The sequence below is a fragment of the Terriglobia bacterium genome (assembly GCA_020073205.1).
Classification (GTDB): Bacteria; Acidobacteriota; Polarisedimenticolia; order Polarisedimenticolales; family JAIQFR01; genus JAIQFR01.
In genome coordinates, this window is sequence record JAIQFR010000006.1 from 1 (window position 1) to 57,671 (window position 57,671).

Annotated in this window: 45 protein-coding genes and 1 pseudogene (1 of these 46 running past the window's edge); 13 read left to right on the forward strand and 33 right to left on the reverse strand. The window is 69.6% G+C overall.

Going from position 1 to position 57,671, the window contains the following annotated elements; genetic code table 11:
* Positions 1–76: 76 nt before the first annotated feature.
* Complete coding sequence (locus LAO51_02050; GenBank protein MBZ5637519.1) at positions 77–907, reverse strand: hypothetical protein; 831 nt, start codon at positions 905–907, stop codon at positions 77–79.
* 1 nt (position 908) lies between these two features.
* Positions 909–1,985 carry an AAA family ATPase gene (locus tag LAO51_02055; protein ID MBZ5637520.1) on the reverse strand — a complete coding sequence of 359 codons (1,077 nt, stop codon included), beginning with the start codon at positions 1,983–1,985 and terminating at the stop codon, positions 909–911.
* Between the two features lie 203 nt (positions 1,986–2,188).
* On the opposite strand from LAO51_02055, the gene LAO51_02060 reads away from it, so the two are divergent.
* Complete coding sequence (locus tag LAO51_02060; GenBank protein MBZ5637521.1) at positions 2,189–3,733, forward strand: CHAD domain-containing protein; 1,545 nt, start codon at positions 2,189–2,191, stop codon at positions 3,731–3,733.
* Positions 3,734–3,763: 30 nt separating this feature from the next.
* On the opposite strand, the gene LAO51_02065 is transcribed toward LAO51_02060, so the two are convergent.
* The 5 genes from LAO51_02065 to LAO51_02085 all read right to left on the reverse strand — a co-directional run bounded on the left by LAO51_02065 (position 3,764) and on the right by LAO51_02085 (position 10,007).
* The gene (locus LAO51_02065) at positions 3,764–5,818 is read right to left on the reverse strand and encodes a hypothetical protein (GenBank protein ID MBZ5637522.1); all 2,055 of its coding nucleotides are present in this window, start codon (positions 5,816–5,818) and stop codon (positions 3,764–3,766) included.
* A 22-nt stretch (positions 5,819–5,840) separates the two neighbouring features.
* Positions 5,841–6,758 (reverse strand): competence damage-inducible protein A, encoded by a 918-nt coding sequence (locus LAO51_02070; GenBank protein ID MBZ5637523.1) that lies wholly within the window; start codon positions 6,756–6,758, stop codon positions 5,841–5,843.
* Positions 6,759–6,800: 42 nt separating this feature from the next.
* Positions 6,801–7,982, reverse strand: coding sequence for a 4-hydroxy-3-methylbut-2-enyl diphosphate reductase (locus LAO51_02075; protein MBZ5637524.1), 1,182 nt, complete (start codon positions 7,980–7,982; stop codon positions 6,801–6,803).
* A gap of 53 nt (positions 7,983–8,035) precedes the next feature.
* Positions 8,036–8,416 (reverse strand): hypothetical protein, encoded by a 381-nt coding sequence (locus LAO51_02080; protein MBZ5637525.1) that lies wholly within the window; start codon positions 8,414–8,416, stop codon positions 8,036–8,038.
* A 124-nt stretch (positions 8,417–8,540) separates the two neighbouring features.
* Positions 8,541–10,007, reverse strand: a complete 1,467-nt coding sequence (locus LAO51_02085; protein ID MBZ5637526.1) for a transglycosylase SLT domain-containing protein — start codon at positions 10,005–10,007, stop codon at positions 8,541–8,543.
* A gap of 153 nt (positions 10,008–10,160) precedes the next feature.
* Here LAO51_02085 and LAO51_02090 point away from each other — a divergent pair, with 153 nt between their 5' ends.
* On the forward strand, positions 10,161–11,339 hold the full coding sequence (locus tag LAO51_02090) for an FIST C-terminal domain-containing protein (GenBank protein ID MBZ5637527.1): 1,179 nt from the start codon (positions 10,161–10,163) through the stop codon (positions 11,337–11,339).
* Here the strand turns inward: LAO51_02090 and LAO51_02095 are convergent.
* The 15 genes and pseudogenes from LAO51_02095 to LAO51_02165 form a co-directional block, all read right to left on the reverse strand.
* Positions 11,336–12,259 carry an RluA family pseudouridine synthase gene (locus LAO51_02095; protein ID MBZ5637528.1) on the reverse strand — a complete coding sequence of 308 codons (924 nt, stop codon included), beginning with the start codon at positions 12,257–12,259 and terminating at the stop codon, positions 11,336–11,338. The two genes, LAO51_02090 and LAO51_02095, sit on opposite strands and share 4 nt — an antisense overlap.
* A gap of 66 nt (positions 12,260–12,325) precedes the next feature.
* A complete protein-coding gene (locus LAO51_02100; GenBank protein MBZ5637529.1) occupies positions 12,326–13,420 on the reverse strand; it encodes a flippase-like domain-containing protein in 1,095 nt (364 codons plus the stop codon).
* Positions 13,417–15,468, reverse strand: coding sequence for a chloride channel protein (locus tag LAO51_02105; protein MBZ5637530.1), 2,052 nt, complete (start codon positions 15,466–15,468; stop codon positions 13,417–13,419). The genes LAO51_02100 and LAO51_02105 overlap by 4 nt, the downstream gene beginning before the upstream one ends.
* A 57-nt stretch (positions 15,469–15,525) precedes the next feature.
* The gene (locus tag LAO51_02110; GenBank protein ID MBZ5637531.1) at positions 15,526–16,329 is read right to left on the reverse strand and encodes an LOG family protein; all 804 of its coding nucleotides are present in this window, start codon (positions 16,327–16,329) and stop codon (positions 15,526–15,528) included.
* A gap of 96 nt (positions 16,330–16,425) precedes the next feature.
* A complete protein-coding gene (locus LAO51_02115; protein MBZ5637532.1) occupies positions 16,426–18,657 on the reverse strand; it encodes a thrombospondin type 3 repeat-containing protein in 2,232 nt (743 codons plus the stop codon).
* A 72-nt stretch (positions 18,658–18,729) separates the two neighbouring features.
* The gene (locus LAO51_02120; protein ID MBZ5637533.1) at positions 18,730–19,638 is read right to left on the reverse strand and encodes a DMT family transporter; all 909 of its coding nucleotides are present in this window, start codon (positions 19,636–19,638) and stop codon (positions 18,730–18,732) included.
* 19 nt (positions 19,639–19,657) lie between these two features.
* Positions 19,658–20,908 carry a polymer-forming cytoskeletal protein gene (locus LAO51_02125; protein ID MBZ5637534.1) on the reverse strand — a complete coding sequence of 417 codons (1,251 nt, stop codon included), beginning with the start codon at positions 20,906–20,908 and terminating at the stop codon, positions 19,658–19,660.
* A gap of 129 nt (positions 20,909–21,037) precedes the next feature.
* Complete coding sequence (locus LAO51_02130) at positions 21,038–21,829, reverse strand: response regulator (GenBank protein ID MBZ5637535.1); 792 nt, start codon at positions 21,827–21,829, stop codon at positions 21,038–21,040.
* Positions 21,826–22,956: a histidine kinase gene (locus tag LAO51_02135; GenBank protein MBZ5637536.1), complete on the reverse strand. Its 1,131-nt coding sequence runs from the start codon at positions 22,954–22,956 to the stop codon at positions 21,826–21,828. The genes LAO51_02130 and LAO51_02135 overlap by 4 nt, the downstream gene beginning before the upstream one ends.
* A complete protein-coding gene (locus LAO51_02140; protein ID MBZ5637537.1) occupies positions 22,953–24,209 on the reverse strand; it encodes a PP2C family protein-serine/threonine phosphatase in 1,257 nt (418 codons plus the stop codon). Before LAO51_02140 ends, LAO51_02135 begins: the two co-directional genes overlap by 4 nt.
* A gap of 88 nt (positions 24,210–24,297) precedes the next feature.
* Positions 24,298–25,008: an LON peptidase substrate-binding domain-containing protein gene (locus tag LAO51_02145; GenBank protein MBZ5637538.1), complete on the reverse strand. Its 711-nt coding sequence runs from the start codon at positions 25,006–25,008 to the stop codon at positions 24,298–24,300.
* 15 nt (positions 25,009–25,023) lie between these two features.
* Positions 25,024–25,908 carry a methyltransferase domain-containing protein gene (locus LAO51_02150; protein ID MBZ5637539.1) on the reverse strand — a complete coding sequence of 295 codons (885 nt, stop codon included), beginning with the start codon at positions 25,906–25,908 and terminating at the stop codon, positions 25,024–25,026.
* Between the two features lie 22 nt (positions 25,909–25,930).
* Positions 25,931–26,662: pseudogene (gene nth / locus LAO51_02155) on the reverse strand (endonuclease III).
* Entirely contained in the window at positions 26,646–28,433 is a 1,788-nt protein-coding gene (gene polX / locus LAO51_02160) for a DNA polymerase/3'-5' exonuclease PolX (GenBank protein ID MBZ5637540.1), read from the reverse strand. The pseudogene nth and the gene polX overlap by 17 nt, the downstream one beginning before the upstream one ends.
* A gap of 3 nt (positions 28,434–28,436) precedes the next feature.
* Entirely contained in the window at positions 28,437–29,117 is a 681-nt protein-coding gene (locus tag LAO51_02165; GenBank protein ID MBZ5637541.1) for a dihydrofolate reductase family protein, read from the reverse strand.
* A gap of 128 nt (positions 29,118–29,245) precedes the next feature.
* Here LAO51_02165 and LAO51_02170 point away from each other — a divergent pair, with 128 nt between their 5' ends.
* Positions 29,246–32,008, forward strand: a complete 2,763-nt coding sequence (locus tag LAO51_02170; GenBank protein MBZ5637542.1) for an insulinase family protein — start codon at positions 29,246–29,248, stop codon at positions 32,006–32,008.
* A 51-nt stretch (positions 32,009–32,059) separates the two neighbouring features.
* Here the strand turns inward: LAO51_02170 and LAO51_02175 are convergent, their stop codons facing one another.
* Positions 32,060–32,689 (reverse strand): O-methyltransferase, encoded by a 630-nt coding sequence (locus LAO51_02175; protein MBZ5637543.1) that lies wholly within the window; start codon positions 32,687–32,689, stop codon positions 32,060–32,062.
* Between the two features lie 268 nt (positions 32,690–32,957).
* Here LAO51_02175 and LAO51_02180 point away from each other — a divergent pair, with 268 nt between their 5' ends.
* The 3 genes from LAO51_02180 to LAO51_02190 are packed head-to-tail and all read left to right on the forward strand — an operon-like array spanning position 32,958 to position 36,050.
* On the forward strand, positions 32,958–33,545 hold the full coding sequence (locus LAO51_02180) for an HDIG domain-containing protein (protein ID MBZ5637544.1): 588 nt from the start codon (positions 32,958–32,960) through the stop codon (positions 33,543–33,545).
* Positions 33,546–33,555: 10 nt separating this feature from the next.
* The gene (locus LAO51_02185; protein ID MBZ5637545.1) at positions 33,556–34,722 is read left to right on the forward strand and encodes an aminotransferase class V-fold PLP-dependent enzyme; all 1,167 of its coding nucleotides are present in this window, start codon (positions 33,556–33,558) and stop codon (positions 34,720–34,722) included.
* A 5-nt stretch (positions 34,723–34,727) separates the two neighbouring features.
* A complete protein-coding gene (locus tag LAO51_02190; GenBank protein ID MBZ5637546.1) occupies positions 34,728–36,050 on the forward strand; it encodes an NCS2 family permease in 1,323 nt (440 codons plus the stop codon).
* 11 nt (positions 36,051–36,061) lie between these two features.
* On the opposite strand, the gene LAO51_02195 is transcribed toward LAO51_02190, so the two are convergent.
* From LAO51_02195 to LAO51_02205, 3 genes are all read right to left on the reverse strand, one after another.
* Positions 36,062–36,268, reverse strand: coding sequence for a hypothetical protein (locus LAO51_02195; protein ID MBZ5637547.1), 207 nt, complete (start codon positions 36,266–36,268; stop codon positions 36,062–36,064).
* 343 nt (positions 36,269–36,611) lie between these two features.
* The gene (locus LAO51_02200) at positions 36,612–37,664 is read right to left on the reverse strand and encodes a DUF4344 domain-containing metallopeptidase (GenBank protein ID MBZ5637548.1); all 1,053 of its coding nucleotides are present in this window, start codon (positions 37,662–37,664) and stop codon (positions 36,612–36,614) included.
* A gap of 191 nt (positions 37,665–37,855) precedes the next feature.
* Positions 37,856–39,184, reverse strand: coding sequence for a type II secretion system protein GspG (locus tag LAO51_02205; protein MBZ5637549.1), 1,329 nt, complete (start codon positions 39,182–39,184; stop codon positions 37,856–37,858).
* A 621-nt stretch (positions 39,185–39,805) separates the two neighbouring features.
* Here LAO51_02205 and vsr point away from each other — a divergent pair.
* Genes vsr through LAO51_02220 form a run of 3 tightly spaced genes read left to right on the forward strand, consistent with a single transcriptional unit; the run spans position 39,806 to position 42,414 of the window.
* Positions 39,806–40,237, forward strand: a complete 432-nt coding sequence (gene vsr, locus LAO51_02210; protein MBZ5637550.1) for a DNA mismatch endonuclease Vsr — start codon at positions 39,806–39,808, stop codon at positions 40,235–40,237.
* Positions 40,234–41,463 carry a DNA (cytosine-5-)-methyltransferase gene (dcm, locus tag LAO51_02215; protein MBZ5637551.1) on the forward strand — a complete coding sequence of 410 codons (1,230 nt, stop codon included), beginning with the start codon at positions 40,234–40,236 and terminating at the stop codon, positions 41,461–41,463. The genes vsr and dcm overlap by 4 nt, the downstream gene beginning before the upstream one ends.
* Positions 41,464–41,484: 21 nt before the next feature.
* Positions 41,485–42,414, forward strand: a complete 930-nt coding sequence (locus LAO51_02220; protein MBZ5637552.1) for a hypothetical protein — start codon at positions 41,485–41,487, stop codon at positions 42,412–42,414.
* A gap of 152 nt (positions 42,415–42,566) precedes the next feature.
* On the opposite strand, the gene LAO51_02225 is transcribed toward LAO51_02220, so the two are convergent.
* The 4 genes from LAO51_02225 to LAO51_02240 all read right to left on the reverse strand — a co-directional run bounded on the left by LAO51_02225 (position 42,567) and on the right by LAO51_02240 (position 46,372).
* Positions 42,567–43,031 carry a transcriptional repressor gene (locus LAO51_02225; GenBank protein ID MBZ5637553.1) on the reverse strand — a complete coding sequence of 155 codons (465 nt, stop codon included), beginning with the start codon at positions 43,029–43,031 and terminating at the stop codon, positions 42,567–42,569.
* Positions 43,032–43,041: 10 nt separating this feature from the next.
* Positions 43,042–43,527 carry an adenosine-specific kinase gene (locus tag LAO51_02230; GenBank protein ID MBZ5637554.1) on the reverse strand — a complete coding sequence of 162 codons (486 nt, stop codon included), beginning with the start codon at positions 43,525–43,527 and terminating at the stop codon, positions 43,042–43,044.
* Between the two features lie 32 nt (positions 43,528–43,559).
* Positions 43,560–44,870, reverse strand: a complete 1,311-nt coding sequence (locus tag LAO51_02235) for a hemolysin family protein (GenBank protein ID MBZ5637555.1) — start codon at positions 44,868–44,870, stop codon at positions 43,560–43,562.
* Positions 44,871–44,944: 74 nt separating this feature from the next.
* A complete protein-coding gene (locus tag LAO51_02240) occupies positions 44,945–46,372 on the reverse strand; it encodes a nucleotide excision repair endonuclease (protein ID MBZ5637556.1) in 1,428 nt (475 codons plus the stop codon).
* A 194-nt stretch (positions 46,373–46,566) separates the two neighbouring features.
* Between LAO51_02240 and LAO51_02245 the strand changes: the two genes are divergently transcribed.
* The gene (locus tag LAO51_02245; protein MBZ5637557.1) at positions 46,567–48,036 is read left to right on the forward strand and encodes a cation-efflux pump; all 1,470 of its coding nucleotides are present in this window, start codon (positions 46,567–46,569) and stop codon (positions 48,034–48,036) included.
* 21 nt (positions 48,037–48,057) lie between these two features.
* On the opposite strand, the gene LAO51_02250 is transcribed toward LAO51_02245, so the two are convergent.
* Positions 48,058–49,125 (reverse strand): hypothetical protein, encoded by a 1,068-nt coding sequence (locus LAO51_02250; protein MBZ5637558.1) that lies wholly within the window; start codon positions 49,123–49,125, stop codon positions 48,058–48,060.
* A gap of 92 nt (positions 49,126–49,217) precedes the next feature.
* Here LAO51_02250 and mtgA point away from each other — a divergent pair, with 92 nt between their 5' ends.
* A complete protein-coding gene (gene mtgA, locus LAO51_02255) occupies positions 49,218–49,961 on the forward strand; it encodes a monofunctional biosynthetic peptidoglycan transglycosylase (GenBank protein ID MBZ5637559.1) in 744 nt (247 codons plus the stop codon).
* Positions 49,962–50,193: 232 nt separating this feature from the next.
* Positions 50,194–53,331 carry a CHAT domain-containing protein gene (locus tag LAO51_02260; GenBank protein MBZ5637560.1) on the forward strand — a complete coding sequence of 1,046 codons (3,138 nt, stop codon included), beginning with the start codon at positions 50,194–50,196 and terminating at the stop codon, positions 53,329–53,331.
* Positions 53,332–53,373: 42 nt separating this feature from the next.
* On the opposite strand, the gene LAO51_02265 is transcribed toward LAO51_02260, so the two are convergent.
* Together LAO51_02265 and LAO51_02270 are read right to left on the reverse strand one after the other, a co-directional pair.
* On the reverse strand, positions 53,374–54,207 hold the full coding sequence (locus tag LAO51_02265) for a zf-HC2 domain-containing protein (GenBank protein ID MBZ5637561.1): 834 nt from the start codon (positions 54,205–54,207) through the stop codon (positions 53,374–53,376).
* A complete protein-coding gene (locus LAO51_02270) occupies positions 54,204–54,788 on the reverse strand; it encodes a sigma-70 family RNA polymerase sigma factor (GenBank protein ID MBZ5637562.1) in 585 nt (194 codons plus the stop codon). Before LAO51_02270 ends, LAO51_02265 begins: the two co-directional genes overlap by 4 nt.
* 645 nt (positions 54,789–55,433) lie before the next feature.
* Between LAO51_02270 and LAO51_02275 the strand changes: the two genes are divergently transcribed.
* On the forward strand, positions 55,434–57,671 hold the 5' portion of the coding sequence (locus tag LAO51_02275; protein MBZ5637563.1) for a right-handed parallel beta-helix repeat-containing protein. It continues 7,119 nt past the right edge of the window; the window shows 2,238 of its 9,357 coding nt (coding positions 1–2,238); it begins with the start codon at positions 55,434–55,436; its stop codon lies off the right edge, out of view.

Consider the following 57,671-nt stretch of genomic DNA (forward strand, 5'->3'; position numbering starts at 1 on the left):
GCGTCGTCTCGACCGCACGACCTCGAAACCCCCGCGGCACCCGCCCGCGGGGGTTTCGTGTCTTCCGCCGCCGATCTCAGATGTTGAGCGTGCCGATGTCGAGGAGCCGGGGAGGCGAGGGCGTCCCGGCGGCCGCGGCCGAGAGCAGGGCCGGAAGGAAGCCTCCCTCCGGCGGCCCGGCGAGCGGGAGAAGGACGTCGCCGACAGGAGCGTCTTCCTCGTCCACCGGCGTCGAGCCCTCGCCGAGGAAATCCCGGACCATCGAGGTGTAGAGGTCGAGGGCCGCCGGATCCGACGCGTGAGGCACAAGGACCACGGCGGGCAGGCTCTCGGCGAACTCCCGCGAGAGGCAGAACGCCGCGTGGACGACGCCGTCCCCCCCGTCGAGGGGGACGATGAGCCCGCCGGCCAGGAACGCGGCTCTCGAGAGCGCCAGCCGGTCCTCCGCCGGTACGCGGACGATCACGAGGTCCGCTTCGCTCTCGTGGCGTCTTAGGCGCTCGGCCACGGCCGCCAGGGAGGACGGAGCCTCGCGACGCAGGCCGTCGAGGCCGCACGGGACCGACGCGAACGGCACGGTCTCTCGCGCCTCGGCGACGCCCGCAGGCGGGAGATCGGCAGGCCCGCCGGGAGAAGGGTGGCCGAAGTCCACGACGGCGACCTTCCGTCCTCCCTTGAGGGCCCAGCGAGCCACGGCCAGGAGCGCTTCCGACCCGACCGAGGGGCCGAGTCCGGCAACGACCAGCATCCGGCGGGGAGATCGTTCCGGCCCCGTCTCGGGTGCCAAGGAGTTCGCGCGGGTCCCGGAAGTGTTCGGAGGCGAGCCGAGCCCCCGCTCGCGGCTCATGAGCCGATTCAGCACCCCGGCGAGGGGGTGTCCGCCGGCCTCGTCGGCGAGTACCCGCACGTCAGACCTCCAGCACCGAGTTCTTCGATCCGACCGCGTTCGTGACCTGCCGCGGGTTCAGCGGGTCCGCGATCCAGCGGCCGCCGACCACGAGCTTGTACTCGTACCGGCCCGGCTTTAGCGGCAGGAACTTGGTCCAGCTGCCGTCGTCGTGCTTCTCGAGCAGCACCCCGCGGTCCGGTTCCCAGGCGTTGAAGTCGCCGGCCAGCAGCACGTCCTCCGGCGCCACGTCGTGCCTCGACAGGTAGAGCCCCTCCCGCGCCACCGTGAGCCCCTGAGCCTGATCGATGGTCGGCGCTTCGACCGCGACCCTCGAGCGCTCGAGCTCCGCGGCGAGCGCTCGATAGTCTTCGACGATGGACGCGTGGGGAGCGTGGCGGTCGACCGGGAGGCCCCGCGCGGCAGCCTCGCGGACCCGCACGCTCGATCGGATCACGGTCAGGAGGGTCTGCTCGGGGAAGGTCCTCCGGATCTCCTCGACGGTCTGCCGCGCGAAATTCGACCGGCCGTCGTAAGCGTTCACCAGGACCCTCACGCGGGCACGGTGGTGCTTGCGCTCCGCGAGCAGTTGCACCAGCTCGACCAGACGGACGAGGCCGTGCATCGAATAGAGGCTCGGCTCGACCGGGGCCACGACCTCGTGGGCCGCCATGAGGGAGTTCAGCGTCAACAGGCCGAGCGAGGGTGGCCCGTCGATGATCACGCGATCCGCGAAGCCCGTGAGCGCCGCGAGGTGCTCCGCGAGCCGCTCCTCGCCTCCCGGTGCCCTCGCGAGCTCGGGCTCCAGCTCGGCCAGCTCCGCGCCGGAAGGGGCCAGAGACAGGTTTTCGGCGACCTTGACGAGGATCTCGGTGATCGGGAGCGCGTCCTCTTCCAAGCCGGATCGCGACAGGACCCTTGCCAGCGAGGCCTCTCGGGCTGGGGCGGAGGCCCCCACCCCCAGCGTCGAGTGCCCCTGGGGGTCGAGGTCGACCAGCACGGTGCGGTGCCCCAGGGCGGCCAGAGCGGATGCGAGCTGGATCGCCGTGGTGGTCTTGCCGCAGCCGCCCTTCTGATTCACGAGAGCGAGGATGTGCACGGGTTCTCCCCCCTTGCCTGAATCCCGCGCGGCCGCCGCGCCCCTCGCACCGCGGGCCGCCGGGAGAAGCATTCGCGAATCCGCTTCGCCTCCCTTCCCCGGCGCGAGTCTAGGTCTCGCCGGCACCGGAGGTCAAGACGATCCTGAGGGCGTCTGGGTTAAGCTACGTCGGGCGCTGGCGCGTCGGGTCGTGCGAGGGTGCGGTGTGGCGGTTCGAGGCTGAGAAAGCCGCGGCGATCGACAAGTGGCTCTCCGGCCCCGCGGCGGGACTCGCGGTGGCCCTCGACGCCGCGGGCGCGGTCGAGGAGCACGATCTCTTCGCGGACACCGACGACCGGTCCTTCCATCGCGCCGGCTGCGCGCTTCGGGTCCGGCGGAGCGAAGGGCGCGTCGAGGCGGCCATGGTCTCGCTCCGGCCCGGGCCCGTCGCGACCGACCCCGTCCAAGTTCCCTCGCAAGATCCCGAGGGCCTGAGGCGCGCTCCGGATCCCCTGGGGACGCGCGTCCGCGCGGTGGCGGGGCCTCGGCCGCTCCGCTCGGTGCTGATCCTCAGGACCCGGCGGCGCCGGTTCTCGTTGCGGCTCCACGGCCGCCGTCGCGCGGAGCTCGAGATCGAGGAGATCGCCGCCCGACGTCCGGACGGACCCCCGACCGCAAGCTGGGCGTGCGCCCTGCTGACAGCGAACGAGCCTGAAGACCGGGCCGTCGCCGGGCTCGCGTCCGCAATGGAGACGGAGTTCGGGCTCGCCCCGGCCGGCGAGACGGCTTTCGAGACGGCCCTCGCCCGGCTCGGCATCGACCTCCCGATGCCTCCGGTCTCGGGAGCGGTCTCGACGATCGCCGAGGCGTCGGTCGGCGCGCTCGCCTACGCCGTCCTGCGCCGCCACCTCGGGGCGTTCCTGGCGAACGAGCCGGCGACGCGCCTCGGCGACGACCCCGAGGCGCTGCACGACATGCGGGTGGCCTCTCGCCGTCTTCGCGCCGCCCTCGCCCTGTTCGAGGAGGTGCTCCCGGCGCGCGCCCGCTCGTTCCGGCGGAGGCTCGGCCGGATCGGGGGGGCCCTCGGCGAGGTGAGGGACCTCGACGTGCAGCTCCAGCAGCTCGACGAGTTCCTCCGTGACGCGCCGGCGGCGGAGCGGCTCGTGATGCAGACCTACCTCGAGACCGTGGCGGCGCGCCGCGAGCGAGCGCGCCGGAGGATGCTCCTTGTGCTCGACTCCCCCGGGTACGCCCGCCTCGCGGCGTCGCTCCGCGCCTTCGTCGAGCGCGAGCCGGCCCGGCGACGCCTCGAGGCGTGCCGCCCGGCCCTCGCCGCCGCGCCGGACATGATCCTGCGCCGCTACCGAAAGGTCAGGAGGATCGGCGATCGCCTGGCCCCCGTCTCGCCCGCTGCCGACTGGCACGCGCTACGAATCGCCTCGAAGCGCCTCCGCTACGCGCTGGAGTTCCACGCCGAGCTCTACGGCAAAGAGGCGAGCCTCATGATCGACGCGCTGGTGGACCTCCAGGACCTTCTGGGCCTGCACCAGGACGCCCAGGTGGCCATGGCGCATCTCGAGGACATCTGCGGCCCGAGAGGACGGCGCCTGGCGCGCGGCGCGGCGTTCGCCATGGGGAGGGTCGCGCAGCGGTACGCCCAGCGCGCGGAGGACCTGAGAGGCTCGTTTCCCAGGATCTACCGCGGGATTCGCGGGAAGCGGTGGCGGCGTCTGCGGGAGGCGATGGAAGCGGCGCGGCCGCACGCGTGAGGCCGAAGGAGGGGCGAAGCGCCCCTGCCGCTACTCCCTGCCCGCGTCGATGGCCTTGCGCGCCTCTCGCAGCAGCGTCCCCGGCGAGATGGGCAGAGACACGGCTCCGCGCATCCAGGCGTCCGGCGTCAGGCGCCCCTGACGGGCCATGCGCTCGAACTCCGCGCCGAATGGGCCTGCCCAAAGCTTCTCCCCGATCTCGAACGCGACGATGTGCCCGATGGCGTAGTCCGGGAGGTAGAGCGGGTAGGAGATCATGTGGGAGTAGATCGCGAGGATCTCCCGGTCCTTCACCCCGAACACGGGGGCGTAGTAACGATTCCAGACGCCGCGGGCGATGGAGAGCGTCGCCTGCCGCAGCTCCGCCGGCTTGGCTTCCGGGTGAGCGTACATCCAGTTCCAGACGCCCATGTCCACGAGCGAGACGCCGCCGATCTCGTAGACCGCCCAGAGGGTCGCAAGGGCCGCGCGCCCCCGCGCGTCCTCGTCCCGCCGCGCCAGTCCCAGGACCTCGAGGTCCCGGTCCTGGAAGGTGAACGCGAGCGCCTCGGTGAACGCGTTGTTCGGCACGCCGCTCAGGAGCCAGTGGTCGATCGCGTCCAGGGAGAAGACCTGCTCGCAGTTGTGTCCGAACTCGTGGAGGGCGATGCTGTACCCCTTGTAGTTCATTCCGGACGTCTCGACCCGCGTGCGGAGGTGCGCCGAGTCACCGCGCCGGACCGCGCCCAGGGCGTGCCCCGCGCCGCGGGAGGGGTCCACCACGACGTGTTCGGCCAGCCAGCGGGCCCGTTCTCCCTCGAAGCCGAGCTTGACCAGGACGTTCGGAAGATCCGCCTTGAACGCCTCGGCGGTCGGGTACTTCTCCCGCACGATCCGGTCCAGCTCCTCCTCGCTGCGCGCGCCGCGAGGCTTGAACCCCGAGTACCAGACGTCGAACGGCTCGAGCGGCCGACCGAGGCGCTTCCGTATCAAACCCGCGAGATCGCGGACTTCGGCGGACTCCAGCACGGAGACCAGCACCGCCTCGACTTCCTTCTCGGGGATCTGGCGGTCGAGCTCGAATCGCCGCGCGATGTAGGTCGGCGCGGTGGGGCAGTACGGGTCGGCCTTTCGCTCCGCCCGGAGGAAATCGAGGAGCTTCGCGTAGCGGGTGTCCGGCTCGCGGGCCTCGAGCCCGGCGCCCCCCCCGGCCATAGATCCTCCGGTCGGACGCACCTCGTTGGTCTCTGGGCACCACAGCACGTCCGGGTTGTCGATGACGGCGGCCGGGATCTCCTGGCGAACGATCCGCTCCATCACCTTCTGGATCATCCGTTGCTTCGCGAGGCCGTCGCGCTCGGCGTAGTGCGCCGCGAGCTCGTCCCTCAGGCCCCAGTGGGTGATGAGGCGAAGGTCGTCGGGAAACGGGCGCTTTCCGTCCGGCGTCAGGAGGCGCCCCATGCGGACGTTGTACCCGGCGATGTACTGGTCGGCCGCGGTCGAAGCGCGCGTGATCTCCTGGGTCACAGCGGCGGGGATCCGCTCCGCGAACCGATCCATGAGACGCGATCGCGCCCACGCCTCGCGGCTCCAGCCGGCGCCGCGCGCGAGGCGGTCGGCGAGGGTGTGCACCGGAAAGTTGAGCAGGGCGAGGAACGCCACCTTGCTGTGGAACAGGTCCTCGTCGACGTGCGCCGCGAGGTCGACGTTCCCGAGCAGGCGATCCACCGGCTCCACGGGCCCGGTATCGAGGTCGAGAGGGGTCAGGAGCTCGCGCCGGACCTCGTGGAGGTGGCCGTCCACCTGCTCGAGCACGGTCTCGAGCCGCGCGAAGGTCCGGTCGAGGTCCGGCCCGGCCGCGACGAAGTTCTCCTCGCAGAATGCGCCGAAGGACGCGGCGTCGCCGTCCTCCGGCCACCAGCGCTGCGCCGCCTGGGCCACGCCGAGCCGGATCCTCTCCGCCTCCCCCTCGCCGAGTCGCGCCGCAAGACGCGCCACGATCGCTTTGACCGAGTCCGGTCCGATCGCCGGGGACGGACCCGAGGCGGCCGCCACCGGGAGGAGTAGCAAGAGCAGCGCGAGCACCGCCGGAGCACGAGCCGTCATCGGGGAATCTCCCGGGGAGCGATCAGCCGCCGCCGGCAAGCGAGAGCAGGCGCTGGAGAGCGCTCTCCACCGCCGCCTCGGCCTCGGCCTCGGTTTCCGCCGCGGCCTCGAGCGTGACACGGATCCGGTCGTCCGCCCGACGGAGTCCCGGGGCGTGGCTCTTGACCCAGACCTGCGGAAATTCCTCCGCGAGCCGGTCGAGGATCGTCCGGAGCGAGGACTCGTCCGCGGTGGGCGTCTCGACCTCGCGGCGGGCGACCGCGCGCCTGGGCGCGATCTCCCGAAGGCGCTCGATCGCGGCATGGAACACCGCGCGCGCCTCTCCCGGGACCCCGGGCAGGCACAGCACGGTCACGCCGCCCGGCCGGCGAACGATCACACCCGGCGCCGTGCCGGTCTCGTTGGGGATCGGCTCGCCGCCCACCGGGATCGAGCACATCTTCTCGCGGGCGGGGGTGAGGCCGGATCGGGGCACCACCCGCTCCTGCTCGAGGCGGCGGTACGAGGACTCGACCATCTGCTTCGCGTGGGGGTGCATGGCGAGGGGGAGGCGGAGCGCGTCGGCGACCGCGCCGAGGGTCCGGTCGTCGGAGGTCGGGCCGAGCCCTCCCGTGGTGATCACGAGGCGAGCGCCGCGCTCGATCGCCTCGGTGACGGCCTCGGTGATCGAGCGATCGTGGTCGTCCACCGTGGTGATTCGGTGGACGATCGCACCCCGCTGGCTCAGCCAGCCGGCGAGGTAGCTCGCGTTGGCGTCCACGGTTCGGCCGCGGAGCAACTCGCGCCCCACCACGATGATCTCGACGTGGAGCGGTCCCGCATGCTCGACCCGTACCTTCGGCGCCAATCCCGCCGGCGGGCGCCTCCGCGCGGAGCGCGTTTCCTCGGGGTGCCGCCGGTCCACGACGCGACGCTGCGGCGGACGTTTCCTGGGGTCCACGGGCCCTCCTCGAGGGCCCAGAACATAGCACATCGGCCGCGATCAGACGTCGATGCCGCGGAACGACGCGATCCGGCGGATCACGTTCTCGATCTCGATGTCGGGTGTCGATGCGCCGGCCGTGAGACCGATGGTCACGGGGCCCTCGGGCAGCCAGCCCGCGGAGACGCCCTCCCGGCCGCTCCCCAGGGGCTGGTGCCGGATCCGCTCCGCGCTTTCCAGACCTTCGGCGGACCTGATGTGGTACGTGGGAGCCTTCGCGATCGCGATCTCCACCAGGTGGGTGGTGTTGGAAGAGTTGTACCCACCGATCACGACCATCAGGTCCAGCCGCACCTCCCCCAGCAGGGCGACCAGCGCGTCCTGCCGCTCCTGGGTGGCGCTGCAGATGGTGTCGAAGGAGCGGAAGCGCTTCGCCGCCTCGTCGGCCCCCCACCTCGCGATCATCGCCGCGCGAACGCGGCCGGCGATGGCGAGCGACTCGCTGGAGAGCATCGTGGTCTGGTTGGCGCATCCGATCCGCTCGAGGTCGCGTTCCGGGTCGAATCCCGGGGAGATCGCGTCCGCGAAGAGGTGCAGGAAGCCGTCCCGATCGACTCGCCCCCCGATGTGGTCGCAGACCACCTCGGTCTGGACCCGGTCCCTCACCACGATGTACCGCCCCTCAGGGTGCTTCAGCGCCCGGGACGACGTGGCGCGGGTCTCCTCGTGCTCGTACTTGCCGTGGATCAGCGCGGTGAACCCGTCGTGGGCGTAATTCTCGACGTTCTTCCAGACGTTGAGCACCGAGCCGCACGTCGTGTCCACGAGGACGGCGCCGGTCGCGCGCAGCGCGTCCATCTCGCCGAGGGGAACGCCGAACGCGGGCAGGATGACCACGTCGCGGCGTAGGAGCTCGGCGAACCCGGCGCTCCCCTCGAGGAGCCGGATTCCCATGTCCTGGAGCCGCCGGTTCACTCCCGGGTTGTGGATGATCTCGCCGACGACGAAGATCCGCCGATCCGGGAACTTCTCGCGGGTCTCGTACGCGTACTCCACGGCGCGGTCCACGCCGTAGCAGAATCCGAATTCCTGGGCGAGGCGGAACGACAGGTCGCCGACGTCGAGCCTCAGCCCCTCGCCCCGCATCCGCTCCACCATCTCGCTGTGGTAGTCGCGGGAGAGCCGCCCGGTGATGGCCTGCTTCAGGCCGAAGCCCCGGTTGACGTAGGTGGGCTCGCCCATGCCATCCCCGTCCCCATCACGAGACCCGATCGCCGGCACGGGGAGCCGTCCCGTCAATGGTCGCGGTTGTCCGGATCCGCGAAAACGTCCTCGACGGTATTGACCTTTTTGTCGACCGCTCCCGGCTCCGAGCTCGTGGAGTTCGACGCGGCGCCCTTCGGCGTACCCTTCTTCGGCGAACCGCTCACCTTCGCGGCCGGCGGGGTCTTGACCGCCGCGTCGGCGACCGCGCTCTTTTTCTTCTTCTTGTTCTTGCTCGTCGCGTCGCGGGTAGCCGATGCGTCCTTCGTCCCGCCGTCGTCGGAGGCCGCGGCCGGGGTGCCCGAGGCGGCGTCGGCGGTCGAGGCGCGGGCCGCGGCGACCGGGGCGAGGATCAAGAGACCGGCGATCGCCAGGGCGAGCATTCGACGGATCTCTTCGATTCGGCAGCGCATTCGTTCCTCTTTGACCCTGGCCGTGGCGAGCCACGCCCCGCCTCGGACCGGATCGGCCCTTTCGAAGGTACGACAGGCTCGGCCCGGCAGCAAGTCGCAGTCCGGGGGTCCGATCCGGCGGCGCTCAGGGCGCGGTCGGAACCCGCAGGCGTTGGCCTGGGTGGAGGACGGAACCCGGAGTCAGCTGGTTGAGCCCCAGGAGGTCGGTCACGGACACGCCATAGGCCGCCGCGATCTTGAACAGCGTCTCGCCGCGGCGCACGACGTGGACGATCGCGCTGGCGACGGCGTCCGCCGCGCGCGCGCCAGGCACCCGTCCCGCCGGCGGCTTGGGCGCCTCGGCGGCGGACTGCGAGGCCACCGCGGGCGGTGCGGCCTTTGCAGCGTCCTTCGGCGCGGAGAGCCGGCCGATCGTTCCCTGGGGAAGCCAGACTTCCGTTCCTGCGGGGAGCGCCTGGCCGTCCCGGACGGCGCGCCGCGTCCAGGCCGGATTCAAGGCCGTAAGGTCGCCGAGCGGCACGCCGTAGGCTCGCGCGACCTGAACCGGCGTCGTCCGCTTATCGAGCACGACTCGATCCTGCGCGAGCGGCGGCTCGTATCGGATCCCCTCCGGGAAGAAACGGACGGGATCGCGCGCGATCTCGCGGACGGCGAGGAACTCCGCGTAGAAGTTCCGCGAGGCGAAGCCGAAGTGCTTCCCGTTGTATTCCCGGGCGATCCGGTCGAAGTCCGTCCCGAATCGCGCCCGGGCCCGCGCCATTCCCTCGACGCCGTGGTTGTACGAGGTGACGGCCAGAGACCAGTCCCCCAGCGTCTCGTAAGCGTCCCTCAGATACCGTGCGGCGCCGCGGGCCGCCGCCACCGGATCGAGCCGCTCGTCGAGCGCGGAACAGTAGAGCATGAACTTCCGGGCGGCCGGCCGGGTGAACTGCCAGATGCCCAAGGCGCCGGCGGACGAGCGTGCTGAGGCCTGGAACGAGGATTCCACGTGCGGCAGGAACGCGAGGTCCTCCGGCAGGTTCGCCTCGCGGAACACGCGGCGGAATTCCGCGTCGTAGCGGCCGCTGATCTCGAGCCCTCGGCGAAACCGCTCCCTAAGCCCGCGCTGGGAGCGCAAGCGCGTGTGGGCTCCCTCGATCGAAGCGATCCCCGCCGTCGTCGTGATCTTGAGGGCGAGCTCCTTCTCCTCGTCGGTGAGCTCCTCCCGCGCCGCGATCTTCCGCTCCATCCGGGCAAGAGCGGTCTCGATCTTCCTCTGCCGGGCGCGGACGATCTCCCGCTGGGCCCGTGAGTACCCCTCTCCGACCTCTCCCGGGAGCGTCACGGTCTCGTACACGAGCGCGGGGTGGTCGACATCGTGGATCGCGACCTGGCTGAGGCTCAAGGTCGCGAACACCTGCTTCCAGAATTCCACTTGCTCGAGGAGGCCCGAGGGCGCGGGGAACGGGTCGGCGGGCGCCGCCTTCGGCGCGGGGACGGCGGACGCTGCCGCCGGGTCCGTGCCGGGCTCCTCGGCCCGGGAGAACGTGATCGCCGCGCCCATGAGGAGCGCGGCGCAGAAACCCGCGACCGTGATTCGAACAATGGACATCGAACGCCTCCGCCTTTCGTGACGCGCGCACCCGGAATATAGGCCCTCCGGGGAGCCGCTTCAACGCAAGACTCCGGAAGACCGCGGCGTCGGCCCCGCGGCGGCGCGCGGGGGCCATTTGCTATAGTACCCGGCCGTTTGCCGGGGTGACGCATGATCCGCGCTGGCGTCGGCATCTCCGCGAGTTCCGGATCCGCCGAGGCCGCCCGCGAGGCGGCTCGACAGGCCGTCGCCGGTCTCCGCGGCGAGGGCGCCGACTGGTGCATCGTCTTCGCGACGTCGCACCACGCCTCCACGATCGCGGACGCCCTCGGGACCCTGGCCACGGAAACCGGCACCCCCTACCTCGCCGGCTGCACCGGTTGGGGTGTCCTGGCAGGTGAAAGGGAGATCGAAGGTGGACCGGCGCTCGGCGTCCTCGCCGTCGCCGCGGACCGCCTTCGCGGGACCCCGTTCCTGTTTCCCGACGAGGGGGACCTCGGGTTGACCGCGGGGAGGCGCCTGGGCGAAAGGCTGGTCACCTCCCGGGGGACCGGGGACCTCGTGCTGGTCTGGCCCGATCCGCTGCACGTCCGGCCGGACCGGCTCCTCCAGGGGCTCGATGCCACCCTGCACGGCATTCCGGTGGCCGGGGGCGCGGCGGCGAGCGGTGGACCCCATGAGGCCACGCTGCAGCTCTGCGGGAGCGAAGCCGCCAGCGGGAGCGTATCGGGCATCCGCCTCGGGGGGACCTTTCGCCACCACGTCGCGATCACGCAGGGATGCCGGCCGCTCACCGGCCCCCTCAAAGTCACGGAATCCCACGAGAATCTCATCCTGGAAATCGACGGACGGCCGGCGATGCAGGTGCTGCGCGAGGTGGCGCCTGAGGGCGTCCTCGATCGGAGCGAGTCCGCGTTCAACTACCTGTTCGTCGGACTCGTGCCCGATTCGCCGGAGCCGAACGTCCGCACCGGCGACTACCTGATTCGCAACATCCTGACCGCCGACGACGACACGGGCGTCCTCGGAATCTCGGAGGAGGTCGAGGAAGGGCGGCGGCTGGTGTTCGCGCTCAGAGGGGGTGCCGCCGCGCGCGAGGATCTGGAGCGCGTGCTGGATGGGCTGGTGCGCGAGGCAGACCCGAGCCGCTTCCGTTTCGGCCTCTACTTCAACTGTCTGGCGCGCGGCCGATCGCTCTACCGCGAGGAAGGGATCGATGCCGCCTTGATCTCCCACGCCCTGCCGGGCCTTCCGCTGCTGGGGTTCTTCGGGAACGCCGAGATCGCTCCCCTCCGCGGCGTCAACCACCTCTTCACGTACACCGGCGTCCTGGTGCTCGTCGGCGACTAGTGCTCCCCTCCGCGACGGAGCGCGGTCAGGAGCCGCCGAAAATCGGCGGGAGGGGGCGCGTCGAACGCGAGCCTGGGACCGCCCGTGGGGTGGTCGAACGCGAGCCGGTGCGCGTGGAGCGCGGTCCGGCCGATCAGGGTCGATCGCCGGCCGTAAGCCACGTCCCCCAAGAGCGGGTGCCCCTCGGCGGCGAGCTGGACGCGAATCTGGTTCCTGCGTCCGGTCTCGAGCCTCACCTCGAGCAGCGTCGCGCCAGAGAATCGCTCGAGGACGCGGAAACGCGAGACCGCCTTCCTCCCGGCGCGCTCGAGGGGAACCGGGTGGACCTTGAGGCTGACCGGGTGCTCGGCCAACCGGTGCTCGAGCCGCCCAAGGTCGCGCTCGAACCGCCCCTCGGCCACGGCAAGGTAGACCCGGTCGGGGCGGCCCGACGCGAACTGGGCCCGGAGGGCGGCGAACGCGGGTCCGGGGCGGGCCGCGACCACGAGGCCGGAAGTGAATCGATCGATCCGGTGGACCGCATGCACCGCCGGATGGCGGAAGCCCCGCTTCCGGTACAGGTCGGTCAGCATCTCGATGAGCGACTCGCCGCGGTGGGAAGGGGACGGGACGGTGATGAGGCCTGCCTCCTTGTCCACCACCACGAAGTCCCGCTCCTCGTGCACGATCCGGTAGCCGTGAGCGCGGTGGGCCCGCCGGGGCGCCGTGCGCGCGGTCGCCGCATCGGCGGTGGCCTCGATCCGGTCGCCGCGGGACACGCGAGCTCCCGGACTCGAGACGACCTCCCCGTTCCGGCGGACGCCGCCCGCGAGGATGAGCCCTCTCGCGCGGGAATGCGGGACCCGGAGCCGGTCGTGCAGGAGCTGCTGGACGCTCTTTCCGGCGTCGTCAGGCCCCGCGACCAGCATCTCGCGCCCCATGTCACGGATTATCCGCCGAGATCCTCCGCTCTCCCAGGCCCCTGGGCCCGGCGTCTCGACGGTTTCTCACTCGTTCGGGATATTCCCGTCGATTCGTCCCAGGATTTCGCTCGGTGGCTCTGCGCGCCTTCTCCGCGAGCCCACGACCAGCGCCAGGGATCCGGCCAGGACGCTCAGAGCGTAGTACGTTCCACGATGGACGAGCGCGGCCGCCGCCGCAGCCTCCGGGGGAATCCCGAGCCTCGCGTAGAGACCGATGAGCACGACCTCGGTCGCGCCGATTCCGCCGATCGTTCCGGTGAGGGTCCCCGCGAACGCGGCAAGCACCAGAGCGGTGGCGATCCCGAACAGCGGCGCGTCCACCCCGAGGGCGCGGAACACCATGGCGTTGGCCACGCAGAGGGAAAACCACGAGGCGGCGCCGAGGGCGATGTCGGAAGAGACCTCGTACCACGCGGAGCCCGTGCGTAGGAGGGGCGCCAGCACCGGCTCGAGCCAGCCCGGGACGGGGCCGTCGGGGCCCGGCTCCCGGAATCGCGCCGGCGTGAGGCGCGCGGCGACCTTCACGACGCCGGGACGCCGGACGAGGCGCAGCGTCCGGCCTCGGAGCGCGACGGCGAAGACCGGGAGCGCGACCGCGGCGATCCCGGAGAGGAGCAGCGCTCGTCGGCCGGCCGAGGGGGGCATGGAGAGCGCGGCCGCCGCCGCGAGGAGGCCGCCCAGGAGGAAATCGCCGAGGACGTTCGTCACCTGGTCCGCCACCGACCACCCGTAGGCGAGCGCCATCCTCCACCCGGTGCTGCGCTGCACGATCGCGGCGCGCAGCACGCCTCCGGCGAGCTTCGCGGACGGGGTGACGAGGTTCAAGAGCGTGCCGGACAGGATCGCGCGAAGAGTCGTGCCGAAACCCACGCGCCCGGTCCGCCGCATCATCCGCTGCCATTTCGCGGCCCAGATCAGGTACCTCGAGGCGACGGCGCAGAGGGAGAGCGCGAGCCACCGGGGATCGGCGTCGAGCGCGGCTTCCAGGATCCGGCGGGGCCCGAGCGATCGGACCCACCACGCCAGCACGCCGACGCAGGCCGCGAGGATCAGGACCCGCAGCACCCTTGCGCCCGCGCCCCCCGTCGGGCGACGCTCCACGGGCGGGAGAGCGGTCACGGACGCTGCTCGAGCGCTTCGAAGGCACCGGCCGGGCCCAGGAGGACCAGGGCGTCCCCCTCCCGCACCACGAGGTCGGGCGGGGCGGGGGAGATCTCGCGGACGCCGCTGCCTTCGGGGCGTTTCACCGCGAGGACGTAGAGCCCCAGCGCGTGATACGGGTCGGACTCCAGGAGCGATCGTCCGACGAGGAGCGCGGGTGCCGGCCGCTCCTCGATCCTCAGGTCGGCCGCGCGGCGCGCTCCCGCCTCCTCTCCGGGGACGTTGCCGCCGAGGTACTGCGCGAGCACCAGCCTCCTGCGCAGCACCTCGCGGTCGAGAGCCTGCACCACGTCCCGGCGGGCGACGCTTCCGACCAGCCGGTCGGGCGCGTTCTGGTCGACGACCGGGAGCTGCGCCAGCTCGAGCTGGGAGAACCGGCGCATCACCTCGTCGAGAGGCGTTCTCTTCGTCACCCTCGGGACGTCCCGGACGAGGTCCAGCGCCACCAGGCTGTCCTTGAGGTGCGGCTCCCCCGCCACCTGGAACGCGTCCCGGAGATCGATGGCCCCCTTGAGCCGGTCCTCGGCGTCGAGGACGTAGATCGCGGTCGCGCGGCTCTCGGTGAACCGCTCCACGACCTCGCCCATCGGCGCGTCGGCGCGGACCGTCAGGGGATGGAGCCGGATGAAGTCCTCGGCCCGGAGCGAGGCCAGCGCCATCTGCTCGAAGGCCAGGTCGAAGTCGACCCCGCGCCTCCTCAGCGCCTCGGTGTAGATCGAGTCGCGACGCAGCGTCCGCGAGAGAGCCGTGGCGGTCACCACCGCCACCGCGAGCGGCATGACGGCGCCGTAGTCCTGGCACATCTCGAAGACCATGATCAGCGCCGTGATGGGAGCGAACGTCGTGGAGGCGATGGCCGCGGCCATCCCACCCAGGGTGAAGTAAACCGCCTCGGCCTGGAGGCCCGGGAGCGCGGCGTGGGCCCCGGCGGCGAACAGCGCCCCCCCCGCGGCGCCCACGAGGAGCGTCGGCGTGAACACGCCGCCCGAGCCCCCCGAGCCGATGGAGGCCGCGGTCGCGACGATCTTCGCGAGCAGGAGCGGCAGGAGGATCTTCGGGAGCAGGTTCCCCATCAGGACCTCGCTCACCGCGTCGTAGCCGTTGCCCCACACCTCCGGGATCCACCAGGCGAGGAGGCCGACCGCGAGGCCGCCGAGGCCCGTGCGCGCCCAGACCGGGACCGGCACGCGCCGGAAGATCCGCTCCGCCGCCTCCACGCTCGACCTCAGGAGCAGGGCCACCAGCGGGATCAGCGCGCCCAGCACCGCGAACAGCGGGAGCGACAGGAGACCCGGCGCGTGGCCCGGCGCGACCTGGTAAAGCGCGGTGGCTCCGATCACGCCTCGGGAGAGGAGCGTCGCGGTGATGGAGGCGAGGACCACGGGGCCGAACACGTCGAGGGCGAAGTTGCCGTGGATCACCTCCATCACGAACAGGGCCGCGCCGATCGGCGCGTTGTAGGCGGCGGCCATCCCCGAGGCGACCCCGCAACCGATCAGGATTCGCCGCCGCTCCGTCGGGATGCGGAGGATACGGCCCAGGCGCGACGCGGCCGCCGCGCCGATCTGCACGATCGGGCCCTCGCGCCCCACCGACCCGCCGGTGGCATTGAGGAGGACCGACGCGAGAGACTTCCTGAGCGTCCGCCCGAGGTGGAGCTGGCCGGCTCCCCTGAGCGAAACCGCCTCCATGATCTCCGACGTTCCCTCGCCGCTGCTCCCACCCTTCACGAAGTAGCGGGCGAGCAATCCCGCTGCGAGCCCTCCCGCCGCGGGGGCGATCACGACCATCGGGAACCGCAAACCGCGGGCGACGTCGAGCGGGTGGGCCTTGCTCGCGAACGCCAGGTACTGGAGCGCCAGGCCGCCGAACCGGACCAGGACGGCGCCGAGCGCCCCGAGGACTCCCGCGGACAGGACCAAAGCCAGGGCGTACGCCCGCTCGTTGGTGCGGAACCGGTGGCGGATCGTCTGCAGCCAGCCGCCGAGATCCCCGACTCGGATCATGCGCGTAGGGTCGGCGGTCGCGGGCCGCGAGTCAAGGGGCGGGTCCCTCCGGGGGCCTCAGGATCCGTTCTCGGGCTCGAGGTAAAGACGCGTCAGCTCGCCCTTCAGGACCTCGAACGCCTCGTCGGGGGCGTCGGCCACGCGGAAGAGGCCGAGGTCCTCCTCGGCGATGGTCCCCCATCGAACCAGCGCGTCGAAGCGGATCACGTCGTTCCAGTACCGGCTGCCGTACAGGATGATCGGCATTCGCTTGCCGACCTTCCGGGTCTGGACGAGGGTGAGCAGCTCGAACATCTCGTCCAGGGTCCCGAACCCGCCCGGGAACACCACGAGCGCCTTGGCCAGGTAGGCGAACCAGAACTTCCGCATGAAGAAGTAGTGGAACTCGAACGCCAGCTCGCGAGTGATGAACGGGTTGTGGCTCGGCTCGTCAGGAAGGCTGATCCCAAGGCCGACCGAGATCCCCGCGGCCTCGGAGGCGCCGCGATTGGCCGCTTCCATGATCCCCGGGCCGCCGCCCGAGCAGACGATGAACCTGCGATTCGGCGGGGGCAGGCTCTTGGACCAGTCGGTCACGGTGCGCGCGAGCGTCCGGGCGTCCTCGTAGTACCGGGAGAACGCGAGGGCCTTCTCGGCCCGCTCGACGGCCCCGTCGTCGTCGGACGCCTTCGCTTCGTCGAGCGCCTCGCCGGCGCGCTCCTCGGACAGCACCCGCGCCGACCCGAAGAACACCACGGTGTCCTTGATCCGGTAACGCTGGAATCTGGCGTGGGGCTCCAGGTACTCGCTCAGGATCCTGAGCGTCCGGGCATCCTTGCTCTTCAGGAACTCGAGGTTGTCGTACGCCTTCTCGACGGTCATGCTGCGTCCCTCTCCCCCCGGAGCCGAGGCGCAGCACAATGTAGCAGGAAAGGCCGACCGTGCCCGCCGCGAGGCGTGAACGCCCCTTGGGCTGCGTCACGGACAGGGCGACACGCGCGGCGAGCCGGAGGAGCCCTTACCCAGAGGTCCGCCGCCGCCGCAGCCGGCGTCGTGGCCGCGCACGAGGTAGAAGAACCCCGTCTCGGCCTCGGGAAGGTCCCCGTCGTCGTACGACGTGGCGACGCTCATCGGCTCGAGGCAGTCCCCCCAGTCGCCGGTGGCGAGTCCCGACAGGGTGCCGCGCGACAGGTCGTAGCCGTCGGCCCGCGCCGTCGCCGTCCACACGAGGTGCGCCGGCTGGCCCGGGGCGCCGTCGACGATCAGCGATGCGACGTCGCCGGGGACCCCCTGCGACGCGTCCAGCGGCGCGCAGTCCGATTCGTCGAGGAGTCCGTCGCCGTCGTCGTCCGGATCGCAGGCGTTTCCGAGGCCGTCGCCGTCCGTGTCGATCTGGTCGGGATTCGCGAGGCTCGGGCAGTCGTCATTGCGGTCGGGGACGCCGTCGGCGTCCGCGTCGGCGAGGGCGATCTCGGCTTCCGACGCCCTCAAGATCCACTCGTGCTCGTCGAACGCGAGACCGATGACCGGCTCCGTCGTCTCGAGGACGAAGTCCTGGTCGGATCCGTCGCTCCACACCGTGCGGACCTCGCCTCCCGCCGCGGTCGCGAGGGTGACGTCCACCGGCATCGTGAACGTCCCGGCGTCGGTCTGGACCTGGCGGATCCTGAGGTAGGTCCGGTAGACGCCGTTCCCCGCGTCCGCCGTGAGCCACCCGTACTCGTACGCCGGCGAGTTCTCGCCGTACACCCACTCGTCGAAGAACCAATCCAGGGGTCCACCGTGGTGTTGCTCCATCGCCGCCTGGAACTCGGAGGTGCTGGAGACCGCGTCCTTGTGCCCCGCGTACCAGTCCCTCATCCCGTCGAAGTACGGCGGCCCGTTCATCACGCGGCGGAGCATGTGGTGCACCCACGCCCCCTTGTCGTAGACCGTCGAGCCGAACAGGTCCGCCGGGTCGTACACCGGACCGTCGAAATGAGCGCTCCACAACGAGTCCATGTAGTCCTGGTATCCCTGGGCGCCGTTCAGGTGCTCGGCCCACAGCGCCTCGCAGTACGATGCGGTCCCCTCGTTCAGCCAGACGTCCGGCCAGGTTCGCGGGCTCACCGAATCGCCGAACCACTGGTGGCTCAGCTCGTGCGCGATGATGTAGTCGTAGGTGTGACCGCCGGTGATCAGCATGTAACCGTACGACGTGTTGGTCGAGTGCTCCATCGCGCCCGGCCACGGGAACGCGCTCATCCCGTACTTGTCCTCGACGAACGGGTACTCGCCGAAGGTCAGGGCGTAGAAGCGGATCATCGCCGGCGTCGCGTTGAACGACTCCCGGGCGTTGGCGAGGTACTCGGAATACACGTAGTGGGTCACCGGCATGGTCCCGCCGGCGAGGGTGTCGTAGTTGTCCGTGAAGCTCGAATAGACGGTGGCCGCGATGCTCACGAGGTAGGTCGTCAGCGGGTGCGTCGGCAGCCACTGGTACTGTTTCTTGCTGCCAGTCTTCGGGACGGTTCCTTTCAGGACGCCGTTCCCGGTGGCGGTCCACGTGTTCGGGACCGTCCACCACTCCTCGACCGTGGCCTTGTCGTCAGGCCGATCCTTGCACGGCCACCACGTGCGGGCCCCCTCGGGCTCGGACAGCGTCCAGACCATGGTCCCCTGGGTCGGGTTGTAGTAGTACTTGTTCCAGCCGATGGAGCCGAAGCCGGTGGCGTCCGGGACGCCGCCGTAGGAGACCTTGACGTCGAATGACTGGCCCGGATCGAACGGCTGGTCGAGGGTGATGTCGAGGAGGTTTCCGGAGTGGGTGTACGCCAGCGCCGTGGCTCCCCGTGTCACCGACGTCACGCCCATGTTGTCCAAGAGGTCGAGCACGAGGTGGTGGAAACCGGCCACGAGGCTCGTGCCGGTGACGGTGACCGATCCCGCGACCGTCTTCGTGGCCGGGACGAAGTCGAGGTCCAGGAAGTAATGCGTCACGTCCACGTCGTCCTGAAAGGCGAGGAGCGCCGCCTGCTCCGCGTTCGGCAGCCCCCAGCGGCCGGCCAGCGTGACGTGACTCTTGCGGAGCGCCTCGCGCTGCTCCCGTGTGGGGTAGGGCGGATCGTAGGTCGTTTGCGCGAGCCCGGCGGCCGCGGGAACGAGACAGGCCAGCGCGAGCATCGCGATCCGGATCCCGTGGCGTAGCGAGGTCGGACGGCTGATCGTCATGTGCACGCTCCCTGTCGGACGTCGGAGGGGATACATATACACCTACACGGGGAGCGGGACCCGAACTTCCCCTCACCCCTGAACCGTGCCGCGAGCGGCCGATCGCTGGACCAGGGCGACGCCGGCGAGAACGAGCCCGCCCCCGAGGAGCACCGCCTTACCCGTGGCCTCGCCGATCCACACGGCCGCCACGCCGGCGGTGACCAGCGGCTGGACGTACTGGAACGAAGAGAGGGTTCCGGCCTCGAGACGCTCCAGCGCCAGGGACCAGACGAGGTAGCCCACGCCGGTGCACCCCACGCCGAGGAACGCGAGCGCCACCCAGGATTCCACCGACGCCCGGGCGAGCTCCGCGGGGTCTCCCGCGGCGACCCAGATCCCCACCGACACGGCGGTCCCGACCGCGAGCGCGCGAAACGTGAGCGGGAGCGGCCGGCGGCGCACCGAGATCTCCCGGGTCAGGAGCGTGTAGGCCGCCCAGTTGAGCGACGAGATCAGGATCAGGAGGTCCCCTCGCGTCGACGGGAGTCGGAGCGAGCCCGCGCCGCCCCAGATCACCACCAGGGCACCGGAGAACCCCAGCGCGACGCCGGCGGTCTTGAGGGCCGGGAAGCGCTCGCGCAGGAACGCCGCGGCGAGGATCGCGGTGAACACCGGGTTGAGCGCGATCAGCCACCCGCTGTGGACCGCGGAGGTCATGGTCAGGGCGTACGCCTGGAGGGCGAGGTGGACCGGCACCCCGATGAATCCGAGGAGCGCGGTCCGCGACGAGTCAAAGGGTCGCGGAGATTCGGGGCGCCGCGGGCGGCCGAAGGGAAGCGCGGCCGCGACGGTCGCGAGGCCGAGGAGGCCTCGACCGGCGACGAGCGAGAGCGGCGAGAGCGAGCGGAGCGCCACCTTGGACGCGACGAACGACGTCCCCCACAGGAGAACGGCCGCCGCCGCGCAGAAATATGCCGGCCAGCGCCTCGTATCGCTCAATCGCCCCTCGAGGCGCCGGTCAAGCACCCTCGACGGGAAGCGCGGGAGGCGCGGAGGGAGGCTCGGGCAAAGGTGGCGGCGCCGCGGCCGACTGCTTCCGGGCTTGCCGCCAGTCGCGGATCCCGATCAGCATCGCGCCGAGCCCGAGGAACACGCACCCGAACCAGAGGACCCATCCGAGCACCGGGATCGCGAAGAGCAGGTAGAGTACCACGATGCCCAGAGCGAAGGCGCCGTAGCGCGAAGCCTCGGTCCTCCCGGTCTTCGCCAGAAGCCAGCGTCCGACGGCCACCGCGACCGGCACTTTCGCGAGATACACGGCGAGCGCGTCGATCAGGAGAACCGCCAACGCCAGCGGGATCGTGACGATCAGGATGCAGGACACCACCGCCGCGACCGGGACGACGATGAACGCGAGGAACCCCACGCCGAGGTTGCGGAGCACGTCCCCCCGCGCGGCCGCGAGGACCGCCCCACCTGGCTTCCGGGAGATCGCCAGCGCGGCGAGCCCGACCAGGAATCCCACGACGAGGCACGCGACCCACTTCACGAGCTTCCAGAAGAACGACGGGTGGTGGCCGATGCGGACGAGGGCCCGGTGCTCGCGGTCGACGGTCCCGCGGACGATGCTCTTCTCGTCCAGGGTCGGGGGCACCCGCGAATCGTAGGACAGGTTCCCGCCGATCCTCGCCTTCGGGTCGACCTTGAGGAGATCGGCCTTGAGCGACGCGTCCTTGCCGACCGTGCCCGACAGGGAGAGCTGACCGCCCTCGGCGGTGAGGTCCCCGTCGATGGCGCCGTCCAAGTTGATCTGCCCGGCGTAGACCGACGCGTCCCCGGCGACGTGGGATCCGGCGGTGAGCGCGACCGTCCCGCACTTCGCGTCGAAGTCGCCACCGACGGATCCCGCGACGTTGCAGTTCGCCCCGCGGGCTTCGAGGTCCTTCCCGACCTTCCCGCCGACGTTGAGCGTCCCGCCGATGAACTTGACCTTCCCCGTCACCTCGCCCGGGATCTCGAGCGTCCCACCGAACACCCAGAGGTCGCCGATCTGCTTCCCGGCGATCGTCGCGGTCCCCTTGAACAGCTTCAGGTCCCCTTGGTGGGTCTTTCCCAAGGGGATCGTGTAGTTGCCGCCCGGATCCGAGAAGTCGGAGTCGTAGGCGGACCCGGCCGCGATGGGCAGGGCGAGAAGCGCGGCCAGCACGACGGCCGCCGCCCACGCGGCCGTACGCGGCGTTCTTCGTCCGGCGTCCGGTGGCTTGGCCATGGTCGTGTCCTCCCGCGATCCAGGTTGGAGCGCGCGGAGCGCCTCGTCAACGGGGTGGAGGGTGAGCGGTCGGAATGGCCCGGTGAGCGGTCGCCACCGGGAGGCGGCCGGGGTGGCGAAATGGGCCCTTCACCAGGGGATGATCTCGCGCAGTCGCCGGGCCTGTCGTCGCGACATCGGGACGACGCTCCGCGCCGCGTCGCGGATCACGATCCTGAACGTGCCGGCGTCGCCCGGGAGGATCTCCGCGATTTGGGAGAGGTTCACCAGGTAGGCGCGGTGCGACCTGAAGAACGACGGATCGAGGGCGGCCTCGAGCTCCGCCAGCGGCCGCTCGACGAGGAAGCGTCCCAGGGCGGTGTGCGCGAACACCAGCACGTCCTCCGCCTCGAACCAGAGGACGTCGGCGGGGTCGAGCAGGACGATCTTCGCGCCGCGCCTTCCCGGGACCCTGAAGGGTCCTCCCTCGCGCGGGGCGGCCGGCCCGAGCGCGTCGGGGCGGGGGAGCCCCGCGCGGATCTCCTCCAGGACCCGCAGCAGGTCGGGCGCGGCGGAGGCCTCCCGCCGGATCGCCTCCCGCGCCCGCTCGAGCGCGGCGGCGAACCGGCGGCGCGCGAACGGCTTCAGGAGGTAGTCCAGCGAGTTCACCTCGAACGCCCGCACCGCATACTCGTCGTACGCCGTGGTGAAGACGACCCTCGGCACGTGGCGCACGCGCCGCAGGACCTCGAAGCCGTCGGCCTCGGGCATCTGGACGTCGAGGAAGCAGAGGTCCGGCCGCTCGCGGTCGATGAGGGCCACGGCGGACTTCCCGTCGGCGGCCTCGCCGACCACCTCGACGTCGGGGTGCTCCTCGAGCAGCCGGCGGATCCGGTCCCGCGCCGGCTTCTCGTCGTCGACGATCGCGGCCCTCAAGGTCATCCCGCGATCACCTCCGCCTCGGCCGCGCCCCCCGGCTCGCCGCCGGCCGACTTCTCGGGCGCCGCGGGCATCGTCAGCCGTGCGATCGCGCCCCGTCCCGAGGGACCGGGTTCGAGGACGAGGGAGGCACGCCCCGGATAGCACGCGGCGAGACGCTGACCGACGTTGGCGAGCCCGTGTCCGTCCCGGACCGCGGGGACGGCCGTAGGGTCGAGACCCGCGCCGTCGTCGGCGACCTCGACGGACAGCGTGCCGTCGCGGACGCGGGCGCGGATGACCACGGTTCCGCCCGCTCCGACGGGCGCGATCCCGTGTCCGACCGCGTTCTCCACCAGCGGTTGGAGAATCAGGCCGGGGAGGCGCACCGAGCGGGCCTCCGGTTCCACGTCCCAGACCACGTTGAGCCGGTCGCCGTACCTCGCTCGCTCGATGTCGAGGTACCCCGCGACGAACTCCAGCTCTTCCTCGAGCGGCACCGGCCCCGCGTCGGCCACCCGGAACGTGTAGCGGAACAGGTCGGCGAGCGTCTGCACCACCTCGTCGGCCTGGCCCGGATCCTCCTCCAAGAGGGACGAGATCGTGTTGAGCGTGTTGAAGAAGAAGTGCGGGTTGATCCGCGCCTGCAGCGCGGACAGCTCGGCCCTCGCCGCTGCCTCCTTGAGGTGGGCCTCGACGAGCCGGACCTCCTCGACCTCACGCAGCGTCGCCTGGAGCCTCCACCTCAGGGTTTCGTAGGCGTGGACCATGCCGCCGATGACCAGGGCCAGGAGGCCGTTGATCGCGCCGATCGCCAGCGTCTGCCGGAGGTCGCGCAGGACGAAGAGAGGGAAGAAGTAGAGGACGATCGCGGTGCCGGCGATCGACCCCGAAAGGAGCGCGAGCCCCAGCAGGGCGAGTCGTGCCGCCGGCGCCAGGCCTCTGAGCCGCGGGTACAGGACCACCGACGCGATGAGCACCGTGAAGCCGACCACGTTGCCGAAGAGGATGCTGATCCACAGGACCGTGGGCTCGAATCCTCCCTCGCGGAACGCGCCCACGGCGAGGCCCGTGGCGGTCCCGGCGGCGGTGTTGCTCGCAGCCCAGAGCGGGACTTGCAGCGCGAGGGGGAAGCCGTCGCGGCGGGTCATGTCGCGCGCGCGAGGACCAGGGTGACGTCGTCGTGCGGCGGGCGGCCGCGTCGCCAGAGCGTCACTTTCTCGAGCACGGCCCAGAGGATCTCCTCGAGGTTCCGGTCGCGGTTCTCGGTCAGGATCCGGAGCAGCCGCTCCTCGCCGAACTCCTGTTCCTCCGCGTCCGGCGCCTCGATGACCCCGTCGGTGCAGAGGGCGAGGAGGTCCCCCTCCCGCAGCACGCACCTCCCCTCGCCGTAACGTGCGTCGCCGATGAGCCCGATCGGGAGCCCGCCCTCCGAGAGGCGCGTCGCGCCGTCCTGTCCCAGGTGCAGCGGGGGGTAGTGCCCGGCGTTGCTGTAGGTGAGCGTCCGAGACCGCCCGTCGTAGTCGCCGTAGAACATCGTGGCGTAACGGGAGGCCGACGTGGAGCGGAGCAGCATCTCGTTCAGCCGCCGGTTGATCTCGCAGGGAGCGAGCGTCGGAAGGGCGAGGCTCCGCACCGAGGCCTGTAGGCCCGCCATCAGGAGCGCGGCCGGGATCCCCTTACCGGAGACGTCCGCGATCACGAGCCCCACCCGGTCCTCCGCGAACGGCAGGAAGTCGTAGAGGTCGCCCCCGACCCCCACCGCCGGCAGGCACGCTCCGGCGAGCTGCAGTCCTCGGATCTGCGGGACCGACCGCGGGAGCAGCTCCCGCTGGACTTCGCGGGCGATGGCCAGATCCCGCTCCATCGCCTCCTTGTCGCGCAGCACGCGGTACGACTCCTCGATCTGCCGCCTCATCGAGTCGTAGGTGTGCAGGGCGATGCCGACGATGACGGCGAACGCGCCGTTCAGGAGCACGATGACCGCGACGGTCTTGGGCCGCGCGAGGGAGTACAGCGGCTGCGTCGCCAGGATCGCTACCGAGCCGAACACCGTGCCCGACAGCAGCGTGAGCACCTGGAGCGCCAGGCGCACCGCGATCGGGAGACGGGCGAAGTAGGGGAAGACGAGCCGCGCGGACGCGAGCGCGGTGAACCCGACCACCTCGGCGAAGAGGACGCTCTGTCGCAGCAGCGGAAGGAGCTCGGGCACCCCCCGCGTGAACGCGATCCCGAATCCGACCACCGCGCCGATCGCGGTCCAGCCCGCCGCCCAGGCCACCAGGAACCGGTACGGAGGGGCGGCCGAAGGCGTCAGGCCCGAGGCGACCAGCGCCGACGGCGCGAGCGCCGACGGCACCTCGGCGTTCGCGGAGGTCGGGATCGCCTGAGCGGTCTCGGTCATTCCGTGCTCCGTGAGACCGGTCCCCACATGCCCATGATACGCTCGGCGACCCCGCCGGGCTTCGTCTCGATGGTAACGGTTTCGTCGGTCAGTTCAGGCCGGGCCCGCCGTCGTCGGTCGAACGGAGCGCCTTGAGGCGCAGGACCCGCGTTAGGATGTCGTCGAGCAGCGCCGAGGCGCGGCGGTGCCTCTCCCTGAGGTCGCCCTCCTCGAGGAGCGATTGCCGCACTGCGGGCTCCACCGGGAGATTCGCGCAGGCGCCGTTGACCGCGGTCTCGAACGGGATGCGATCGTCCAGCACGGCGCTCGCATCCGTCCGGTCCGTCAACTCCCGCATCAGGCAGCCGTGGGAGGCGAGGAGGTCGAGCTTTGCCGCGTGGATCGACGGCTCCGACTCGTCCACCGCCGACTCGGCGAGCGGCTGCACCCGGACCAGCCGGTACGGCTTCGACCCGACGACCTCCCCGAACGCCACGCGCTGGAGCCCGACGAGTCGCAGATTGAACTTGCCGTCCGGGAGGCGCTCCAAGTCCTCGATCCGACCGAGGGTCCCGGTCTCGTGGAACGCGGGCTCCCCCTCGTAGCTCGCCTCCCATCCCGGCCGCAGCAGCGCCACCGCGATCAGGCCCTCGCTGGCGACCGCGTCTCGCACCATCGCCCGGTAGCGCGGCTCGAACACGTGGAGAGGGAGGATCGTGCGCGGGAAGAACACGACGCCGGGAAGCGGGAAGACCGGTACCAGCCCGGAAGGCGACACGCACTCGGGAGCCGGTGGCGCCGCAGGCCGGGGAGGCTTCATGCGGCGATTATACGGTCAGAGGCCGGCGGGCCTGCGTGCGACGATCCCGGCGATCGCCCGAGCCGGCCTCCCCGGTCCCGCGGGCTCGACCTCCTCGCGGAGGCGCAGGATCTCCCAGTCGTCGAACACCTGCTTGAGCTCTCCCGGCCTCAACAGGTGGGCGGGATCGATCGGCCGGCCGAGGCGAGTGTGCTCCGTCGTGTACGTCTGGAAGACGACCACGCCGCCGGCCTTGAGCCCCTCGCGGATGTCGTTGAACAGCGGCCGGTGCAGGAAGTTGAACACCGCGATCACGTCGTACGTCTCGAGGGGGATGATGTAGGTCCCGTCCTCGACGTTCCCGACGACGCCTCGAATCGGCGCGCCGAGCCTGCGCGCCGCCGAGCGCGCCACCCGCACGGCGTCCGGGTCGACGTCGACGCCGTCCACGTCGAATCCCCGGGTGGCGAGATAGATGGCGTTGCGTCCCTCGCCCATGGCGACGTCGAGGGCGAGGCCCTTCGGGAGGAGGTGGAAGTTCTCGATCAGGAATCGCTCCGGAGAGATCGGATGCACGTGGCGCCCGTTCCCGTCCATCCCCGACGCGACGGGTCCCGGCCAAGCCTCGATCCCGCCGCGCACGTCGAACAGGGAGGTCACGCCCTGCTCCGCGAGGAAACGGCAAGCCGAAGCGGAGCGGACGCCGTACTCGCAGATGACGGCGAGCGGGACCCCGCTGTTGGGGACCTCGCTCGCGCGACTCACGAGCTCCTGGAGGGGGATCAGCACGGACCCGGGGATGTGCTTCGCCTCGAACTCGGTCTCGGTCCGGACGTCGAGGAGCGAAAGCGGCTCGCCCATGGCGAGCCTTCGGTATAGCTCGTCTCCGTCGATCGTGTCCCAGCGCGGCGTGCGGCTCAATCGTGCTCCCCCGCGATGACCCAGGGTCAATATAGCCAATCGATCGCGAGAGCGCCGCACGACGCGGGCCAATAAAGGTTCTAATTCCTCAAGAAGCTTCGAGTCAATCGGGCCACGGGCAATCGGAGCGGAGGCCGCAGCGGTCGCACGCCGGCTTCCGCGCGCCGCAGACTCCGCGTCCGTGCCAGATCAGGGCGTGCGACGCGAAGGTCCAGTCGTTCTCGGGCAGGAGCGCCATCAGGTCACGCTCGATACGGTCGGGTTCGGTTTCCCGGCTCAGGTCGAGCCGCCCCGAGAGCCTCGCGACGTGCGTGTCCACGGTGATCGCCGGCCGGCCCCACCAGGTGCCGAGGAGCACGTTCGCCGTCTTCCGTCCGACCCCAGGCAGGAGCACCAGGTCCTCCACCCGGTCCGGCACCTCCCCGCCGTGGCGCTCGAGGAGCGCCTTCCCGAGGCCGACCAGGGACTTCGCCTTGTTCCGGAAGAAGCCGGTGCTCCGGACCGCCTCCTCGACCTCGGAGAGGTCCGCGCCCGCGTAGTCGGCCGCGGTGGGGTATCGGCGGAACAGAGCGGGCGTGACCCGGTTCACCCGCTCGTCGGTGCACTGCGCGGACAGGATCGTCGCCACGAGCAGCTCCAGCGGGTTGCGGTGCGCGAGCGCGCACGTCGCTCCGGGATACAGCCGCTGAAGCCCTAGGACGATCCTCGCCGCGCGCGCCTTCCGCGCGGACGCCGACTCACGTCCCCGCGCCATGCCTTCCTCCCTTCCGACGTTTGTCGGGCGGCGGCGCCTTCGACGCCCCCTTTCGCCTCGCGGCCAGCCAGTTCAGCAGGCGGTCGAGAGGCCAGGCGTTCAGCACGTCGTCGGACGTGCACCATCCCTTCCTCGCGATCCCGACGCCGTAGCCGATGTCGGAAAGGCCGGCGACGTCGTGGGCGTCCGGGTTCACGCTCGTCTTCATTCCCCGCGCGAGGCCGTAGCGAAGCGCGGGAGGATCGAGATCGAGCCGCTGCGGGTGGGAGTTGATCTCCACCGCGACGCCTCGGTCCGCCGCGGCTTCGAGGATCCGGTGCAGCTCGAGGGGATACGGGTCGCGGTAGAGCAGGAGGCGGCCGGTGACGTGGCCGAGGGTGTCCACGAAGGGATTCGAGGCCGCCCGCAGCAGTCGCTCCGTCTGCTCCTCGGCGCCGAGATTGAACCGGCTGTGGACCGATGCGACCACGTACTCGAACGAGGCCAGGAACTCGTCGGGGAAGTCCAGGCTCCCGTCGGCGAGGATGTCCACCTCGACCCCCTTCAGGATGCGCGGGCCGCCGGGTCGGGAGTTGAGGGCGTCGATCTCCGCCCACTGCTCCCGGAATCGCTCGGCCGACAGGCCGCCGGCGTAGGCCGCCGCCCGCGAGTGGTCGCACATCCCGAGGTAGGTCATCCCGAGGGCACGGGCCCCTTCGGCCATCTCCTCGAGGGTCGCGAGCCCGTCCGACCAGTTCGAGTGGCAGTGCAGTATGCCGTGGAGTTCGCCGCGCTCCACGAGGCGCGGGAGCCGCCCGGCCTCCGCGGCCTCGATCTCCCCCTGGTCCTCCCGCAGCTCGGGAGGGATCCACGGGAGACCGAGAGCGCCGTAGATCTCCGCCTCGTCCCGGCAGGCGACGGTGCCTCCGTCCGCGTCGCGGGTCAGCGCGTACTCGTTGAGCTTGAGCCCCAGCCTCTGGGCCCTCCCGCGGAGCGCGATGTTGTGCGCCTTGCTCCCCGTGAAGTACGCCAGCGCGAAGGGGAAGGAAGCGTCGGGCACCACCCGAAGATCGGCGGTGGGACCGGCGGCGAGGCGAACGCTGCACTTGGTCGGGCCGCGCCCCGTCACCTCGAGGACGCCGGGGTCCGCCGCGAAGGCCTCCATCACCGGGGCCGAGTCCGCGGCCGCCGCCACGACGTCGATGTCCTTCGAGGTCTCGCACCGCCGCCTCACCGACCCCGCCGTCTCCGCCCGGATCACGCCGGGGGCGGCGCGGACCGCCGCCAGGAGCCGGCCGGCCTCCGGCCGGACCACGGGCTGGAGGAACCTGCCCGCGTGCACCCTGAGCCGCTCGATCCCGTCGAGGATCTTCCGCTCGGACGCCTCGCCGAATCCGGGAAGGTCCCTGAGGCGTCCCCGGCGGCACGCGTCCTCGAGCTCGTCGAGCGTCGCGATGCCGAGCGTGATGTGGATCGCCCGCGCCTTCTTCGGGCCGAGCCCGGGGATCCCGAGCCACAGGAGCATCCCCGGCGGGACCTGCCCGCGGAGCGATTCGAGGTAGGGCAGCGAGCCGGTCCGGGTCAGTGCCGAGATCTTCTCCACGAGGGCCGGACCGATCCCCTTCAGCCTCGCGATCTCGCCCGTGGCCACGAGGTCCCCTAGGTCCGCGTCGAGCCCGCGCACGAGCCGCGCCGCGTTCCCGTACGCCCGGCCCTTGAACGGGTTCTCGCCGAGGAGGTCGAGCAGGAGCGCGATCTCGTCGAGGGCGTCGGCGACGCCGGCCCGGTCCATCGCTCAGCGCTCGACCGCCCAGCGAAGGTAGACCTCGTCGCCGTGGCGCTCCAGGCTCACGAGTCGGAGCCGACGCCGGGCGTCCATCCCGAACCCCTCCCCCTCGAGGAGCGTCGGCGCGAGGCTCCCGCCCAGGAGGCTCGGAGCGACGGTCACGTACAGCTCGTCCACGAGATCGGCCGCGACGAACCCCCAATTCAGTTCGCCGCCCCCCTCGACCAGCAGGCGCCCGACCCCGCGCCGCGTAAGACGGCGGAGCAGCTCGACGAGGTCCACGCGCCCGCGCCCGAGGCTCCAAACCTCCGCGCGCTCCGCGAGGACCGCGACCCGGTCGGCGGGCGCCTCCTCCACCGTGGCGACGATCCGTCCCGCCGCGTGCCGGTCGCGGAAGAACCGGCTCATCGGGTCGAGCCCGGCGCTGGCGGTGACGACGACGTTCAGGAGACCGTCGGGCTTCCCCAGGGAGCGGCGGTGGGCCGCCATCTCGGGGTCTCGGACGTGGAGCGGGGGATCGTCCGCCCTCAGGGTCCCGGCTCCGACCAGGACCGCGTCGGATTCCGCCCGGAGCCTGTCCATGGTCTTCCGGTCGAGCGCGGAGGTGAAGGTAGGGTATTCCCGCGCGGCCGACGTGATCTTCCCGTCGGCCGTCATCGCCATGTTCAGGGTCACGTACGGGCGATCCAACGTCTCCCCCGGAGCCGTAGCATTCTACTCCTTGAAACACCGCGCCGATTCGGGCGTAATGAAGCTCCCGGAATCCGGGTGAGCGGACGGAAGGTCTCGTGCGCCCGCCCGGTCCCATGGAGGATTCGATGCTCTTGCGCAAATCGAGCGTGGTGGTCCTGCTGATTCTCGTCGTCGCGGCCGCGCCCTCCCTCGCGGCGCCCGCCCCCGACGCCGGGAAGGGCCTGGCGGCCTCGATCGACATCCCGTACCAGAAGTTCGTCCTGCCGAACGGCCTGACCTTGCTCGTCCACGAGGACCACAAGGCGCCGATCGTGGCGGTGAACGTCTGGTACCACGTGGGGTCGAAGAACGAGAAGCCCGGCCGGACCGGCTTCGCGCACCTCTTCGAGCACCTGATGTTCAACGGGAGCGAGAACTTCAACGACGACTACTTCAAGGTGCTGGAGAGGATCGGCGCGACCGACCTCAACGGGACGACCAACGAGGACCGGACCGACTACTTCCAGAACGTCCCGACCTCCGCCCTCGACACCGTGCTCTGGATGGAATCGGACCGCATGGGACACCTCGTCGGCGCCATCAACCAGGGGCGGCTCGACGAGCAGCGGGGAGTCGTCCAGAACGAGAAGCGGCAGGGGGACAACGAGCCGTACAGCCTCAGCGAGGAGGCGATCGACAAGGCCTGCTTCCCCGCCGGCCACCCGTACTCCTGGACGGTCATCGGGTCGATGGAGGACCTCCAGGCGGCAAAGCTCGAGGACGTGCACGAGTGGTTCCGGTCGTACTACGGGGCGGCCAACGCGGTGCTCGTCGTCGCGGGGGACATCGACGCCAAGACGGCGAAGGAGAAGGTGGAGAGGTACTTCGGGGACATCCCGTCCGGTCCCCCGGTCTCGCGGCCCACGGCCTGGATCGCCAAGCGCGAAGGAGAGCAGCGGCAGGTCGCGCAGGACCGCGTGCCGCAGTCCCGGATCTACAAGGTCTGGAACGTGCCGGCGATCGCGTCGGCGGACGACGACCACCTCGACCTGGCGGGCCGGGTGCTCGCGTCGGGCAAGAGCTCCCGGCTCTACAAGCGCCTCGTGTACGACGACCAGATCGCGACCAACGTCCGGGCGTTCCTCGACCGGCGGGAGATAGCGGGATTGTTCGAGATCGTGGCCACCGCGAGGCCCGGCGTCGAACTCGCGAAGGTCGAGAAGGCGGTGGACGAGGAGCTCTCCCGCTTCCTGAAGGAAGGGCCGACCCCCGACGAGCTGCGGCGCGCGAAGACCGAGCGGATCTCGGGATTCGTGCGCGGGGTCGAGCGGATCGGCGGGTTCGGCGGAAAGTCCGACGTGCTCGCCATGAGCCAGGTCTACGAGGGGAACCCCGAAGCCTACAAGACCCATCTCGCGCGGAGCGAGGCGGCCTCGACGGGCGACGTGCGCGAGACCGCGGCGCGGTGGCTCTCGGACGGGGCCTACGTGCTCGAGATCCACCCGTACCCCGAGTTCGCGACGTCGAAGTCGACGGTGGACCGCACGAAGGTCCCGGAGCCGGGCACCCCGCCGGACGCGTCGTTCCCCGAGATGAAGAAGGTCACGCTGTCCAACGGGCTGAAGCTGATCGTGGCGGAGCGCCACGCGATCCCGGTGGTGGGCGTGAGCTTGATCCTGGATGCGGGGTACGCGTCCGACAGCTTCTCCGTCCCGGGGCTCGCGTCGCTCGCGATGGGGATGCTCGACGAGGGGACGAAGACCCGCGACGCCATCGGGATCAGCGACGAGCTGGCCTCCCTCGGCGCCGAGCTCGGCACCGGCTCCGACCTCGACACGTCGACCGTGTCCCTGTCGGCGCTCGACGCGAACCTCGACGCGTCCCTGGCGATCTTCGGTGACGTGATCCTGAACCCGTCGTTCCCCCAGGCCGACCTCGACCGGCTGAAGAAGCAGCAGATCGCCCGGATCCAACGGGAGAAGGTCCAGCCCACCAGCATGGCGCTCAGGGTGTTCCCCCGGCTGCTGTTCGGCCCGGACCACGCGTACGGCATGCCGTTCACCGGGTCCGGCTTCGAGAAGACGGTGAGCGCGATCACCCGGGACGAGCTGGTGAAGTTCCACTCCACCTGGTTCAAGCCGAGCCACGCGACCCTGGTGGTGGTCGGCGACACGACCCTGGCCGAGATCCTGCCGAAGCTCGAGGCGCTCTTCAAGGACTGGAAGCCCGGGGACGTACCGAAGAAGAACCTCAGGGAAGTCAAGCAGCAGCCCAAGCAGGTGATCTACCTGATCGACCGGCCGGGCTCCGTCCAGTCCATGGTCATCGCGGGCCACGTGGCCCCGCCCAAGGCGAACCCCGACGAGATCGCCATCGATGCGCTGAACTGGGTGCTGGGCGGCAGCTTCATCTCGCGGATCAACATGAACATCCGCGAGGACAAACACTGGAGCTACGGCGCGTCGAGCTTCGTGGTCGAGGCGTCCGGCCAGAGGCCGTTCGTGGTCTTCACCTCGGTGCAATCGGACAAGACGAAGGAGACCCTGGCGGAGATCGCGAAGGAAGTCAGGGGACCCATCGGCGCCCGCCCGCTGACCGCCGTGGAGCTCGCGCAGGCCCAGAGCGGCCTGACCCTCGCGCTCCCGGGCTCCTGGGAGACCGCCAGAGCCGTCGGCGGCTCCATCGCGGAGCTGGTGCGGTTCGGTCTCCCGGACGACTACTTCGCCACCTACGCGAAGAAAGTTCGCGCGCTCGGCGTCGCGGACGAGGCGACGGCGGCGGCCAAGCTCCTCCACCCCGACAACATGGTCTGGGTGGTGGTGGGCGATCGGTCGAAGATCGAGGGCCCGATCCGGGAGCTCGGCTGGGGCGATCTCAAGCTGCTCGACGCCGACGGCAACCCGCTCTGACCGGCTTTCCCCGGCGCGCCCCGCCCCCTCGAAGGGTAGGGGCGCGCCGTCTCACGACCTCACCGAGATCGTCACTCCGTCCCGGAGCGGGACGAGCGCCGTGAAGAACTCCCCGGACCCGTACAGCTCCCCGGTCAGCCCCAGAATGCCCCGCACCGCGGCGGCGCGGGGCCGCTTCTCCATGACCTCGCCGTGCCAGAGCATGTTGTCCGACACGAGGAGACCTCCGCGGCGCAGCAGCCTGGCGGCCAGCGGCGCGACCTTCGGGTAGTCCGCCTTGTCGATGTCGTTGAGGATCAGGTCGAATGGCCCCCGCTCGCGCGCGGCGATCTTAAGGGCGTCGCCGACCTCGATCCGCACGCGGTTGAGGAGGCCGGCCCTCTTCAGGAACGACTCCGCCTCCCGCGCCCGTTCGGGCGACCCCTCGGTGAGGACGACGAGCCCCTTCGGCCCCACCCCCTTCGCGAACCAGGTCGCGCTGTAGCCGAACCCGGATCCCAGCTCGAGCACGCGCCGCGCCCCCGTGGCGACCGTCAAGACCTGGAGGAGCCGGCCGACCTGGGGGCCGATGATCGGGAAGTCGCGCTCGGCGGCGAGCGCCTCCATCTCGCGCAGCACCGGGTCGTCGGTCGGAGCCAGGCCGCCGAGGTACCGGTTCACGCTGGGGTGGACGAGGTTCATGGGTGCCTCCGGGGGAAATCTGCACGCATCACGTCATGTTGCGAGCGGCGGATCCCTGCATTTCGAAGGGTACGTCTGGCGGACTCGATTGCCGCCGAGAGGTGGGCCGCTGGCTCGTAAGTGTTACGGCCATCGAGCTCGTCGCTGCCCTGTGGCAAGTCGAAGCCGACCCGAACAGACCCTTCGAAATGCAGGGATCCGCCGCAACCATTGCGACCGTTTACGCTAACATGGCATGACGAGTCCGGCGAGCGGAGGGACCCAGGCGATGAGCGAGCTGCCGACCAGGGACGAGGCGATGGCGCTGCTCCGGCAGTACACGGAGGGGCCGGGGCTCCTGAAGCACGCCCTCTCGGTGGAAGCGGCTCTCCGCGCGCACGCCAGGAGGCTCGGGCAGGACGAGCACGCCTGGGGGCTCGTAGGGCTCCTTCACGATTTCGACTACGAGCGGTGGCCCGACGCCGAGAACCACCCGTGGCGGGGGAGCGAGATCCTGGCGGAGCGCGGCTACCCCGAGTGGTTCCGGCGCGCGGTCATGTCCCACGCCTCGTACACCGGGATCATGCGGGAGAGCGACCTCGAGAAGGCCCTCTTCGCCTGCGACGAGCTGTGCGGCTTCCTGACGGCCTGCACCCTCGTGACGCCGGCGAAGTCCCTCCACGACCTGAAGGTCTCCTCGGTGAGGAAGCGGATGAAGGACAAGGCGTTCGCCCGCGCGGTGAACCGCGACGAGATCGTCGAGGGAGCCTCCCTCGTCGGGATGGACCTCGACGCGCACGTCGCCTTCGTCCTCGACGCGATGCGGTCCGTCGCGACCGACCTGGGCCTGGCCGGGAGCGCTCCGCCCGCGGAATAGGAGCCGTCCGATGGACGAGCGCCGGATCCGAGACCTGTTTCCCGAGACCCCCGGGCTCGTCTACCTCAACGCCGCGGCGGCCGGGCTCCTGCCGAACGCCGTGATTGAGGCTGTCGGCGCTGCGATCCGCCGGCACGCGGAGCGCGGGGTCCTGTCCGTCCCGGAGGACTTCAGGGCGATCGCCGCGGCGCGCGACGCGCTCGCGCGGCTCATCGGGGGACGCCCCGAGGACATCGCCTTCGTCCTCAATACCGCGGAGGGGATCGCGCGGATCGCCGCGGGGCTCGATTGGCGGCCCGGGGACGAGGTGGTGCTCGGCGACCTCGAGTTCCCGGCCAACGTGTACCCGTGGGCGGCGCAGGCCGACCGCGGGGTTCGAATCCGCCTGGTCGCCTCGGAAGGCGGGCGCCTCGAAGCGGAGCGCTTGATCGGCGCGATGGGGCCTCGGACGCGCGTCCTCGCGGTGTCCCAGGTCCAGTTCTCGAGCGGCTACCGGATGGACCTCGAGACCCTTGGCCGGGCGGCGGCCGAGCGCGGCGTCCTCTTCTGCGTCGACGCGATCCAGGGGCTCGGCGTCCTTCCCCTGGACGTCCGCGCCCTCAAGATCGGGGCGCTTGCGGGGGACGGCAGGAAGTGGCTCATGGCGCCGAGCGGCACGGGATACCTCTACGTCGCGCCGGAGTGGGTGGAGCGGATCGGCGCACGCGCGATCGGGGCGGTGTCGGTCAGGAACGGCCTCGATTTCATGCAGTTCCTGAGGATGCCCGACGGGGAAGGCCGGATCGACTTCCGCCCGCTCCTCCGCGAAGGGGCGGGACGCTACGAGGCCGGGTACTACAACGCCCCGGGGCTCGCGGGGCTCGCCGCCGCGCTCTCGACCGGGGAGGCGATCGGGCTAGAGACGATCCTCGATCGGGTCACCTCGCTCGTGGCCCGGCTCGCCGACGGCCTTAGGGCGCGCGGTCTCGCGGTGCACGGTCCGCGGAACGCGGCGGAGCGCGCGGGGATCGTGACCTTCGAGGTCCCGGGTGACGCGCACGTGTGGCTGAAGCAGCTCGAGGAAGACGGGTTCGCCCTCGCCCTCAGGGACGGGCGGATCCGCGTCTCGCCTCACGTCTACAACACGGAGGACGACATCGACGGGCTGCTTAAGCGCCTCTCGTCGCTCCGGGGGTGACGGCCATGCTCGAGAAGCTCTTCCACCTTACGGAGAGCGGGACCACCGTGAGGACCGAGGTCCTCGGCGGCGTGACCACGTTCATGACCATGGCGTACATCGTGTTCGTCAACCCGTCGGTCCTCTCCCAGGCCGGGATGGACTTCGGCGCGGTGATGACCGCCACCTGCCTCTCGGCCTGCGCCGCGACCTGGGTGATGGGCCTCCTGGCGAACTACCCGATCGCGATGGCGCCCGCGATGGGGGAGAACTTCTTCTTCCTCACGGTCGTCGTGGGAATGGGCGTGCCGTGGCAGGTGGTGCTCGCCGCGGTGTTCATCTCCGGGATCGCGTTCTTCCTCCTCACCTTCCTGCGGGTCCGGGAGCTGATCATCGACGCGGTGCCGGGGAGCTTGAAGCACGCCATCGCCGCCGGCATCGGGCTGTTCATCGCGTTCATCGGCCTGATCAACGCGGGTATCGTCGAGAGGCCGTCAGGGGGCGGCATCCTTCACCTCGCGAGCCTCGGCCGCCTCCCGACCCTGGTGGCCTGCGCCGGCCTCCTCGTGACCGTGGTGCTGATGGCGAGGCGCGTGCGCGGCGCGATCCTGCTGGGGATCGTCGCGGCCACGCTCCTCGCCTGGGCGACCGGGCTCGTGAGGTGGCAGGGGCTGTTCGCGGCGCCCCCGTCGCTCGCGCCGACGTTCTTCAAGTTCGACCTCCGCGCGGCGCTCGATCCGCGGATGATCCACGTGGTGGTCCTGTTCCTGTTCATGGCGGTCTTCGACGCCATCGGGACCCTGATCGGCATCGGCGAGCAGGCCGGCTTCCTCCGCGACGGAAAGCTCCCGCGGGCGACGAAGGCGCTCATGGCCGACTCGTCGGGCACCGTGCTCGGGTCGCTCCTCGGCACCTCCACGGTGACTGCCTACATCGAGAGCGCGACCGGGGTCGAGGCGGGGGCGCGGACCGGTCTCGCGAACATGGTGACCGGCGCGCTGTTCCTCGTCGCGTTGTTCACGGCGCCGCTGGTGCGGATGGTGGGCGGAGGAGTTCCCGTGCAGGGAGGGGTGGTGCTTCAGCCCCTCACCGCGCCGGCCCTGATCGTGGTGGGCAGCCTGATGGCGCGGAACCTAATCAGGGTCGATTGGAAGGACATCACCGAGTCGTTCCCGGCGTTCCTCGTGCTGGTGGGGATCCCGTTCACCTGGTCAATCGCCGACGGCATCGCGTTCGGCTTCATCGCGTACCCGGCGCTCAAGCTCCTGTCAGGTCGTCCGAGGGAAGCGTCGTGGCTCGTGTACGCGCTGGGTGGGTTGTTCGTGCTGAGGTATGCGTTGATTAGGTGAGCGGAAGGTCGTTAACTCGACCGGCGTTCACGGCCTGTACGAAGCTCCCACGGCCTGCGGCTCTCGCGCCCACAGCTCGCGACGATCTCGCTCGCCATCCTCTGGAGGCGCACCAGGATTTGCAGCTTCTCCTCGATCGACAGGCAGCGGACCTGTTCGCGCCGCCGTCGTTTGGCGGCAAAGACGGCCTTCGCGATCTCGGCTGGTCGTTCAAGCACGTCCGCGCTCCTTTGCGAACTCTTCCCGCCGGCTCAGCAGCCCGTGGCGCGCGAGAATCGCGAACTTGGAAGAATGCCCTTCTTGCCGCAAATCGTCGGGAACGGCCAGTGTCGGTTCCATGTTCGAGGCCGCGTGCCCTCCGCGAGGGATTCTACCCGATCGCGAAATGCCTGTGAATTCCGCTGCCTTGACGCCTCCCTTTGGCCGAGCCGAACCATGCTCGGAGCTCACCACGGCACATCCGCCCGTTGACGATCGCCGTCCCGACTGTACCGCATGACGCAGAGCGGCAAGACAGGTTCCGCGGCTTTGCCTGTTCGAGGGGCCGAGACCCGTGATCCACTATTGCGACGACTCACTTCGCCGCTTCACTTCCTGTTCGACAAGCGAGCGATCCAGCCAGGCGACCGTGCCGCGCTCCGTCAAGAGGGCTCTCAGTGCGTCCGTTTGCATGTTGGGCACGAGGACCCGCTGCCAGCGGCGCAGGAGCTCGTCGCCTTCATTCAACCAACGCGCGATGTTCCTGGAACGCTGAATCGACAGACTATGCCTGTCATCAACCCAGACCTTCGCGAGTGCCTCGCGTTGAGAATCTCGTGCCGCGGACCATCGAGCGGCCTCCAGGGCGGGCTCGGGTTGATTCCCCATGATGAAGAACACGGTCGCGAACTCGTCCGCGGCATCCTCGTTGTCCCAGAGCGGCTGGTCCCAGAGGCGCAGCAGACTGTGGCCCATCTCGTGAAGGAGAACGAACGAATTCGCATTCGACAATCCCTGCTTCTCGAGAGATTCCGAAAGTTCGATGCAATGAGTGATGTCGGGAGCGGAGAACGCGTTCTCCGTGCCACAGTGCCTCACGGCAATTCCGAAGTCCGGGAAGACGAACAGCCGCTTTAGCTGCTGGTATGCTTCCCCCAGGGCCTTCTCGGCTGCCTTGCTCTGCTCCGTCGGCTCAGGAGCGACCGCGAAGACGTACGCTCTCACCCGCCTTGACATCAGGACGGCTCTTCGATTGTCGAGCACCAGGTGGTAGACGTTTGTCAGCGGCACAGTGCAGGAAAACTCGGCATTCGCTGACACCCTGCCAGAGCAGTCCGGATACGGACGGAACGGCCGCCCGCTGGCGAATAGGTGGAAGTTCTCGAGGTCCAAGAGAGCGACATCGAGACCGTTGCCCGATCCACCCGTCACCGAAAGTCGGGCCACCACCCTGGAGCCTTGGCTCAGCGAGAACGGATAGACGGCATAGGACCCGGGTGCCACAGCGACGTCGCCGTTAAGGAGAGAAATCGACGGTTCGACGAAGATTCCAGCGTCTTGGGTCGGGCTCGCGGCGACGGCCGACGCGCAAACGATTGCGGCGAGCGTGATGAGCAACAGCGCCAAATGTCGCATTAGCCAATCTCCCCAAGTCGGCGACTCAGCGGGCCCTTTGCCCGCATCGATACGCTCCGGCTTCTATTCGCGGGAAAAGACGGGTGCGAGAACCAAGGTAGACCAGAGGCCGGACTTCTGGGCTGTCCAATCTGGCTTGGATCCCACCGAAAGCCCACGATGACACCTGAGTGGTGCGGTCCAGTCTTCCATCAATCGAACAACCCGGGCCACAGATACGCGAATCGCCACCCTGGGGCCGTGACGTGTCCCGCATCGTCCGCGGAGAAGTAGAGAACGTTCTCTAGCGGGTCCGTTTCGGGAATGCCGTCGCAGCCGAACGCTCGAAGTCGGTACTCTCGCCTGCCGAGACCGATGTCGAACACGTGGTAGTCGTACGGGTTGCCGCAGAAGTCGATGAACGGCCGCGGCCAAGAGAACCACGGCCCTCCCACGAGCTCGGAGAGAGAATCCGGCCACCGCCCGGTCTGTTCCTGGAAATACGACAGGGCCGCCGCGATTTGGGACAGGTCCTGGAACGTGCGTCGCAGGTACTCGTACCTGCCGCGGTACGGCGTCGTCTCCCCGAGCTGCGCGCCGCGAGTCACTTCGCTGTCCGCATCGAACCCCTCGCCCCCCGGCAGTCCATCCCGCCCGAGGCTCGTCAGCACGTACTCGTCCGGCCCGCTGGAGAAGACGAAGCGATGCCCGTATGGATCCACCGGGTGCAGGAACCGCTGGTAGACGGGAGCCACGTCCTCGATACGCTGCGGGTAGCGATTGTTGTCGACGCGGTACGACTCGAGGGCAACGCCAAGCTCCGACAGTTGCTGGCGAGTGAGACGTGCCGCCTCACGATCCGTGATCGCCCCGCGCGGTAGCTTGGTGAACGCGCCGTCGTCGTTTCTGATCTCGCCGCTACCCGGGAGGGCGAGGCACAAGGTGAAGTGCCCCTCCGCGGCAGTGTACTCGTAAGGCGTTGAAAGCGGACTGGCCGATGGGACCCGATCGAGAAAGACAGGGACCAGCCCTTCGAGCGTTTGTGGAACGTGCCCGTACCCGAGCCGCAGTTCGGAATACCGCACCACCGCGTCGGAGATCTCGTTCATCTCCTCGAGAGACCGGCGCAAGCGGTCGAATTCCCTTGCCCCTGCCGCTCGGACTCGCCGACACTCGCGATCGTCGGACCGTGACCCGGCCTGCCGAGCGCAGACCTGGATCAAACCAATCGGATCTTCCGGGTTGACGGGAACCTCGAACGTGCTGACTCCGACGTCCGATGCCAGGTTCCGCTCTTCGATCACCTCCCCATCCACGATCAACTGGATCTCCGTGCGGGCGCCACGCCTGATCGATGCGGTGCTCGATCCTCCGAGGCTCACGACGACGTCCAGGACGTTGCCCTCCTGGAAGAAGCGGTCCGGCGGCTGAACGATCGTCGGCGCCGGCGGGCGCGCTTCCGCCCCCGAGGCGGGAATGAGCGCCAGGATCCCGAGCGCCAAGAGCAGGGACCAGGTCATGCGAGCGGCTGATCTGGACATGGGACCCTCCTCCGGCCGGACTCGGCTCTTCTCACCAGAACTTGCTTCCGAGGTCGGTGGGAGTCAAGACGGTGACATCGTATGAGAGGGCAGATGACCCGCGATCATCGAGGCTCGTACGCAACCCGTGCTTGAGTGGAAACCCTTGCGTGTTGTGCACCCGTTCTCGGTCTCGGGGCCGAACGCAGGCAGTACTCTACCCTAGGTAACGCGGAGCGCTTGCCCCTTCTCGCTGAGACGGTCGCGGCCCCGGAAGCGAAACCCCGAGGAGCAGTAAGCTCCTTCGTCACGAATGATCCGGGCTGGCGATGAGTGCTCGGGAAAGTCGTCCCGGCTTCTCCGGAGACCGTATGTGGTGAGTCCGTACATGGAGGTGGCTGGCGGGAGGTGAATTCCTCGGCAAGATGGACACCCGTTGATTCGCGGAGTTCTCGGAACGGCAGCCGGAATCCCGCTAATCAACTGAATATGCGATAGAATCCACTCGCGCCGGAGTGGCGGAACGGGTAGACGCAAGGAACCTGAACCCCGTACCCGCAGGCGAGTCCGGGCTCGAGTCCGGACTCCGACACAGAGGAACTGGTGAGTGGCGACGTCGTTTCGCGCGCCGTGCGGCGGCGGATGATGCAGGCCGTTCGACGAAGCGGTACGGAGCCCGAGCTTGCCGTCCGTCGTGCCCTCGCCAGGATCGGTGTGCGGCATCGAGCGAGTTCGTCGCGTTTGCCCGGGACGCCGGACGTCGTCAATCTGCGACGCAGCTGGGCGATTTTCGTCCACGGTTGCTTCTGGCACGGCCATCGGAACTGCCTGAAAACGAAGGGAGGTGCAGGTGGTAGAATCCCGGTGTCGAACCGGTCGTTTTGGACGTCGAAGATCGCAGCGAACCGCGAGCGGGACTCGCGGAAAGGTTCGGAATTGCGGCGTCGGGGATTCCGGGTCCTGACGATCTGGGAGTGTCAGTCCCGCGACAGCGCACGATTGGAGAAGATCCTGATCCGGTTCTTCACGGAGATCACCGGTCCCGAGCCTCCTCGGAAAGGGACGAGCGAATGAGGTCGAAGGGTAGAGCCAGCGGACTTCGTGTGGTCGGGTTGTTCGCGGGCGTAGGAGGGCTCGAGCTCGGGCTTTCACGGGCGGGCCATCACACGAAGCTGCTCTGCGAGATCGAACCGGGAGCGAAGGAGGTCCTTCGGAAGAGGTTCCCCGGGGTCGATATCCACGACGACGTCACGACGCTGAATCGACTTCCGAAGGACACCGGCCTCATCGCGGCGGGTTTCCCGTGCCAGGACCTCTCGCAAGCGGGTCAGACCCGCGGGATGGCCGGGCGCCAGTCGAGTCTCGTCGAACACGCGTTCCGGCTGCTTCGAACGCACGACGTCCCCTGGGTGCTCCTCGAGAATGTCTCCTTCATGCTCCAACTGAATCGGGGTGCCGCGATGCGATTCATCGCGGACGAGCTCGAGGCACTCGGGTACCGCTGGGCTTACCGGGTGATCGACACGAGAGCATTCGGGCTGCCGCAGCGACGGGAGCGCGTGTTTCTCCTCGCGTCGAAAGTCGCTGATCCGGCGACGGTCCTTTTCGACGGGAACGAGACGCCTCGAGAGCCGCACGCGAAACGACCGACTGCCTGCGGGTTCTACTGGACCGAAGGGCTTCGAGGCCTGGGGTGGGCCGTCGGCGCCGTACCGACCCTGAAGGGTGGTTCGACGATCGGCATACCGTCGCCGCCGGCAATCTGGACGAAAGCCGGCTCGTTCGTCACACCCGACATTCGAGACGCCGAGCGGCTCCAAGGTTTCGATCCGGACTGGACGCTCCCGGCCGAGAAGGTGTGCAAGCCGGGTCACCGCTGGAAGCTCGTTGGCAACGCGGTCTCCGTTCCCGTGGCGGAATGGATGGGTGGTCGCATCTCGGCAGCGCCCGACAAGCGTCCGGCGCTCGCGACGACGTTCAATCAGGAATCAGCCTGGCCACGCGCGGCGATGTCCGGGGAGGGTACCCGGCTGTTCGTGCGAATCTCGAGTTGGCCGGTGAGGCGGGACGCGATCTCCCTGGAGGAGTTCTTGGTCCACCCGTCGAAGCCATTGTCCGAGAAGGCGCTCGCGGGTTTCTATTCCCGCCTCTTGCGTAGCTCGCTGAATCGACCTCCGGAGTTTGACGAGGACATCCGGCATGCGCTGAAGCTCCCGGTTGAACCCCGGCGCCCGCCACGGCCGGTCGGCGCGCGGTCGAAGCGAGTCGTCGAGGCATCTGCAGGCCTCTTCGGCGAATGAGCCGGGTCGGGATTCGAGCGAATGAAGACCAAGAAGAAAGGCAAGCGGGCGGGGAGAGGCAAGTCTTCGGCGGTACTGCGCGCGATCGTCTCGTTCGCTGATGCGCTGGAGAGGTCCAGACCTCGCCCGACGGAAAACGCGCACCGCGACAAGAAGAAGAACTACGCCCAGCGCCTTTCGAACAACTTGGCGATCCTCCTCGCGAACAAGCTTCGCCCCATCAAGCCGTTCGGTGCGGTTCTTCCCGAGTCCGATGGTTCCGGTACCGAGAGTGGAAGCGCGAGCGGAACGACGAAGAAAGCGAAACGCACCGATGTCCGCTACGCGACGGCTACGACAGGGTTGGAGCTGCTCGTTTCGATAAAGACGCTCAACTTCAGGGATACGAAGACACATCGCGAGACCGGGACGGTCACCTTCGGCCGTTACACGAAGAACATGGTTCGGAACGACCACGAGTTGCGGGCCGAAGCGATGGACCATCACGAACGGTTCCCTTATGCCGTGATGGTCGCTTTGTTCTTCCTCCCGGTAGCGGCTTGCGACGACGGCGAGAATGACAAGTCGTCCTTCGCACACGCCGTCGTGACGTTCAGGCCCCGTGCCGGTCGCTCCGATCCGTCGGATCCAGCTGCCAAGTTCGAGCGCTTGTTCATCGGGCTGTATGAGCAGGATGGTTCACCGCCGCGCGTCGGCTTCGTGGATGTGATGAAGGCCCCGCCACGGCGGGGACGTCCACCCTGGCCGGACGAACAGGACGACCCGGTGCGCGGCGGGAAGATGCTCACGCTGGATGAGGTCATCGCGGAGATTGTCCGCGAGTACGGCATACGCAACCGAACGTACATCCGGTGGGCAGATGAAGCCGAAACCGGGAAGCCCCCTGTCGTTGTCGTCGAAGCCGACGCGGACGAGACCGAAGAGAACGAGGTCAACCCCGATTCTCAGTAAGGCCCCCCTCTCCTGTGACCTCCTCTCCCAGCATGGCGTCGGCGAGGGCGCGGTCCCCGGAGCGACCGAGGCACCGCACTCACGCTCCGCCGCGCGGATGGTCCCACCGCCTCGAAAGTCCCGGTACGTCCCTACGTCTCTCCCGGGGTGCTTCAACCCTGGTCCCGGGGTTGCCGTCCGCGGCACGACGAGCACAGCCCCCCCATCTCGAGCCTCACCACCTCGGGGGTGAACCCCGTCTCCCGCTCGACCTTCCGCTTGAGCTCCTCCCAGAACTCCCCGCCGGGCTCCTCCACGCGGCCGCACGAGGTGCAAACCAGGTGGATGTGGAAGGTGCTCGGGCGGACCTCGTAGAAGTGGCGCTCGCCGGTCACGTGCATGAGGTCCAGCTCGTCCACCAGGCCGAGGCGCTTCAGGCGGTTCAGCGTGCGGTAGACGGTCGCGCGGTGGATGGTCGGATCGCGGCGCTTGGCCAGCTTGAACACGGTCTCCGCGTCGAGGTGGGTCTCCGCCCCCTCGAGCAGCTCCGCCAGGAGGCGCCGCTGGTCGGTGAGCCTCATGCCTCCGGACTTCATGCGCTCGACGAGGGATCCCGCTCGATCCTGGTCGGTGTTCATGGGCGCGGCCTCACGAGAGCTTGTAGCCGATCTTGCGGAGGAAGTCGATCCGGTGCGCACGGTCCGCCGGGGACTCGACTCCCTTGGGGGAAGCTCCGTCCACGACGCCGAGGATCGCGCGCCCTCCGTCGTGCTCCGCCACGATCACGGTCGCGGGGTTGGCGGTGGCGCAGAAGATCCGGCAGACCTCGGGGACCGACTTCAAGGCGTTCAGGACGTTCACCGGGAAGGCGTTCTCGAGGAACAGGATGAACGAGTGACCGGCGCCGATCGCGGTGGCGTTTCTCGCGGCCAGCTCTTGGAGTTTCTCGTCATTGCCGCTCACCCGCACCAGGCACGGGCCCGACGCCTCGCAGAACGCCAGGCCGAACTTCGCGGCGGGGACGGTGCCGACGACCGCCTCGTGGACGTCCTCGACGGTCTTGATGAAGTGCGACTGGCCCAGCACGAAGTTCATGTCCTGGGGCTTGTCGATCCTCACCGCGATCAGGTTCATCGTCGCCTCCCGTTCGGACGGCGGTCGGACCGTCATGACTTGGGAACTTCCTCCCGCGCGTGCACCAGGAGCCGCAGGATGCGGCGGCCGCGCACCCGCGTGACCTCGACGCGGCGCCCCCCGAGCACCACGGTGTCGCCGACCTTCGCGATCCTTCCGAGCCGGGCCAGGAGGAGGCCGCCCAGCGTGTCCACCTTCTCGTCCACGTCCTCGTGGATCGAGAGCTTCTCCTCGATCTCGTCGAGGGGGAGCGTCGCGTCCACGGAGAAGCGGCCCGAGCCGGCGTCCAGGACCTTCGGCGGCTCCTGGTCGAACTCGTCCTGGATCTCTCCCGTCAGCTCCTCGAGGACGTCCTCGAGGGTCACCATGCCCGACGTGCCGCCGTACTCGTCCAGGACGATGGCGAGGTGCAGGTGCTGCTTCTGGAAGACGGCCAGGGCCCGCTCGAGCCTCAGGCTCTCGGGCAGGAGCAGCGGCTCCCTCGCCACGACTTTGAGATCGGCGTCCTCTTCCCGCCCCGACGGCGAAAGGAACAGGTCCTTGATGTTCACGACCCCGATCACGTGGTCGAGGTCGCCGTCGCAGAGCGGGTAGCGCGTGTGCCCCCCGTCGCGGGCGACGGCGAGGTTCGCGGCATACGGGCGGTTCACGTCGAGGAACGCCACGTCCCCCCGCGGCACCATGACCTGGCGCACGGTCCGGTCGGCGAAATCGAGGGCGTTCTCGAGGAGCCTGGCGTGGGTCGCGGAGATCGCGCCGGCGGCGTGGCTCCCGGCGAGGATCATCCTGAGCTCCTCCCCGCTGTGAGCGGCGTCGGCGGCGGCGGCGGGGGCGAGCCCCAGCGCGCGCACGGTGAGCGCCGCGGCGCCGCTGAGCGCCGCGATCAAGGGGTAGAACGCCGCGTGGAAGACCCGGATCGGCCGCGAGACCAGGAGCGCGATCCCCTCGGGACGCTCCAGGGCGAGGATCTTCGGGGCCTGCTCTCCCACGACGACGTGGAGCGCGGTGATGACCAGGAACGCGGCGGTGAGCGACGCGGTGTGCACCGCCACGCTCCGCTCCGGGCCGCCTCCCGGGAACAACGGTTCGATGAGCCGGCCGAAGGCCGGCTCGCCGACCCAACCCAGGCCGAGTGAGGCGAGCGTGATGCCGAGCTGGCAGGCGGACAGGTAGGCGTTGAGGTTCCGCAGCACCTCGCGGACGGCGGCGGCCCGCTTGAGCCCGCTCGCGACCCTCTCCTCGATCCGGGTGTCGCGGACCTTGACGATGGCGAACTCGGTGGCGACGAAGAACGCGTTGAGCAGCACGAGTCCGAGCGCGAGAAGAACGTAGAGTAGGGTCATGGTCGAGTGCCTAGCGGACGAGGGGTCCGCGCGGCCGCCGGGCCAGTATACCAGCGAGGGAGCCGCCCACGCGCTCAGCGGACCGTGGTCGGGGCGCCGTCGGGCTCGAACGGGGTCCCCTGCGCCAGGAACACCCTGAGGCGCATCATGACCTCCCGCGCCGAGCGAAGGTGCGTGGGATCGAAGGCGACCACCCGGTCCCTGTTCTGCCTCAACCAGCGGGTGATCAGCTCGACGTCCATGTCGGGGCCCTCCGGCATCGCCGGGCCGGGGTCGCCCCCGAAGAACCGCGACTCCAGGATCCGCTCGATCCGCCTCAGGCCGCCTCCTCGCCGGCCGATCCCGACACGGTCGAGGAGCCGCCCGTCGCGGAGGAAGTACGCCCAGAGAACGTTCGGCGGGGACGCCGGCTCGAGGATCAGGATCGAGCGGAGCCGGTCTGCGTGCCTTCCGCGCGGGTGGTGCTTCCGCTGCACGTTGCGGGAAGGGTGCAGCCGGCGGATGGCGGCCGCTTCCCGCAGCACCGCCTCGAGGTCCGAGCCGACCGGCTGAAGCTCGATCCTCTGCAGGGCGTCGAGGAGCGACTGGACGCGGGCGGAGCGAGGGCGCACCTCGTGGAAATACGACCCGACCCGGTCGTGGAGGTTCTTCGACTTCCCCACGTAGAGGAGCTTCCCTTCCGCGTCGAAGAACCGGTAGGTCCCGGCCACGTGCGGGATGTCCCGGAGGAAGTCCCGGTCGAACGCGAAGCGCGACCAGTCCACGGCGGGGGAGCCGCGGCGGCAGGCGGCCCGGAGCGCTTCGAGGTCCTCCCCGGGGCGCCTGAGGGCCGTGAGGGCGGAGTCCACGGTCTCGACGAGATCGAGCGGATCGTCCGAGTCGCGCCAGGGCAGCGCGAGCCGCGCCACCAGCGCCTCGAGATCGTGCCGCGCCGAGAGGCCCAGGCGGTCCTGGCCGAGCCGGCGCAGGGACACCGGCGAGTCGAGCGGCTCGTCGAGCCAGCGCTCGAGGGCGGCGACCGCGCCGGGGGGATCGTGCAGGACCGGGACGGCGCCCACCAGGATCTCCCTGACCGTGTGCTTGAGGTCGGTGGCCGCCGAGCGGCCTTCCACCTCGCCGCCGCAGGCCGCGACCACGATGTCCTCCTCGATCCGGATCGCGGCGATCTCGTGGAGCGTGAAGCCCAGCCCGCGCCGCGGCCGGGTGCCCCGGACGAGGAGCAGCACGCGGGGAGGCTCCTTTGCGGGTCCCTCCCGCGCCCCGGCGGCGCCGGACGGGGAGGAGCGCACGGCCGTCACGCGCCAGGAGCCGTCCTCGAAGGCGAGCCTCGGGTCCGAGGAGAAGGCGGTCTCGAGGACCCGGCGCGCCATCTCCTCGTCCCGTACCCGCGTCCGCAGCACGGCGCGGACGAGCTCCGCGCTCCCGACGGGCGACCGCCGGTCGCGCAGGTATCGCACCGCGCGCTCCGCGGCCAGCGAGACCGGTGTTCGGATCGCATCCATGGGCGACGTTCCGGCGGGGACGCGAGATCGGCGGGACGGCCCAAGGACCGCTCCCCGGAAGTCCTCATCCTTCGACTCGAGCACCGCCGGACCTCGGCGGCTCCCGCCAGCGGATTGTGGCACCTTTGGCCCACCCCGGGCAACGATTTCAGAGCGTCTTCCCCCGGCGCCGGGCATCTGATAAAAGGGAGTGCGTGACCGGCATCGAGCATCTCGACCCGGACGAGGCGGCGAACGTCCGCGACAAGCAGCGGGCCGCCGGGAGATCGGTGTGGGCCGGGCTGACGCTGACGGCGATCAAGCTCGCGGCGGGGCTCGCCAGCGGGTCGCTGGGCCTCCTGGCGGAGGCGGCGCACTCGGCGCTGGACCTGGTCGCCGCGGCGATGACGTGGTTCGCCGTGCGGACCTCGTGGCGCCCCCCCGACGAGGAGCACCCGTACGGCCACGGCAAGATCGAGAACTTGACCGCCCTCGGCGAGACGCTGCTCCTCGTGCTCACCTCGTGCTGGATCCTGTGGGAAGCGTCCCGGCGAATCAGGAGAGGCGGGACCGAGGTCGATCCTTCCGTCTGGGCGTTCTCGGTCATGGGCCTGTCGATCGTCGTGGACGTCCTGCGCTCGCGGGACCTGAGGCGGGTCGCCCGCAGGAGCGGCAGCCAGGCGCTCGAGGCGGACGCGCTCCACTTCACGACGGACATCGCCTCGTCGGCGGTGGTCGTCGCGGGGCTCCTGGGGGTGCTCGTCGCGCGGCATGCGGGGATCCCGTGGCTCACGCTGGCCGACCCGGTGGCGGCCAGCTTCGTGGCGCTGATCGTCCTCGCGCTCTCCTGGCGGCTCGGGCGTCGCGCCGCCGACATGCTCCTGGACCGCGCCCCTTCCCGGCTCACCGCGCGGGCCGTGGCGGCGCTCGGCGGGCTAGAAGGACTGGAGGAATCGCCTCGCGTACGCCTGCGGCAGTCCGGGGACCGGGTCTTCGCCGACGTGGAGCTGTCCGTCCGGCGTGGGGTTCCCCTCGCCGAGGCGGAGCGGATCGCCGAGGCGGCGCGGGAGCGGGTCCGCGCGGCGGTCGGCTCGAACGCCGCGGTCACCGTGGAGCTCAAGGCCCGCCAGGACGTAGGCGAGCCGCTGCGCCAGAAGGTCGCGACCGCGGTGGCGATGGAGGGAGTCCAGGGGCACAACATCACGATCCGTGGGGAGCCGCCGTCCGCCCACGCGGACCTCCACCTCGAGCTGCCGGGCAGCATGAGCCTCGGCGAGGGGCATGCGATCGCGGACCGGGTCGAGGCGAGGATCCTGCACGAGGTCGCCGAGGTGCGGCGCGTGGACATCCACCTGGAGCTGCACGACGAGACCCCGGAGTCCGCGGGAACCCTCGACGAGGCGTCGCGGCGCGATCTCGAGACGAGGGTGCTCTCGGTCGCCCGCAGCGTGGCGGGGGAAGGCTCGGTGCACGACGTGATGCTCGCGCGGGCCGCCAACGGCGTGTACCTGTCGTGCCACTGCTTCGTGCCGGCCGACACCTCGCTGGCCGCGGCGCACGAGCTGACCGACCGCCTGGAGCACGCGTTCCGCGACGCGGTGCCGGAGCTGACGAGGGTAGCCGTGCACGCGGAGCCCTACGGCAGCCGGCGGCTCACCGCGGAGCGGAGCGTGCCCCCGAGCTGACGGGGCGCCGGCGGTGCCTCTTCAGACGCCGGCCGCCCACGGCTCCGCGAGATCGGGCGAGAGGATGCCGGAGGCCTCGAGGTATCCCAGCCCGTGCTTCTCCGCGTAAGCCGCGCACTCCCGGATCTTGCGCAGGAGCGTGGTGCAGGCCTGCCCCTCTCCCTCGCGCGCCGCCGCCTCGATGATGCGGGCGCCCTCCGCGCTCAGGAACTCGAGCAGTCGAGGAACGTCCTCGGGGGAGACGAACGCGCCGACGTCCCGATCCCCCCGGACCTCCTGGTGCAGCGACGCCTTGAGGTCCGGGAACTCCTCGCAGGCCATGGCGAACGGCCGCCAGGCGGGGACGAGCATGTCCGGGGCCAGCACCCGGGCGGCGCGGCAGACCGTCTCGAGACCGTCCACGTCCCGGGCGGTCCAGAACGGAACGAGCCGCGCGTGGAGGCTCACCGCGCGCCACGGCAGCTCGTCGCGCAGCACCTCGTTCGCCGGCCTCGCCTCGGCCTTTCCGTCGGAGAAGGTCTTCCCGGCGCGCGCCGCGGACGCGATTTCGTGGATCCGCGCGAGCGCCGCGAGGAGGTCGGCGCGGTGCAGGAAATCCGAGGAGAGGTCGGGCCCTTCCTCGGGCTCGAGCGCCTGAGCCAGCTCGGGATCGAGGTGCCCTAGCTGCTCCTTCGCGATCGCCTCCGCCGCCGCGGGCGTCTTGGCCTCGCGGTAGCGGTCCACGGTCTCCACGACCTTCGCCAGCGACGCCTCGGCGACGAGGAACGGGCGGCCGTAGAGGTGCAGGTCCGGATCGATCGACTGCAGGACCCGCTTCGTCAGGTCGTCGGGGCGCCAGTCGAACTTCTCCAGGTACGCCTTGACGTTCCCCCAAAGCCCCGCGCCGTCGGGCGGCGGCGGCGGACCGGCGACCGCCAGGACGGTCTCGATCGCCCGCGAGGTCGAGCGGACCTTCCAGTGGATCTTCCGGACCCGGGTGGCCTCGGCGACGAACGGCTCGGGGTCGATCTTGCGACCGGACGCGAGGGAGGCAATGGTCGCGTCGAAGAAGGCCATGTCCAGCGGGTGGAACGAGAGCATTCCCTTCAAGTGGCACCCCTGCTCGGGCGGATCGGAGTCTAGGTCGTCGTCGTCCCGTTGGCAACGTCTGCGTCGGGGCCTGGCGTTATGATGCGCCGGCCATGGTCGCGCGAAAGTCCGGCGGGCGGAAGCGGCGGGGAAGTAGCGGCTGCCTGACGGTGGCCTTTCTCGTCCTCCTGGTCGCCGCGGGGTATGCGGCGTGGGAAGCGCTGACCTGGCCGGACGTGTCCCGCCTCGCGGTGGCGAATCCCAGGACCACCGCGTTCATCGAGCGCTACCGGGCCGAGCGGCGGGCGGCGGGGAAGAGCGACCGGGTCCTATGGACCTTCGTCCCCTACGCGGCGATCTCGTCGAATCTCAAGCGCGCGGTCCTGGTCGGCGAGGACATCGGGTTCTTCTCGCACCACGGCTTCGAACTCGGCGAGATGAAGGGCGCCGTTCACGACGCGATCGAGGAGCACGAGCTGCCGCGCGGCGCGTCCACGATCACGCAGCAGCTCGCGAAGAACCTCTGGCTCTCCCCGTCGCGCAACCCGCTCCGCAAGGTCAAGGAGGCTGCTCTCACGTGGCAGATCGAGCGTCACCTCACGAAGCGCCGCATCCTCGAACTGTATCTCAACGTGGTCGAGCTGGGGCCGGGGGTGTACGGGGCGGAAGCCGGCGCGCGACACTGGTTCGGGAGGTCCGCCGCCGAGTTGAGCGACGAGGAGGCGGCGCAGCTCGCGGCGTCGCTGCCGGATCCCGAGGACTGGCATCCGGGCTCCCCGAGCCGGGCGTACCGGCGCCACGTGGAGACGATCCTGCGGCGGATGGGGAAGGCAACCTGGATCGAGAAGGAGCTGTGAGGCGAACGGTGGGCTTGGCCCGACGCCGCTCTCCGTTCGCGGCAGAGGCGATGACTCGGAGCGCGTCCGGGATTCTCAAATCCGCGACGATCGCGGATAATCATCCGAGCTGGTGGCTTCGTCGCGTGAGACAGGACGTCGAAGATCCGTTCCCGAAGAGGGGGGCGTAGCTTTTTTGGCCACCCATCGTTTGCAAACGACGGCGGGGTCTAACTTCGAGAGAGGGGTCCGCATGACGATTCCGCGAGCAGTGCTTCGGATCTCCTGGATAGCGGCGGGATGCCTCGCCGCGTCAGTCTCTTGGACGATCGTCTCCGCCGCCACCCCTGATCTCCAGCAGGTGAGGGACTTGATCAAGGCGGGTCGGCTGGACGAAGCGGAGGCCGCGGCACGCTCGACGCTGGTGGAATGCGAGAGGACCTTCGGGCCGAATTCTCTGGAGACGGCCCAAACGCTCGACGTCCTGGCGGACTCGATCATGCGCCAGACCAAGTCCGAGAAACCCGACCTCCGCGAAATCGCGACGCGGGCGGTGACCATCAAGCGGAGCCTCTCCCAGATCGACCCGATGGAGATTGCCATCAGCCTCGGCAAGGTCGCCATCATCGACTACCAAAGCCAGTACCTCGCGGAGGCCCGGGACCTGTACCGGCAGTGCACGAGCGCCCTGGACGGCTACGATGGGCCGAGGCTCACGGATGGCGCCAGGACGTTCTGCAACTTCGGTCTCTTGCTCCGTTCGGCGGGCCAGTACGCGGAGGCCAAGGACGCTTTCGACCGGTCGATCGCCTGGATCGAGCGACAGGGCGCGACCGACCAGGGCCTGTACTCGATCATCCTGAACAACCTGGCGATGCTCCTCGATGATCTCGGCCAGTACACTGAGGCCAGGTCGCTTTTCGATCGCTCGATCGGAATCAAGGAGAAGGTGTTCGGGCCCGAGAGCCACACGATGGCGTTCCCGCTCAACAATCTCGCGAAGCTGAACGCCGAAATGGGGGACTTGGAGGAGGCCAAACGACTTTACGAGCGAGCCCTGGCGATTCACTCGCGCGACGACGGCGAGGAGAGCACTCTGGCCGGGAGCGTTCTGCACAACCTGGCCACGGTCTATCAGTCCGACGGTGATCTCGATCGGGCCACATCCTACGCTGATCGTGCGAGGAAGATCTGGGAGAAGGCAGGATCCCGCGAGCCGAATCTGGCTCTGATCTTGAACACCAGCGGGAGTCTCGCCCTCGAGGCCGGCCGGCTGGATGAAGCGAGAGGCTACTTCGAGCGAGCGCTCGCCGTGTTCGCGGAGTCGGCTCCCGATCATCCCGACCGAGCGGAGACTCTCGAGGGCCTCGGGAGAGTGGAGGACGCTGCCGGGCGAGGAGACCTGGCGACCTCGTGGATCGGGCAGGCGATCCGCGTCCGGACCGACTCGCTGGGGGTCGACCACCCGGCTGTGGCGAGAGCCAGAAGGTATTTCGCGAGCGCTCTTTATCGAACGGGTGACACGGCAGGCGCCCTCGAAGCCGCGCTCAGCGCGGAGACGGCGAGCCGCGAGCATCTCGTGCTGACCATCCGCTCGCTTGAGGAGAGACGGGCGCTGCGATACGCGGTCGCTCGCACGTCGGGGATGAACCTCGCCCTGATCATCGCTGCCGAGCCGGGTGCGACGTCCGAGGCGGTACGACGGGTCTTCGACGCCGGACTCCGTTCCCGGGCGCTGGTGCTCGACGAGATGATCTCGCGCCGCGGGGCGAGCCGCGATCCGGAATCGAGGCCGCTCTGGCTCGATTTGCAGGGGGCTGTGACGACGCTCGCCAACCTCTACGAGCGGTCACTTGAGTCCGTCGATCGGGAGCAGCACCGGGAGATCTTGGAGCGGGCGCGAAGAGCCACCGACGAATGCGAGAGAAGGTTGGCCGAGAAGAGTGCCAGGTTCCGCCGACAAGAAGAGCGGAGCCGGATCGGCTTGGCCGAAGTGGCCGCCTCTCTCCCGCCCGATGCTGCCCTGGTCTCCTACTTCACCTATGACCGGCTCCAGCCAACGGTTCCCTCGAAAGACGGTACCGTAGGCAAACCTGTCCGCTCCTACCTCGCGTTCGTGCTGCGGGCTGGCTCCGACGAGCCCGTTGTCGTGCCCCTGGGATCGCAGAGCGACATCGACGAGGCGGTGACCCGCTGGCGCGAGGAGGCGGGCGGCGCCGGGCGCGTCAAGGTGAGGTCCCCGCAGCAGGCCGACTCAGCGTACCGGGAGGTGGGTGGTCGGCTTCGCGCGAAAATCTGGGACCCGCTGGTCCCCCATCTGAGCGGCGCCCAACGCGTGTTCGTGGCCCCCGAGGGGATGCTGCACCTGGTCAGCTTCGCGTCGCTGCCGGTCGGGAACGACGCTTTCCTGCTGCAGGAGGGGCCGCTCATCCACTACGTGTCGTCGGAGCGGGACTTGGTCCGAATCGGGGCGGACTCTGGACGGGCTCGCGGCTTGTTGGCATTGGGTGACCCCGCCTATGACGCGGAGCCCCGGTCCGCGGTCACGGCCACCAAGCACAAGACCGTCGAGGGCAAAGGAGCCATGGCCGTGGTTGCCGGATCTCCCCAGCCCGACACGGCGATCACCCGAGGACTGCGTTCCGCATGCGGGGACCGGGGGCTCGAGCCTTTCTCGCCGCTCCGAGAGACGCAGCGGGAGGTCAAGGAGGTCACCCGAGCTTGGCGCGATCGGCGAACGACGAGCCTCGAGGCCCAGGAGCCCGCCTCGTCGCTCTTGGGAAAGGACGCCGACGAGTCGTCGTTCAAGGCGCAAGCCCCCGGCAAGCGCGTGCTGCACCTCGCGACCCATGGCTTTTTCCTGGGAGACCGTTGTCCTTCTCTCCTCGCTCCATCCGGCGGAGGACCCGGGAACGTTGCCAACGCGGGTCACGACTCCCACGCCGATGCCGGCGAGAACCCCCTCCTGTTGTCGGGACTCGCGCTGGCCGGGGCCAACCGACGAGAAAACGCCGGACCTGGCGACGAGGACGGGGTGCTGACGGCGGCCGAGGTTGCCTCGTTGGACCTCGAGGGGACGGAGTGGGCAGTCCTTTCGGCGTGCAGCACGGGGCTGGGGAGTTTGGGCACGGGAGAAGGCGTATTCGGACTTCGGCGCGCGTTCCAGGTCGCGGGGGCGAGGACCGTGATCCTGAGCCTGTGGGACGTGGACGACGCGGCGACCCGAGCCTGGATGCGGGCGCTGTACGAAAGCCGGTTCGGATCGGGCCGGTCGACGGCGGAAGCCGTGCGAGATGCGAGCCTACGAGTGCTCGCGGCGCGCCGGGCGCGGAAGCAGTCGACGCACCCCTTCTACTGGGCGGCTTTCGTGGCGGCCGGAGACTGGCGTTGAGACGACTCCCCGGGCAGCACCCAGCCCCGTGGAGCTACAGCCTCACTTCCTCCGGACGATCTCGAACGGGATTCTGAGCAGTGGCTCGCCGCCGCCGGCGTCGACGGGAGCGACCCGCAGCTCGAAACGTCCAGGAGGGAGCAGCGATCCCGGCACCGCCAGCGTTACCACGTTGGTCTCGTTCACGCGAGCGGTGATCTCGGACGCGGACATCTCGCAGGACCAAAGGGGTTGGGCAGCCGGTCCCGCGATCGCGAACACGAATCGGCGGGTGCTCGCGGTGAGCCCCGGAAGCTGCGGCGTGACCCCGAGCAGGACGAAGGGCTGTCCGGCGTTCACCTCCAGCGTCGCCGGACGACCGCCGCGAAGCGCGCTGGGCAGGATGTGCAGCTCGACGGCCCCGCCCCACTCGGTGGCCCGGCGCAACCGGTCCGAAACTCCGTCCAGCGAGGAGCGCAGCTCACGAATCTGTGCAGCGTCTTGCCCTTTCTCCGCCAGGAGCCCTGTGGCCTGCCGCTCCGCGATCGGCAGGCGGATCACCCCGAGATAGGCCGGGTAGGTCAACACCACGAGGACGACCGCCGCGGCGGCAAAACCCGCCCACGCGGGCCAGTGTCGAGCCAGACGAATTCCGAGGGGCACGGCCGCGACCTCCCGGGCATGCGCTTCGCGTGCCGCACCGTACCAGGTACCGCCTGCGCGGCGACCCTCCGACTCCTTGACGAGATCGACCGTTCGTCGCAGCCGGTCGAGCTGACCCCGACACGACGTGCACCCCTGGAGGTGCGCTTCCAAAGCCGCACGCTCACCCGCTTCAGCGGTCCCGTCGAGGAGACCGACCAGCTGTTCCGTCGTAGGGTGCTTCTCCATGGTCATCGGACGCCCCGCACGTCAAGGCTCTCTCGGAGCTTCGCGATCGCCCTGTGACGAATGGGTGCGATGAGCCGAGGATCGGCCTCGCCGATCGCCTCGGCGATCTCTTTGTCCGTAAGCCCGCCCAGGAAAAAGAGCGTGACGCACTGGCGGTCCCTCTCGTCGAGACCGTCGAGCGCCTCGTCGACCTCTCGCTGCAAGAGGTTGCTCTCCTGCGCGCCGTGCACGGCGATCGGGACGGAGTCGCCGTCCGGCCCGGAATTGATGGAAACCGTCGGTATGTTGTGGCGCCGATGGCTATCGCGCCCGAGTTTCGGGACCCGGTTGAGCGCCTCGTTGCGCGTGAGGATCGCCAGCCAGGCCCTGAACCTGCCTTTGCCGCGGAACTGATGTCGCTTCCGGTGCGCGCGATCCGCGACCGCCATCGCCGCCTCTTCTCGCTCCAGGGGTCGTCTCCGAAAGTAGTCGATTCCAAAGAGCACGAGGTCGATGACCCGGTGGTGCTGATCCATGAGTGCCCAGAAGGCACTGTCGTCGCCTTCGCAAAGCCTCGTCTCGAGTTCCCGGTCGTGAGAATCGTCCATAGCTCAGCAGCGTAAATGGGCTCGGAGGCGGCTTGCGCGACGCTCGTTCTGTACCATGACCTTCGCATTGCCCTGGCCTGCTCCTCGCGAGGCGGTCCGGCACGCGGAATCGTCGCGCGCCGGATCTCCTCGTCGCGGGAGACAGGCGACCACCCCGGATTCTAACCGCGACTGGGCCCGCACGATCCCATTCGCTGCAAAACGTCCAAGGCAGGCAGGCCGGCCGGCCGTGGCCGAGCACGAAACAATACTTACCTACTCCATTGAAGACACAATACGGCGAGTTTTCCTCGGCTCGCGCCAGCGGGTTCGGCTTTCCCCCTCGATTCTCCGCTCTCCGACGCCGCGTGTCCGAATAAACGCGTTGGATCGCCTGTCATGAATCGCATGGGGACAAGAACCTCAGGGTGGGTCGCAGGGCAGGGCGATATGGAAGGGGACAAAACTCACCTCGATTCGTACGAGCCCTCTGGAATTGAGGCTAATTCACTTGATTCACGCAGAACGGCGGGGTATAGAACATTCATGCAGGCCTTGGGGGGGTCCGCACAATAGGTCTGGGCAAATCTCACGGGCGACAACGTCTCATCCTGGCCAGGCAACGAGCCGGCGTGAATCCAACGCTGAGTCTTGGGGGGAACGTTCATGCACTCGAATCACGTCAAGATCCTCGGCGTTTGCCTCGCAGTTACGTGCGGCCTAGCGATGGCCGCGACCGCGCGGGCGTCCACGGCCGTTCCCGGAGGGGTGATCTCCACCGACACCACCTGGACCCTCGCGGGGTCGCCGTACATCGTGACCGGAGCTGTCCAGGTCAAGGGCACTGACGGATCCGACGGCGTGACGACGCTCACGATCGAGCCGGGGGTCGAAGTCCGATTCAACCTGGACTGTTACCTGCTCTTCGGTAGCGGTGCTCCAGGAGCGCTGTTGGCAGATGGGGACGCAGCGGGTGGTCCCGCGACGATCGTGTTCACGGCGAACACGGGATCGCCCACGCGGGGTTTCTGGCGCGGCCTCCGTTTTGCCGACAGCGCGCAATCGTCGACGATCCGTCACGCGACCGTGGCTTACGGGGGACGCGTACCGTCGAACGGGGATTACCCCGGTTCCATCTGGTCGCGCTTGTCCGTGGGCGTCCTCACGCTGGACAACGTGACGATTCGCGAGTCGGACCAGGCCGGCCTGTGGATGGAGGTCGGAACCGTCCAGGTGAGTTCGAGCACGATCACTTCGGGGAATCAGGAGGCAGTGCGCGGCTGGGGCGGAACTCTGACGATATCGGGTGGGACGGTGTCGTCGAACGCGGGAGATGGGATCTACCTGAACCGATCGATGGCAGCGACCATCTCGGGCGTGACCTTCTCCGGAAACGGCGGCTACGACATTCATCCCACGAGCTATATCACGGGCTCGGTCACGAATTGCCCGAGAATCGAGAGCGTTTGGTTCGAGATCGCGGCGCCGCCGCTCAACCCGCTCACTTGGACGGGTAACACGTTCGAGAACTGGGGCCAAAAAGTCTCTCAGGTGCACCCGGATGTCGCCGCCCGTCTTACTCTGGACAACGTTGTTCACAAGATCGCCGGGGCCCGGTACGGGATCACCAATGGGACGCAGTCGAGAGACGGCGCGTGGGCCGTCGCCGCGGGTGATCCGGTCGTGCTCGGAAACCTCGACGTGAAAGGCACGGACGGTGCCGATGGCGTGACGACGCTCACGGTCGAGCCCGGCATTGTGGTTCGTGTCAACCAGGATCTCCAGATCCAATTCGGGTATGACAGCCCTGGAGCACTGATCGCAGATGGAAACGCGTCCGGGGGTCCCGCGACGATCCGGTTCACGGCGAACACCGCTACCCCATCGCGCGGGTACTGGCGCGGCCTGCGCTTCGCGAACCGGGCGGGTGATTCCGTGATCCGAAACGCGGTTGTCGAGTATGCGGGTCGGTCGCTCTGGACCGGCTCGCCCGGGTTGATCGAGTTTGAGACTTCCGGTGCGGGTCTGACGCTGGACAGCATCACGGTGCGGGAGTCGGCGACGTACGGGCTATCGCTCTACGGCAGTGGGACATGCACGGTCAGCCACAGCACCATCACGTCGACCTCTCAGAGGGGGATCGTCGTTGGCGCTCAGGCCAGGCTGATTCTGAGCGACAGTACGGTGGCAGGGAACGACGGAGAGGGGATCCATGGCGCGAGCTCAGTAACCGTGGCTCGAACGACTTTCCAAGGGAACGGGAGCTACGACATTTGGTTTGATGGCGCCGTCTACAACGGATCGGTCACCGACTGTCAGAGGATCGAAAGTATTCGCGACGAGACGTCCCTTGTTAGCTGGACGGGGAACACGTTCGAGAATTGGGGCGCGAGGACGTCCCGGGTGAATGCGAACACCGCGGCGCGGCTCACCTTCGACAACGTGGTGCACAAGGTGGCTGGGGCCGCGTACGAGGTCAACGGAGCGTACGGAGGCGGTTACCAAACACGAAGTGGTGTTTGGTCACGGGCGGCCGGGGATACCGTGACAGTGCTGGGCGGAATCGTCGTGCAGGGGACGGACGGCCCTGACGGCGTGACCACTCTTACGATCGACCCTGGGGTTCGAGTCCAGTTCTCAGGCACCCAGGCGGGGATCTCGGTGGCTTACAACGTGCCGGGGCGCCTGGTCGCGGACGGGGACGCAGCGGGCGGGCCTGCGACGATCGTGTTCACGACGAGTAGTGCGACTCCGGCGCGAGGCCAATGGGGTGGCATCGCCTTCCAGCGAGGGACCCCTACCGGCTCGTTGATCCGAAACGCGGTCGTGGAATACGCGGGCGGGTACCGCAGCTCTTCGTACAGCGGTGCGATCTACGTGGGCGGCTATGGGGCCAGCGTGACC

What these genes read in the sequence shown, in the direction of transcription:
- vsr (MBZ5637550.1), top strand. Translation starts at nt 39,806, where the DNA reads ATGATGCAGGCCGTTCGACGAAGCGGTACGGAGCCCGAGCTTGCCGTC.
- LAO51_02105 (MBZ5637530.1), bottom strand. Translation starts at nt 15,468, where the DNA reads ATGATCCGAGTCGGGGATCTCGGCGGCTGGCTGCAGACGATCCGCCAC.
- LAO51_02145 (MBZ5637538.1), bottom strand. Translation starts at nt 25,008, where the DNA reads ATGAAGCCTCCCCGGCCTGCGGCGCCACCGGCTCCCGAGTGCGTGTCG.
- LAO51_02260 (MBZ5637560.1), top strand. Translation starts at nt 50,194, where the DNA reads ATGACGATTCCGCGAGCAGTGCTTCGGATCTCCTGGATAGCGGCGGGA.
- LAO51_02095 (MBZ5637528.1), bottom strand. Translation starts at nt 12,259, where the DNA reads ATGGGGCGCGAGATGCTGGTCGCGGGGCCTGACGACGCCGGAAAGAGC.
- LAO51_02225 (MBZ5637553.1), bottom strand. Translation starts at nt 43,031, where the DNA reads ATGAACACCGACCAGGATCGAGCGGGATCCCTCGTCGAGCGCATGAAG.
- LAO51_02140 (MBZ5637537.1), bottom strand. Translation starts at nt 24,209, where the DNA reads ATGACCGAGACCGCTCAGGCGATCCCGACCTCCGCGAACGCCGAGGTG.
- LAO51_02185 (MBZ5637545.1), top strand. Translation starts at nt 33,556, where the DNA reads ATGGACGAGCGCCGGATCCGAGACCTGTTTCCCGAGACCCCCGGGCTC.
- LAO51_02240 (MBZ5637556.1), bottom strand. Translation starts at nt 46,372, where the DNA reads ATGGATGCGATCCGAACACCGGTCTCGCTGGCCGCGGAGCGCGCGGTG.
- LAO51_02110 (MBZ5637531.1), bottom strand. Translation starts at nt 16,329, where the DNA reads ATGACCGTCGAGAAGGCGTACGACAACCTCGAGTTCCTGAAGAGCAAG.
- LAO51_02270 (MBZ5637562.1), bottom strand. Translation starts at nt 54,788, where the DNA reads ATGGACGATTCTCACGACCGGGAACTCGAGACGAGGCTTTGCGAAGGC.
- LAO51_02125 (MBZ5637534.1), bottom strand. Translation starts at nt 20,908, where the DNA reads ATGGCCAAGCCACCGGACGCCGGACGAAGAACGCCGCGTACGGCCGCG.
- LAO51_02220 (MBZ5637552.1), top strand. Translation starts at nt 41,485, where the DNA reads ATGAAGACCAAGAAGAAAGGCAAGCGGGCGGGGAGAGGCAAGTCTTCG.
- LAO51_02235 (MBZ5637555.1), bottom strand. Translation starts at nt 44,870, where the DNA reads ATGACCCTACTCTACGTTCTTCTCGCGCTCGGACTCGTGCTGCTCAAC.
- LAO51_02265 (MBZ5637561.1), bottom strand. Translation starts at nt 54,207, where the DNA reads ATGACCATGGAGAAGCACCCTACGACGGAACAGCTGGTCGGTCTCCTC.
- LAO51_02085 (MBZ5637526.1), bottom strand. Translation starts at nt 10,007, where the DNA reads ATGTCCATTGTTCGAATCACGGTCGCGGGTTTCTGCGCCGCGCTCCTC.
- dcm (MBZ5637551.1), top strand. Translation starts at nt 40,234, where the DNA reads ATGAGGTCGAAGGGTAGAGCCAGCGGACTTCGTGTGGTCGGGTTGTTC.
- LAO51_02205 (MBZ5637549.1), bottom strand. Translation starts at nt 39,184, where the DNA reads ATGTCCAGATCAGCCGCTCGCATGACCTGGTCCCTGCTCTTGGCGCTC.
- LAO51_02230 (MBZ5637554.1), bottom strand. Translation starts at nt 43,527, where the DNA reads ATGAACCTGATCGCGGTGAGGATCGACAAGCCCCAGGACATGAACTTC.
- mtgA (MBZ5637559.1), top strand. Translation starts at nt 49,218, where the DNA reads ATGGTCGCGCGAAAGTCCGGCGGGCGGAAGCGGCGGGGAAGTAGCGGC.
- LAO51_02170 (MBZ5637542.1), top strand. Translation starts at nt 29,246, where the DNA reads ATGCTCTTGCGCAAATCGAGCGTGGTGGTCCTGCTGATTCTCGTCGTC.
- LAO51_02200 (MBZ5637548.1), bottom strand. Translation starts at nt 37,664, where the DNA reads ATGCGACATTTGGCGCTGTTGCTCATCACGCTCGCCGCAATCGTTTGC.
- LAO51_02180 (MBZ5637544.1), top strand. Translation starts at nt 32,958, where the DNA reads ATGAGCGAGCTGCCGACCAGGGACGAGGCGATGGCGCTGCTCCGGCAG.
- LAO51_02175 (MBZ5637543.1), bottom strand. Translation starts at nt 32,689, where the DNA reads ATGAACCTCGTCCACCCCAGCGTGAACCGGTACCTCGGCGGCCTGGCT.
- LAO51_02135 (MBZ5637536.1), bottom strand. Translation starts at nt 22,956, where the DNA reads ATGACCCGCCGCGACGGCTTCCCCCTCGCGCTGCAAGTCCCGCTCTGG.
- LAO51_02190 (MBZ5637546.1), top strand. Translation starts at nt 34,728, where the DNA reads ATGCTCGAGAAGCTCTTCCACCTTACGGAGAGCGGGACCACCGTGAGG.
- LAO51_02080 (MBZ5637525.1), bottom strand. Translation starts at nt 8,416, where the DNA reads ATGCGCTGCCGAATCGAAGAGATCCGTCGAATGCTCGCCCTGGCGATC.
- LAO51_02130 (MBZ5637535.1), bottom strand. Translation starts at nt 21,829, where the DNA reads ATGACCTTGAGGGCCGCGATCGTCGACGACGAGAAGCCGGCGCGGGAC.
- polX (MBZ5637540.1), bottom strand. Translation starts at nt 28,433, where the DNA reads ATGGACCGGGCCGGCGTCGCCGACGCCCTCGACGAGATCGCGCTCCTG.
- LAO51_02075 (MBZ5637524.1), bottom strand. Translation starts at nt 7,982, where the DNA reads ATGGGCGAGCCCACCTACGTCAACCGGGGCTTCGGCCTGAAGCAGGCC.
- LAO51_02065 (MBZ5637522.1), bottom strand. Translation starts at nt 5,818, where the DNA reads ATGACGGCTCGTGCTCCGGCGGTGCTCGCGCTGCTCTTGCTACTCCTC.
- LAO51_02115 (MBZ5637532.1), bottom strand. Translation starts at nt 18,657, where the DNA reads ATGACGATCAGCCGTCCGACCTCGCTACGCCACGGGATCCGGATCGCG.
- LAO51_02090 (MBZ5637527.1), top strand. Translation starts at nt 10,161, where the DNA reads ATGATCCGCGCTGGCGTCGGCATCTCCGCGAGTTCCGGATCCGCCGAG.